49 protein-coding genes (2 of these 49 only partly in view) are annotated in these 57671 nt (G+C 69.5%); 16 read left to right on the forward strand and 33 right to left on the reverse strand.

What is annotated here, in order from left to right:
• The 4 genes from lpdA to AC4D12_RS08240 form a co-directional block, all read left to right on the forward strand.
• Positions 1-228, forward strand: partial view of a dihydrolipoyl dehydrogenase gene (gene lpdA / locus AC4D12_RS08225; RefSeq protein WP_490949401.1) — the final stretch only. It extends 1155 nt beyond the left edge of the window; 228 of the gene's 1383 nt are visible here — the last part of the coding sequence; the start codon falls outside the window, past its left edge; it ends in the stop codon at positions 226-228.
• 162 nt (positions 229-390) lie between these two features.
• Positions 391-2280: a 2-oxoglutarate dehydrogenase, E2 component, dihydrolipoamide succinyltransferase gene (sucB, locus tag AC4D12_RS08230; RefSeq protein WP_490949402.1), complete on the forward strand. Its 1890-nt coding sequence runs from the start codon at positions 391-393 to the stop codon at positions 2278-2280.
• A 238-nt stretch (positions 2281-2518) separates the two neighbouring features.
• A complete protein-coding gene (locus AC4D12_RS08235; protein WP_490949403.1) occupies positions 2519-2950 on the forward strand; it encodes an OsmC family protein in 432 nt (143 codons plus the stop codon).
• Positions 2951-3109: 159 nt separating this feature from the next.
• Entirely contained in the window at positions 3110-4015 is a 906-nt protein-coding gene (locus AC4D12_RS08240) for a TIGR01777 family oxidoreductase (protein ID WP_490949404.1), read from the forward strand.
• Positions 4016-4182: 167 nt separating this feature from the next.
• Here AC4D12_RS08240 and AC4D12_RS08245 read toward each other — a convergent pair whose 3' ends face one another.
• Positions 4183-5973 (reverse strand): serine/threonine protein kinase, encoded by a 1791-nt coding sequence (locus AC4D12_RS08245; RefSeq protein WP_490949405.1) that lies wholly within the window; start codon positions 5971-5973, stop codon positions 4183-4185.
• A gap of 655 nt (positions 5974-6628) precedes the next feature.
• Between AC4D12_RS08245 and AC4D12_RS08250 the strand changes: the two genes are divergently transcribed.
• The 4 genes from AC4D12_RS08250 (at position 6629) to AC4D12_RS08265 (ending at position 9667) form a co-directional block, all read left to right on the forward strand.
• Positions 6629-7030 (forward strand): DUF6504 family protein, encoded by a 402-nt coding sequence (locus tag AC4D12_RS08250; RefSeq protein ID WP_490949406.1) that lies wholly within the window; start codon positions 6629-6631, stop codon positions 7028-7030.
• Positions 7031-7122: 92 nt separating this feature from the next.
• Positions 7123-7857 (forward strand): lipoyl(octanoyl) transferase LipB, encoded by a 735-nt coding sequence (lipB, locus tag AC4D12_RS08255; RefSeq protein ID WP_490949407.1) that lies wholly within the window; start codon positions 7123-7125, stop codon positions 7855-7857.
• Complete coding sequence (lipA, locus tag AC4D12_RS08260) at positions 7854-8855, forward strand: lipoyl synthase (protein WP_490949408.1); 1002 nt, start codon at positions 7854-7856, stop codon at positions 8853-8855. Before lipB ends, lipA begins: the two co-directional genes overlap by 4 nt.
• 59 nt (positions 8856-8914) lie before the next feature.
• The gene (locus AC4D12_RS08265) at positions 8915-9667 is read left to right on the forward strand and encodes a DUF4191 domain-containing protein (protein ID WP_490949409.1); all 753 of its coding nucleotides are present in this window, start codon (positions 8915-8917) and stop codon (positions 9665-9667) included.
• Between the two features lie 91 nt (positions 9668-9758).
• Here AC4D12_RS08265 and AC4D12_RS08270 read toward each other — a convergent pair whose 3' ends face one another.
• A complete protein-coding gene (locus tag AC4D12_RS08270; protein WP_490949410.1) occupies positions 9759-10196 on the reverse strand; it encodes an RDD family protein in 438 nt (145 codons plus the stop codon).
• Positions 10197-10451: 255 nt separating this feature from the next.
• Here AC4D12_RS08270 and glnA (AC4D12_RS08275) point away from each other — a divergent pair, with 255 nt between their 5' ends.
• Entirely contained in the window at positions 10452-11876 is a 1425-nt protein-coding gene (gene glnA / locus AC4D12_RS08275) for a type I glutamate--ammonia ligase (RefSeq protein WP_490949411.1), read from the forward strand.
• Between the two features lie 109 nt (positions 11877-11985).
• Here glnA (AC4D12_RS08275) and AC4D12_RS08280 read toward each other — a convergent pair whose 3' ends face one another.
• Positions 11986-14994: a bifunctional [glutamine synthetase] adenylyltransferase/[glutamine synthetase]-adenylyl-L-tyrosine phosphorylase gene (locus AC4D12_RS08280; protein ID WP_490949412.1), complete on the reverse strand. Its 3009-nt coding sequence runs from the start codon at positions 14992-14994 to the stop codon at positions 11986-11988.
• Between the two features lie 45 nt (positions 14995-15039).
• Complete coding sequence (gene glnA, locus AC4D12_RS08285; RefSeq protein ID WP_490949413.1) at positions 15040-16380, reverse strand: type I glutamate--ammonia ligase; 1341 nt, start codon at positions 16378-16380, stop codon at positions 15040-15042.
• A 209-nt stretch (positions 16381-16589) separates the two neighbouring features.
• Here glnA (AC4D12_RS08285) and panB point away from each other — a divergent pair, with 209 nt between their 5' ends.
• Positions 16590-17474, forward strand: a complete 885-nt coding sequence (gene panB, locus AC4D12_RS08290; RefSeq protein ID WP_490949414.1) for a 3-methyl-2-oxobutanoate hydroxymethyltransferase — start codon at positions 16590-16592, stop codon at positions 17472-17474.
• Between the two features lie 40 nt (positions 17475-17514).
• Here the strand turns inward: panB and AC4D12_RS08295 are convergent, their stop codons facing one another.
• Positions 17515-17676: an SPOR domain-containing protein gene (locus AC4D12_RS08295; protein WP_490949415.1), complete on the reverse strand. Its 162-nt coding sequence runs from the start codon at positions 17674-17676 to the stop codon at positions 17515-17517.
• 108 nt (positions 17677-17784) lie between these two features.
• On the opposite strand from AC4D12_RS08295, the gene map reads away from it, so the two are divergent.
• Both map and ppgK read left to right on the forward strand, forming a co-directional pair.
• Positions 17785-18663: a type I methionyl aminopeptidase gene (map, locus tag AC4D12_RS08300; RefSeq protein WP_490949416.1), complete on the forward strand. Its 879-nt coding sequence runs from the start codon at positions 17785-17787 to the stop codon at positions 18661-18663.
• Between the two features lie 91 nt (positions 18664-18754).
• The gene (gene ppgK / locus AC4D12_RS08305; RefSeq protein WP_490949417.1) at positions 18755-19576 is read left to right on the forward strand and encodes a polyphosphate--glucose phosphotransferase; all 822 of its coding nucleotides are present in this window, start codon (positions 18755-18757) and stop codon (positions 19574-19576) included.
• 117 nt (positions 19577-19693) lie between these two features.
• Here the strand turns inward: ppgK and nrdR are convergent, their stop codons facing one another.
• From nrdR to AC4D12_RS08320, 3 genes are all read right to left on the reverse strand, one after another.
• Positions 19694-20191, reverse strand: coding sequence for a transcriptional regulator NrdR (gene nrdR, locus AC4D12_RS08310; protein WP_490949418.1), 498 nt, complete (start codon positions 20189-20191; stop codon positions 19694-19696).
• A gap of 114 nt (positions 20192-20305) precedes the next feature.
• On the reverse strand, positions 20306-21703 hold the full coding sequence (gene hisD / locus AC4D12_RS08315; protein ID WP_490949419.1) for a histidinol dehydrogenase: 1398 nt from the start codon (positions 21701-21703) through the stop codon (positions 20306-20308).
• 143 nt (positions 21704-21846) lie between these two features.
• Positions 21847-22371, reverse strand: a complete 525-nt coding sequence (locus tag AC4D12_RS08320; protein WP_490949420.1) for a hypothetical protein — start codon at positions 22369-22371, stop codon at positions 21847-21849.
• A gap of 93 nt (positions 22372-22464) precedes the next feature.
• On the opposite strand from AC4D12_RS08320, the gene AC4D12_RS08325 reads away from it, so the two are divergent.
• Complete coding sequence (locus tag AC4D12_RS08325; RefSeq protein WP_490949421.1) at positions 22465-22995, forward strand: flavin reductase family protein; 531 nt, start codon at positions 22465-22467, stop codon at positions 22993-22995.
• A 93-nt stretch (positions 22996-23088) separates the two neighbouring features.
• Here the strand turns inward: AC4D12_RS08325 and dnaE are convergent, their stop codons facing one another.
• The 23 genes from dnaE to dinB all read right to left on the reverse strand — a co-directional run bounded on the left by dnaE (position 23089) and on the right by dinB (position 50926).
• Positions 23089-26640: a DNA polymerase III subunit alpha gene (gene dnaE / locus AC4D12_RS08330; protein WP_490949422.1), complete on the reverse strand. Its 3552-nt coding sequence runs from the start codon at positions 26638-26640 to the stop codon at positions 23089-23091.
• 70 nt (positions 26641-26710) lie between these two features.
• A complete protein-coding gene (locus AC4D12_RS08335) occupies positions 26711-27646 on the reverse strand; it encodes an RluA family pseudouridine synthase (protein WP_490949423.1) in 936 nt (311 codons plus the stop codon).
• Positions 27636-28364, reverse strand: coding sequence for a signal peptidase II (gene lspA, locus AC4D12_RS08340; protein ID WP_490949424.1), 729 nt, complete (start codon positions 28362-28364; stop codon positions 27636-27638). The genes AC4D12_RS08335 and lspA overlap by 11 nt, the downstream gene beginning before the upstream one ends.
• Before the next feature lie 129 nt (positions 28365-28493).
• On the reverse strand, positions 28494-29165 hold the full coding sequence (locus AC4D12_RS08345; RefSeq protein ID WP_490949425.1) for a DivIVA domain-containing protein: 672 nt from the start codon (positions 29163-29165) through the stop codon (positions 28494-28496).
• A 146-nt stretch (positions 29166-29311) separates the two neighbouring features.
• Positions 29312-29602, reverse strand: coding sequence for a YggT family protein (locus AC4D12_RS08350; protein ID WP_490949426.1), 291 nt, complete (start codon positions 29600-29602; stop codon positions 29312-29314).
• A 61-nt stretch (positions 29603-29663) separates the two neighbouring features.
• Positions 29664-30185 (reverse strand): cell division protein SepF, encoded by a 522-nt coding sequence (locus AC4D12_RS08355; protein WP_490949427.1) that lies wholly within the window; start codon positions 30183-30185, stop codon positions 29664-29666.
• Positions 30186-30271: 86 nt separating this feature from the next.
• The gene (locus tag AC4D12_RS08360) at positions 30272-31063 is read right to left on the reverse strand and encodes a YggS family pyridoxal phosphate-dependent enzyme (protein WP_490949521.1); all 792 of its coding nucleotides are present in this window, start codon (positions 31061-31063) and stop codon (positions 30272-30274) included.
• Positions 31060-31908 carry a purine nucleoside phosphorylase YfiH/LACC1 family protein gene (locus tag AC4D12_RS08365; RefSeq protein ID WP_490949428.1) on the reverse strand — a complete coding sequence of 283 codons (849 nt, stop codon included), beginning with the start codon at positions 31906-31908 and terminating at the stop codon, positions 31060-31062. Before AC4D12_RS08365 ends, AC4D12_RS08360 begins: the two co-directional genes overlap by 4 nt.
• 3 nt (positions 31909-31911) lie before the next feature.
• Complete coding sequence (ftsZ, locus tag AC4D12_RS08370; RefSeq protein ID WP_490949429.1) at positions 31912-33123, reverse strand: cell division protein FtsZ; 1212 nt, start codon at positions 33121-33123, stop codon at positions 31912-31914.
• A gap of 212 nt (positions 33124-33335) precedes the next feature.
• Positions 33336-34169, reverse strand: a complete 834-nt coding sequence (locus tag AC4D12_RS08375; RefSeq protein ID WP_490949430.1) for a cell division protein FtsQ/DivIB — start codon at positions 34167-34169, stop codon at positions 33336-33338.
• Complete coding sequence (gene murC / locus AC4D12_RS08380) at positions 34166-35698, reverse strand: UDP-N-acetylmuramate--L-alanine ligase (RefSeq protein WP_490949431.1); 1533 nt, start codon at positions 35696-35698, stop codon at positions 34166-34168. Before murC ends, AC4D12_RS08375 begins: the two co-directional genes overlap by 4 nt.
• Positions 35695-36816 (reverse strand): undecaprenyldiphospho-muramoylpentapeptide beta-N-acetylglucosaminyltransferase, encoded by a 1122-nt coding sequence (murG, locus tag AC4D12_RS08385; RefSeq protein WP_490949432.1) that lies wholly within the window; start codon positions 36814-36816, stop codon positions 35695-35697. The genes murC and murG overlap by 4 nt, the downstream gene beginning before the upstream one ends.
• Positions 36813-38279 carry a putative lipid II flippase FtsW gene (gene ftsW, locus AC4D12_RS08390; RefSeq protein ID WP_490949433.1) on the reverse strand — a complete coding sequence of 489 codons (1467 nt, stop codon included), beginning with the start codon at positions 38277-38279 and terminating at the stop codon, positions 36813-36815. The genes murG and ftsW overlap by 4 nt, the downstream gene beginning before the upstream one ends.
• The gene (gene murD / locus AC4D12_RS08395) at positions 38280-39884 is read right to left on the reverse strand and encodes a UDP-N-acetylmuramoyl-L-alanine--D-glutamate ligase (RefSeq protein WP_490949434.1); all 1605 of its coding nucleotides are present in this window, start codon (positions 39882-39884) and stop codon (positions 38280-38282) included. It abuts the gene before it with no gap.
• Complete coding sequence (gene mraY, locus AC4D12_RS08400) at positions 39881-40981, reverse strand: phospho-N-acetylmuramoyl-pentapeptide-transferase (RefSeq protein ID WP_490949435.1); 1101 nt, start codon at positions 40979-40981, stop codon at positions 39881-39883. The genes murD and mraY overlap by 4 nt, the downstream gene beginning before the upstream one ends.
• Positions 40978-42495 (reverse strand): UDP-N-acetylmuramoyl-tripeptide--D-alanyl-D-alanine ligase, encoded by a 1518-nt coding sequence (locus tag AC4D12_RS08405; RefSeq protein ID WP_490949436.1) that lies wholly within the window; start codon positions 42493-42495, stop codon positions 40978-40980. Before AC4D12_RS08405 ends, mraY begins: the two co-directional genes overlap by 4 nt.
• Before the next feature lie 6 nt (positions 42496-42501).
• A complete protein-coding gene (locus AC4D12_RS08410; protein ID WP_490949522.1) occupies positions 42502-44124 on the reverse strand; it encodes a UDP-N-acetylmuramoyl-L-alanyl-D-glutamate--2,6-diaminopimelate ligase in 1623 nt (540 codons plus the stop codon).
• Positions 44125-44181: 57 nt separating this feature from the next.
• The gene (locus AC4D12_RS08415; RefSeq protein ID WP_490949437.1) at positions 44182-45987 is read right to left on the reverse strand and encodes a peptidoglycan D,D-transpeptidase FtsI family protein; all 1806 of its coding nucleotides are present in this window, start codon (positions 45985-45987) and stop codon (positions 44182-44184) included.
• 90 nt (positions 45988-46077) lie between these two features.
• On the reverse strand, positions 46078-46794 hold the full coding sequence (gene ftsL, locus AC4D12_RS08420) for a cell division protein FtsL (RefSeq protein WP_490949438.1): 717 nt from the start codon (positions 46792-46794) through the stop codon (positions 46078-46080).
• Complete coding sequence (rsmH, locus tag AC4D12_RS08425; RefSeq protein ID WP_490949439.1) at positions 46791-47792, reverse strand: 16S rRNA (cytosine(1402)-N(4))-methyltransferase RsmH; 1002 nt, start codon at positions 47790-47792, stop codon at positions 46791-46793. Before rsmH ends, ftsL begins: the two co-directional genes overlap by 4 nt.
• Before the next feature lie 280 nt (positions 47793-48072).
• Positions 48073-48504: a division/cell wall cluster transcriptional repressor MraZ gene (mraZ, locus tag AC4D12_RS08430; protein WP_490949440.1), complete on the reverse strand. Its 432-nt coding sequence runs from the start codon at positions 48502-48504 to the stop codon at positions 48073-48075.
• Positions 48505-48924: 420 nt separating this feature from the next.
• The gene (locus AC4D12_RS08435; protein WP_490949441.1) at positions 48925-49302 is read right to left on the reverse strand and encodes an SCO2097 family morphological protein; all 378 of its coding nucleotides are present in this window, start codon (positions 49300-49302) and stop codon (positions 48925-48927) included.
• A gap of 352 nt (positions 49303-49654) precedes the next feature.
• Positions 49655-50926 carry a DNA polymerase IV gene (gene dinB, locus AC4D12_RS08440; RefSeq protein WP_490949523.1) on the reverse strand — a complete coding sequence of 424 codons (1272 nt, stop codon included), beginning with the start codon at positions 50924-50926 and terminating at the stop codon, positions 49655-49657.
• Positions 50927-51129: 203 nt separating this feature from the next.
• On the opposite strand from dinB, the gene AC4D12_RS08445 reads away from it, so the two are divergent.
• Complete coding sequence (locus tag AC4D12_RS08445; protein ID WP_490949442.1) at positions 51130-52257, forward strand: polyprenyl synthetase family protein; 1128 nt, start codon at positions 51130-51132, stop codon at positions 52255-52257.
• Positions 52258-52287: 30 nt separating this feature from the next.
• On the opposite strand, the gene AC4D12_RS08450 is transcribed toward AC4D12_RS08445, so the two are convergent.
• Positions 52288-52641, reverse strand: coding sequence for an Rv2175c family DNA-binding protein (locus tag AC4D12_RS08450; RefSeq protein ID WP_490949443.1), 354 nt, complete (start codon positions 52639-52641; stop codon positions 52288-52290).
• A gap of 439 nt (positions 52642-53080) precedes the next feature.
• Here AC4D12_RS08450 and AC4D12_RS08455 point away from each other — a divergent pair, with 439 nt between their 5' ends.
• Positions 53081-54709 carry a LysM peptidoglycan-binding domain-containing protein gene (locus tag AC4D12_RS08455; RefSeq protein WP_490949444.1) on the forward strand — a complete coding sequence of 543 codons (1629 nt, stop codon included), beginning with the start codon at positions 53081-53083 and terminating at the stop codon, positions 54707-54709.
• A gap of 102 nt (positions 54710-54811) precedes the next feature.
• The gene (locus AC4D12_RS08460; RefSeq protein WP_490949445.1) at positions 54812-57277 is read left to right on the forward strand and encodes a Stk1 family PASTA domain-containing Ser/Thr kinase; all 2466 of its coding nucleotides are present in this window, start codon (positions 54812-54814) and stop codon (positions 57275-57277) included.
• A gap of 41 nt (positions 57278-57318) precedes the next feature.
• Here AC4D12_RS08460 and AC4D12_RS08465 read toward each other — a convergent pair whose 3' ends face one another.
• Positions 57319-57671 carry the 3' portion of a class II 3-deoxy-7-phosphoheptulonate synthase gene (locus AC4D12_RS08465; RefSeq protein ID WP_490949446.1) on the reverse strand. The gene runs 1030 nt beyond the window's last position, so 353 of the gene's 1383 nt are visible here — the last part of the coding sequence; its start codon lies off the right edge, out of view — the gene reads right to left on this strand; its stop codon occupies positions 57319-57321.

Below are 57671 nucleotides of genomic sequence, written 5' to 3' on the forward strand. Positions count from 1 at the left end.
ATCGGCACGGGCGGCATCGTCAAGCTCGTGCGCGAGAAGGACGGCCCCATCGTGGGCGTCCACATGCTCGGCAGCCGCATGGGCGAGCAGATCGGCGAGGCGCAGCTCATCGTCAACTGGGAGGCCTACCCCGAGGACGTCGCTCCGCTGATCCACGCGCACCCCACGCAGAACGAGGCACTCGGCGAGGCTCACCTCGCACTCGCCGGCAAGCCCTTGCACGGCTAGGACCGCCCACACAGCACCTCATCCAGCATCATCCGGGCTCGGTCCACGTCGAAGGGCGTGGACTAAGCTCGGAAGAAGGAACAGCACGCACGTCCAGCTGAACGGGCTCACCGCGTCGCCCAGCTGCCAAGGAACGATCTACGAAGGAGAAACGGGCGCATTATGTCTGAATCCGTGAACTTGCCCGCTCTCGGTGAAAGCGTCACCGAAGGCACCGTCACCCGCTGGTTGAAGCAGGTCGGTGACCGTGTGGAGGTCGACGAGCCCCTGCTGGAGGTCTCGACCGACAAGGTCGACACGGAGATCCCCTCCCCGATCGCCGGAGTCATCGAGGAGATCCTCGTGGCCGAGGACGAGACCGCCGAGGTCGGCGCCCCCCTCGTCAGGATCGGCGACGGTTCGGGTAGCGATTCGGGCACCTCGAGCGACTCGGGTGCGGCCGCCGCCTCCGACGAGTCCGAGGGCGCCTCCGTGCCGACTGAGGACGCCGTCCCGTCGACCGAGAAGGCTCCCGAGACCGAGGAGCCCGCAGCGACCAGCGGTTCGGACGAGACGTCCGGATCAGACGACTCCGACGGTTCGGGCGAGGGGACCGAGGTGACCCTGCCCGCTCTCGGCGAGAGTGTCACCGAAGGGACCGTCACCCGCTGGCTCAAGGAGATCGGCGACGACGTCGAGGTCGACGAGCCGCTCCTCGAGGTCTCGACCGACAAGGTCGACACCGAGATCCCCTCCCCCGTGGCCGGAAAGCTGCAGGAGATCCGTGTAGGCGAAGACGAGACCGCGGAGGTCGGTGCAGTCCTCGCCGTCATCGGGTCCGGCGCATCCGCCCCGAAGAAGGTCGAAGCAGCCTCCGGTGAACCGCTCGTCGCCGCACCGGCCGAGGAGCGCGAGGACTCACCCACCGAGAAGCAGGGCTCCTCCCACGAGTCCGAGCGGGCATCCGGCACGTCCGAGCCCGACGACGACGCGAGCGGGGCCCCCACCGCACCCGCGCAGGCATCCCCCGCACCGGCAGCGCCGGCCGAGCAGAAGCCCGCCGAGCAGAAGGCGCCCGCGTCGGAGGACGCAGGGACCACGGACGTCTCCGCCTACGTGACACCGCTCGTGCGGCGTCTGGCGAACCAGAACGGCGTGGACCTGGGCACCATCACGGGTACCGGCGTCGGCGGCCGTATCCGCAAGCAGGACGTGCTCGATGCCGCCGAAGCGCAGAAGGCCAAGGAGTCCCAGCAGGTGGAGTCCGCTCCGGCACCTGCAGCTGCGACGCCGTCGTCACCCGCTTCGGCGCCGTCGAAGCCCGCTGCACCGACGGTCGAGCCGTCCAAGCTGCGCGGCACCGTGGAGAAGGCTCCGCGTATCCGCCAGACGATCGCCAAGCGCATGCGCGAGTCCCTCGAGGTCTCGGCGCAGCTCACCCAGGTGATCGAAGTCGACATGACCCGCATCGCGAAGCTCCGCACCGCGTCGAAGGACACCTTCCTCGCACAGAACGGCGCGAAGCTCACCTTCCTGCCCTTCATCTCGAAGGCCGTGACCGAGGCTCTCAAGCAGCACCCGAAGCTGAACGCCTCGTTCGACGAGGAGAAGAAGGAAGTGACGTACCACGACGCCGAGCACCTGGCGATCGCGGTCGACACCGAGAAGGGCCTGCTCGTCCCCGTCATCAAGGACGCCGGCACCCTGAACCTCGGTGGCCTGGCGAAGAAGATCGCCGACGTCGGGAGCCGCACGCGCAACGGCCAGATCGGGCCGGACGAGCTCTCGGGCGGGACGTTCACGATCACGAACATCGGTTCGGCCGGGGCACTGTTCGACACCCCGATCATCAACCAGCCGCAGGTGGGCATCCTCGGGACCGGCATCATCGTGAAGCGGCCCGTGGTCATCACGGGCGTCGACGGTGATGACACCATCGCCATCCGCTCGATGATGTACCTCAGCCTGACGTACGACCACAGGCTGGTCGACGGCGCCGATGCGGGGCGGTTCCTCCAGACGCTCAAGGCACGACTCGAGGGTGGTGCGTTCGAGGCCGACCTCGGCCTCTGACAGTACCGAGGACCCTGGCGGCGACGACGCCGTCCGCCAGGAGCTGGACGAACGACGAGCAGGGGCCGCGCCACGACAGGCGCGGCCCCTGCCGTCTGTCCGGACTGCTGCGGCGGGCATGGCCGTATCTCCCGTGACGGCTGCGTACCCCGATGGAAGTCCGTCCTGCCGCTCCCTAGGATGGGAGGGAACCACCGGACGCGAGCCCGCGCCCGTCCCGCAGACCCGAAGGAGAACCATGGCTACCGTTCGTTCAGCCCACACCGTCTGGAGCGGGGACCTTCCCACCGGATCCGGCCAGGTCACGCTCGATTCCTCCGGTCTCGGCACCTACGACGTCACCTGGAAGGCGCGTGCCGAGCAGTCCGAGGGGAAGACGAGCCCCGAGGAGCTCATCGCAGCTGCCCACTCGGCATGTTTCTCGATGGCGTTCAGCCACGCCCTCGGCGAGGAGGGCAAGACCCCCGAGCGCGTCGAGACCAAGGCCGACGTCGATTTCCAGCCGGGCACGGGCATCACGGCCATCCGACTGACGCTCGACGCCACGGTGCCGGGTCTTTCCGAGGAGGACTTCCAGCGTGTCGCCCAGGCGGCCAAGGAGGGCTGCCCCGTCTCGCAGGCCCTCGCGGGCGTGAAGGACATCTCGCTGACCGCGACCCTGCACGGCTGATCGACCGGACCGCGCCCCACAACGGCGAGCGCACCCGGTCCTGACTGACGGAAGGACCCCGGACCCGGTCCGGGGTCCTTCCGTGCCAGAGCGGCTCCTGTGTTGTCGACGGGCTCCCCACTGGTATTCACGCCGCCGAACTAGTGGTTCGATGGGATCATGCGCATCCTCCTCGCCGGTGCCTCCGGGACCATCGGAACCGCCCTCACGCGTCAGCTCGCCGTCAGCCACGAGATCAGGCGACTCGTGCGCCGCGACCCGAAGAACGAGTCCGAAGTCCGCTGGAATCCCTCGACGGGAGACCTCGACGTCGCTGCCGTGGAGTGGGCGGACGCGGTGATCAACCTCTCGGGCGCGGGCATCGCAGGACATCCGTGGACGCGGAGCTACAAGGAGACGCTGTATTCCTCGCGCATCATGCCGACCCGGACACTCGTCGCGGCGATCACGCGTGCAACGAACCGCCCGCAGGTTCTCATCAGCCAGTCCGCCTCCGGCTACTACGGGGACCGGGGTGATGACGTCCTCACGGAATCGTCCGCGTCGGGTCAGACCCTGCTCGCCGACATCTGCCGCCGGTGGGAAGCGGAAGCCCTCGCTGCCCCGGAGGAGGTCCGCGTGGTGCTCCCCCGGACGGGCATCGTGATGGCGAAGGAGGGTGGCGCCCTCCCGAACCTCCTGATCCCCATCCGCCTGTTCGCCGGGACATCCCTCGGGTCGGGGCGTCAGTGGTGGCCCTGGATCAGCCTCAACGACGAGATCCGGGCCCTCGAGTTCCTCCTCACCGCACCGCTCAGCGGGCCCGTCAACCTGAGCGCCCCGGCCCCGGCGCCGCTCGACCAGATCGCCCTGCAGCTCGGCAGAGCGTTCAAGCGCCCGGTCTGGTTCCGTGTCCCGGCATTCATCCTGAAGGCCGCGATCGGTCAACTGGGCTACGAGCTCCTACTCGTGAGCACGCGCATGGAGCCGCGAGCGCTCGTCGCGGCCGGCTTCTCCTTCGACGAGGAGACCCCCGAGGCGCTGGCGCAATGGGTGCACCGCACGGTCACGGCGCCGTCCGAGTAGCCTCCACTCGCTGGACCGTATCGGGACCGTAGCCGGACCGTATAGGGACCGTATCGGGACCGCATCCGGGCGGAGGGAATCGACGTCCTGGTTCCGAGGCGGCCGCATGGGGGCGTCACGTGGTGCTGGTCCTGGGCGTGGTCGTGGTCGCACGTCCTCGGGCGTCCTCAGTCCTCGGGCGGTTCGACGACGGAGTGGATGCGCCAGCCGTCCACGGTGTCCCACAGCGCGAAGATGAGCTCCTGCTGTCCGGCTGCCATGAGTGACGGGGTCCCGGCGTCGGCGCCCTCCTCCGACGTCCCCTCCGCGGCACGGTTCCCGACCGGTTCCTCGGTGTACGGGGAGATCTGCGCCGTCGCCCGCACGAGAGCGACCTCCGTTCCCTCCGGCGGTGTCGCGACGCCGGAGACAGGTGCGAGGGCGGAGTCCGCCGCGACGTCGTCGTCCGTGAGCCGTTTCTGATCCCGCAGGCCGATGGACAAACCCCGGAGGGTGTTCCCGGATCGCGCGAGGACGGCGACAGCCTCCTGGTCCGCGACCATGGCGGGCGACCCGTCGACGTCGACGGTCCGCAGCACCTCTGGATCGGCGGTCGCGAACGCAGATGCTCGCAGCGCGACGAGACCCGAGAGTGCCACGGAGGGATCCTCGGATCCGGCGAGCTGCTCCGGACTGGCGTCAGATGTCCCGTCGTCGGACGTCGCCTCCCGCTCGGTGCTGTGCCCCGCGCTCACGTCGACCGCCTGACCGTCCGCTTCCGGAGCAGGTGTACCCGTGCCGTCACCCTGCACGGCGGGCTCGCTCCCGAGCGATTCCGGCCCGCGGAGACCCTCCGCCGTGAGCATGACCCCCATGACGAGCAAAACGGCGGCGATGCACCCCGACACCACTCCGAGGACGCGCCGGATGCGGTACTGGGCACCGTAGTCGCCCTTCACGGGCTGGAACGTCGTGGAGCTCCGGTGTGGTTCCGATGGGGATGTTCGCGGCCCAGGAGCCGAACCGCGACGGCGGGGTGATTCCTCGTCCGGTGTCGGAGCGACCGCCCTGCGCGGGAACAAGCGGGCCGGCCGGGTGCTTCGGCCTGACCGGCTGGTTCGCGGGGAGCCGTTGACGCGCCGGCCTGCGCCGGTACTGCCGTTTCCGGGTGTGCGCGGGCCGCTCGTCGCACCTGTGCGCCGGAGCCGCGCGATGAGCGAGCGCCGTGGTGCCGGCCGTTCGTCAGCCCTGCGCGTCAGCAGGTCCGGCAGCACGCTCGTGTGCACCGCCGGCACGAGGTCCACCGGTTCCGCAGCCGAGGCGGAGAGCAACGTGCGTGCGAACGATGCAGCGGTGGGACGGCGCTCACGGTTGGTGCTCAGCGCATCCTCGATCAGCTGCATCAAGGTGAGCGGGACATCGGGCACGATCAGCGCGAGCGGCGGACGCTGATCGGTCGGGCCTGGGATCCGTCCGGTCAGCGCGAACCAGGCGACGGCCGCGAGCGCGAACACATCGGCGCCGGAATCGTAGCTGCCGGTCCGCCCGGGATCGAGGAAGCCAGGGGTTCCGGGCATGAGCAGCGGATCGGTTCCCAGCAGTCGGCCCGTGCCGAGGTCGGCGAGCAGCGGGCGGCCCTCGTGCGTGAAGAGGATGTTGCCGGGCGTCACGTCACCGTGGAGGGCGCCTGACGCGTGCAGATGGTCGAGCGCCTGAGCCACGGGAACGAGAGTGGTCACCACCTCCGCGATGGGCAGAGGCCCCCGGCTCGTGACGAGTTCGAGCAGCGAACCGCCCGCTGCGAGCTCCATCAGCAGTCCCGGCCCCTGGTTCGTGCTGATGACCCGGTGCACCCGGACGAGGTGGTCGTGGTCGAGTCGCCGCAGGAGGGCGAGTTCCCGATCGAGGTCGTCGGCGGGTGCTGCATGGTTCCCACTGACTGTCGGACCACCGGCGTCGACGGACGCGCCGTCGTTCAAGGGAGCGAACGGTGACCGTCCGACGGATGGCGGTGGAACGTCCGGTACCCCGATGGAGGGCAGAGCGGCCCGGCGTGCGCGGCGCCCGGGCAGGGGCGTGGGGGTGGGCGCAGTGTCCGGTCCCGCGCCGGCCGGTTGCACACCTGTTCCGTAGTCTCGAGCTCTCGGTAGGCGATCGCCCGGAGCGGATGACGAGGACGAGGAGCCAAGCGGGACTGGCGGCGGATCGCCAGGAGCAGCCCCGGTCCTGGTCGCCACCTTGAGGGCGAAGCGCTGGCCGGCCGAGTCGGTGACGAGCCACACCGAGGACGAGCCGCCACGACCGAGCAATCGCCCGGTCGTGAGGCCGACGGCGGTGGGCTGAGCGTGGCCGTCGTCATCACGATCATTCGCTCGGCCGACATGTGTGCCGGGACCGTGCGCAGCCCTAGCCGGATGGACGGCGCCCCCTCGGACCGGCAGGGGTGTTCCCGACGGCGGAACGCCCGGCACGGAGGACGGGGACGGCGGTACGGCATCGCTCATGTGTCCTTTCTAGGTCACGACCGAGACCTCCTCCGGGTTATCCACAGGATCCGGCGGAGAACGCCTTGCCTCGATCGAACATGTGTTCTATTTTTGTTCGACACGTTCCTTCCACCAGCGTCAGGCCGTCATGCACTCCCCCACGTCATCCCCGTCCGATGCCGGACCCCGAGCGGGTCGTCGTCAGGACGTCGTCAGCACACCGTCGTCCTGGCGGACGCTCGACGAGCACGTGACCCTAACACTCCTCCCCGCCGGCGGGACGGTCCGGCCGCGCACCCTGCGATGGCGGGGTTCTACCTGGTCCGTCGTCGGTACGGCCCAGCACTGGAGCACGTGGCACGCATTCGCCGTCGAGCAGGGCGACCAGGACGTCCCGCCGACGTCACGCGCGTTGCGCATGGAGTTCTGGAGGTTCTCCGCCCAGACGAATCCCGTGGCGCCGGTCTTCCACTTCGAGGTCCGCGGGCGCGAGGACCAGTGGCGCCTCGCCCGACTGGGTGTCGTATTCGACCTGCCCGACGACACCTGAGATCACCGTCCGACGTCGGGACCGGCGTCCGAGCGCGTTGCGCACCGAGGTCACCGGCGGGCGGTGTCGGTGGACGGCGTTACCCTTGGGGCATGACTTTGGTGCTGTCGCGGGTGGGCCTTGCTCCTGACCACGTGGAGTACGCGCGGGGCCTCGAGATGCAGCAGGCCCTGCACGCCGCCGTCGTCGCCGGTGAGGCACCCAGCACGGTCCTCCTGCTCGAGCACAGTCCCGTGTACACCGCCGGACGTCGCGCCGAGGACCACGAACGTCCGTTCGACGGCACGCCCGTGGTGCCCGTGGACCGGGGCGGGAAGCTGACGTGGCACGGGCCGGGACAGCTGGTCGGCTACCCCATCCTCGCCCTGCGTGACCCGGCGAGGATCGCGGACTACGTGCACCTCCTCGAAGAGGTGATCATCCGGAGCCTCGCAGTGGTGGGTGTCGAGGGTACGCGGATCGACGGACGATCAGGCGTGTGGGTGGCCGCTGACGCCTCCGGCCCCGCGCGGAAGATCGCGGCCATCGGGATACGCGTGAAGGACCGCGTGACCATGCACGGGTTCGCCGTCAACTGCGACAACGACCTCGCTCCGTTCCGGCAGATCGTCCCCTGCGGCATCAGCGACGCCGGGGTCACGACCATCTCGCACGAGACCGGCCGGTCCGTGTCCCCCCTTGACCTCGTGTCGCTGATCGAAGCGGAACTGCGCAACAATGAGGCAGAGCTGCTGGGCGACGACGACGGTGTCGGGGGCGTCGAGGGCATTGCCGGAAAAGACGCCGGATCGGCGCCGCACACCATGTCAGAAGGAGCCTTACTGTGAGCCTTGCACCCGAGGGTCGTCGCCTGCTGCGCATCGAGGCGCGTAACGCCGAGACACCGGTGGAGCGCAAACCGGAATGGATGAAGGCCAAGGTGAACATCGGACCGGAGTTCGTCGCGATGAAGAACCTGGTGAAGAAGGAGGGCCTGCACACGGTCTGCGAGGAAGCCGGCTGCCCCAACATCTTCGAGTGCTGGGAGGACCGCGAGGCCACCTTCCTCATCGGCGGCTCCGAGTGCACGCGACGCTGCGACTTCTGCCAGATCGACACCGGCAAGCCCCAGCCGCTGGATCGGAGCGAGCCGTTCAAGGTGGCGCAGTCCGTCCGCTCCATGAACCTGCGGTACGCGACCGTGACCGGCGTCGCGCGGGACGATCTCGCGGACGAGGGCGTCTGGCTCTACGCGGAGACCATTCGTCAGATCCACAGCATGAACCCCGGCACGGGCGTCGAGATCCTCATCCCCGACTTCTCCGGCAAGCCCGAGCACATCGCCGCGATCTGCGATGCACGCCCCGAGGTCTTCGCCCACAACGTCGAGACCGTCCCCCGTATCTTCAAGCGCATCCGCCCTGCCTTCCGCTACGAGCGCTCGCTGGACGTCATCACGCAAGGTCGCGACCTCGGCATGGTCACGAAGTCCAACCTCATCCTCGGCATGGGTGAGACCCGGGAGGAGATCTCGGAGGCACTGCAGGATCTCCACGCGGCGGGCTGCGACCTCATCACCATCACGCAGTACCTCCGCCCGAGCGAGCGCCACCTCCCGGTCGACCGCTGGGTCAAGCCGTCCGAATTCGTCGAGCTGAGTGCGGAAGCCGAGAGCATCGGCTTCCTCGGGGTCATGAGTGGCCCACTGGTCCGCTCCTCGTACCGGGCAGGACGCCTGTGGGCGAGGGCCATGCGCAGCAAGGGCCTGGAACTCCCGGAGCATCTCGCCCACCTCGACGACGAGGGATCAGCGGCCCAGGAGGCCTCGTCGCTCCTCGCCGGCTGATCGCCGGGAAGCCTCCCGAGCCCGGCGGGCTACCGGCCATCCCGTAGAATCGGAGCACTATGTCGCACACCATCGATTCCCCCGATTCGCCCAAGCCCCGACGACGCATCTTCTCGCGCAAGCCGAAGGCTGAGAAGGGCCCCAAGAAGCCCGGGCGGATGAAGCAGGTGTCCGAGGTCTTCAAGATGACGCGCCGCAACGATCCGAGTGTCGTCTGGTTCATGCTCCTGGCGTTCGTCGGCATCATCGCGGTGGGACTCCTCATCGGGCTGCTGATCGACAACGTGATCACCCTGATGATCATCGCCGTCCCCCTGGCCTTCCTGGCCGCGATCTTCATCCTGTCGCGGAGAGCCGAACGCGCTGCGTTCTCACAGATCGAGGGACGCCCGGGAGCAGCGGGAGCCGCTCTCAGCGTCCTCCGCCGGGGCTGGATCCTGCAGGAACAGCCCATCGCGGTGAACCCCCGCACGCAGGACGCCGTGTTCCGGGTCATCGGGCGTCCCGGGGTCATCCTCGTGACGGAGGGACCGTCCACGCGGGTGAAGCAGCTGGTCGACGGCGAGAAGCGGAAGATGGCGCGCATCATCCCCAACGTGCCCATTCACGTGATCGAATCAGGACGGGACGAACGACAGGTTCCCCTGTCCAAGATCCCCAAGACGGTCCAGAAGCTGAAGAAGACCCTCACGAAGCAGGAGGTCTATGCCGTGGACAAGCGCCTGACCGCTCTCGGGACGAAGCTGCCGATCCCGAAGGGCATCGATCCTTTCAAGGCCCGGCCCGACCGCAAGGCGATGCGCGGGCGCTGAGCACGCGTCGAGGTCCGAGCAGCGGCGGTGATCCCCTCGAGGGTCACCGCCGCTGTCGTGTCCAGCGGCCTGTACAGCGTCGAGACGGCCGTCAGATGCGGAACAGGCCCGTTCCGCGGGCGCGGTCATGGACGCCGCGCTGATCCACGTCGATGATGAGCGCGGGAATCACCAGGCAGAGGAGCAGACTGCGCACGGTGGCCGTCAGGTACCCCGCAGGCTTGCCGTCGAGCGTCTGCACCTGCATACGGAACATGCGATGACCGATGCTGTATCCGAAGAAACCGACCAGGAGGATCTGCTCCGCGAGGAAGATGAGCAGCGTCGCGAAGCCGTCGTACCCGAAGAACGCCGCGGAGAGCAGCGAGCAGAGCAACCAGTCGATGAGGAGCGCTGCCGCCCGGGGTCCGAAGCGGGCGATCGACCCCGGGCCGGCCTCGGGTCTCCCGAGACGCTGCCCGGGCCACTGCTGGTTGCCGGAAGGGGAAGGCCCCTCCATCCAGGAGCCGAGGTCTCGTCTGTTCACCACGTCGTCCAGCCTACCGGCCTCAGGGCGCGGCATTATGCCGTGCGCTCGCCCGGAACGCTAGGGTGGGGAGCGCAGTTCGCCCCATGTAACGTCCACGAAACACGGCCGACACCAGCGAGAAACTGCCCGCTCCTACAGTGGGGACGAGTCGGCGGCAGTGCAGCGCACCTGCCGTACCTCGAGCTCCCGCGGCAGTGCGGGGGTCTTGGCTGGCGCCGATCCGTTCCCCCTGCCATGCGTTAGGAGCATTGATCGATGTTTAAGAATGCGGACGAGGTCCTCAAATTCATCGCCGACGAGGACATCAGGTTCGTCGATGTCCGGTTCACCGACCTCCCGGGAGTGCAGCAGCACTTCAACGTCCCCGCGAAGTCGGTGGATGCTGACTTCTTCATCGATGGTCAGCTCTTCGACGGATCATCGATCCGCGGCTTCCAGGGCATCGCGGAATCCGACATGCAGCTCATCCCGGACGTGACGACGGCGTTCATCGACCCGTTCCGCACCGAGAAGACCCTCGCGCTGAACTTCTCGATCGTCAACCCGCGTACGGGCGATCCCTACCACCGCGATCCCCGCAGTGTCGCCGAGCGCGCCGAGGCCTACCTGTCCTCGACGGGCATCGCCGACACCGCGTTCTTCGCACCCGAGGCCGAGTTCTTCATCTTCGACAACGTCCAGTACGAATCCTCCCCCCAGGGCAGCTTCTACAAGGTCGACTCCATCGAGGCCCCCTGGAACAGCGGGCGCGAGGAGGTAGGCGGCAACCTGGGCAATAAGACGCCCTTCAAGGGCGGCTACTTCCCGGTCTCCCCCGTGGACAAGCAGGCCGATCTCCGGGACGCCATCTGCGTGGAGCTGGACAAGGCGGGCCTCGAGGTCGAGCGCTCGCACCACGAGGTGGGCGGCGCCGGTCAGGCCGAGATCAACTACAAGTTCACCACCATGACGCATGCGGCCGACGACCTGCAGAAGTTCAAGTACATCGTCAAGAACGTGTCCAACGCGTGGGGCAAGACCGCCACGTTCATGCCGAAGCCGGTCTTCGGTGAGAACGGCTCCGGCATGCACTGCCATCAGTCGCTGTGGGCGGGCGGCCAGCCGCTGTTCTACGACGAGCGCGGCTATGCCGGTCTGTCGGACACCGCCCGCTGGTACATCGGCGGCCTGCTGAAGCACGCATCCGCCGTCCTCGCCTTCACCAACCCGACGGTCAACTCCTACCGCCGCCTGGTCAAGGGCTTCGAGGCGCCGGTCAACATGGTGTACTCGCAGGGCAACCGCTCCGCCGGCATCCGCATCCCGATCACGGGCTCGAACCCGAAGGCGAAGCGCATCGAGTTCCGCGCGCCGGACCCCTCGTCGAACCCGTACCTGGCCTTCGCCGCGCAGCTCATGGCCGGCCTCGACGGCATCAAGAACCGCATCGAGCCCGCCGAGCCGATCGACAAGGACCTCTACGAGCTCCCCGCGGAGGAGGCCAAGGACATCCAGAAGGCTCCCGGGTCCCTCGAGGAGGCGCTGCTCGCCCTGGAGGCGGACAACGAGTTCCTGCAGGCCGGCGACGTCTTCACCCAGGACCTGATCGACACCTGGATCGACTACAAGCGTGAGATGGAGATCAAGCCGCTCTCGCTGCGCCCGAACCCCTACGAGTTCGAGCTGTACTACGGCGTCTAGCACGCATCACCGGCATCACCGCGAGTGATCCGGGAACGACGACGGCGGCCTCCCCTTTCGGGGTGGCCGCCGCCGTCGTTCGGGGCAGATGCCGCCGCTCAGTAACCCCTCAGTACCCGTAGAAGTGCCTCTCGAAGATCCCGCGGCTGCGGCGCGTCATGCGTAAATAGTCCTCCTCGAGGTCCGAGCCGCTCCCCGGTCCGTATCCGCACCAGCGCGCCACCGCCTCGAGGTCGCGGCGCGAGGACGGCAGCACATCGGAATTCCGCCCGCTCCAGACGACGTTCGCGCCCCGGATCCTCGTGGCGAGCGTCCAGCTCGCGCGGAGCGTCGCGACGTCCTCCTCCGGCAGAAGCTCCTCGGCCTCGATGATGTCGAGCGCGCCCAGCGTGGACTGCACCCTCAAGGACGGCAGACCGTGCGCGTGCTGGAGCTGGATCAGCTGGACGAGCCACTCGACGTCGCTGAGCGCCCCCCGGCCGAGCTTCACGTGCCGCGACGGGTCGGCGCCCCGCGGCAGCCGCTCGGACTCGACGCGGGCCTTGATGCGGCGGATCTCCCGGACGTCGCCGTCGTCGAGCCCCTTGGGGTACCTCACGGTGTCGATCAGGGCCACGAAGTCGGTGGCGAGGGCATCGTCCCCGGCGAGCGGCCGCGCGCGCAGCAGGGCCTGCGCCTCCCACACCAGCGACCACCGGCGGTAGTACTCGCGGTAGGAGTCGAGCGACCTGACGATGGCACCCTGCTTGCCCTCGGGCCGGAGGGACGTATCGATCTCGAGGACCCGCTCCGCGAGGACCGGTGGCCGGCACGGTTGCGTCAGGAGAGCCGCGAGCCGGCCCACGAGTTTCTCGGCCTGCCGCTGGGCTGCCGCCTCCCTCGCGCCCTCCACGGGCCGGTGCACGTACATGACGTCCGCGTCCGAGCCGTAGGTGATCTCACGTCCGCCCTGCCGGCCCATCGCCATGACGACCACGTCCGTCAGCCGCTCCTCCTCGGCGAACACCTGCTTCTCGGCCACGTGGAGCGCGCCGAGGACGGCCGCGCGGTCGGCGTCGGCCAGCGCCTCCCCCACCTCCGGCTGCGACAGCACGCCCGCACTGTCCGCGATCGCGATGCGGAGGATCTCGCGGCGGCGGATCAGGCGGATGAGCCGGATCGCCTCGGCGGGTTCGGGGTGGCGCGACATCTTCGACTGGATCTCCTGCCACTGGGAATCGAAGCTGTCCGGCACGAGGGCGGCGTCGGACCCGAGCCACTGCGTCGATTCGGGTGACACCTCGAGGAGATCGGTGATGAAGCGGCTGCTGGACAGCACGGCGCACAGGCGCTCGGCCGCGGCCGTCGAGTCCCGCAGCATGCCCAAGTACCAGTGGCTCTCGCCCAGGGCCTCGCTCAGCCTGCGGAAGCCGAGGAGACCGGCGTCGGGGTCCACGCCGTCCGCGAACCACGCGAGCAGGATCGGCAGGAGATGCCGCTGGAGCAGTGCCCGGCGCCTCAAACCACCGGTCAGCGCCTCGATGTGGCGGAGGGCACCGCGGGGATCCTGGTACCCGAGCGCCGCCAGTCTGGCCTGTGCGGCCTCGGCCGTGAGCTGGACGTCCTCCGGCCGCAGCGTCGCCGCGGTGTTGAGCAGGGGCCGGTAGAAGATGGCCTCGTGCAGCCGCTTGACCAGCCGCCGCGTCCGCTGCCACTTCTCGTGCAGGCTCTGGGCGCTGGGCCGTACGGTCACCATGCAACTCTCCGACGACCGCGCGAGGGCCCTGAGCGAGGCGTCGTCCTCGGGCATCAGATGCGTGCGCCGCATCTGCATGAGCTGGATGCGGTGCTCCAGCACGCGGAGGTACCGGTAGGCGTCGTCGAGGTCGAGGGCGTCGGACCGCCCCACGTAGCCCGCGGCACTCAGGGCCTCGATGGCCGAGACCGTGTCCCTGACCCGGAGCGATGCGTCCAGCCGGCCGTGGACGAGCTGCAGCAGCTGCACGGTGAACTCGACGTCGCGCAGACCGCCCGGGCCGAGCTTGAGCTGCCGAGCCTCCTCGTCCCGCGGGATGTTGTCCGTGACCCGCCGACGCATGGCCCTGACCGCCTCGACGAATCCCTCGCGCTGCGACGATGCCCAGATCAGGGGGGCGACGGCGGCCTCGTACCGCCGACCGAGCTCGAGATCGCCGGCCACCGCACGGGCCTTCAGCAGCGCCTGGAACTCCCAGGTCCTGGCCCAGCGCTCGTAGTAGGACACGTGGGAGGCCAGTGTCCTCACGAGGGGTCCGTCCTTGCCCTCGGGGCGGAGGTTGGCATCCACCTCCCAGAGCGCCGGCTCCTGTCCCGGCGAGTACACCCCCCGTGCCATGGCCGAGGCGAGACCCGTGCCGATCCGGGTGAGCACCGACTCCTCGACGTCGTCGCCCTCGACGACGTAGACGACGTCGACGTCCGAGATGTAGTTGAGCTCCCGGGCCCCGCACTTGCCCATCGCGACGACGGCGAGCCGCACGCGCGCCACGACGTCGGCCCCGTACACCTCGCCGAGGTCCGCACGGGCGATGGCGAGGGACGCCTCCAGCGCGGCTCCCGCGAGGTCCGCGAGCTCCCGCCCGACGACGGGCAGGTAGTCGACGGGCGCGCAGTGGCACAGGTCCCGCACCGCGAGATCGGTGAGCTGTCGGCGGTAGGCGACCCTCAGTCGCTGGTAGGCCTCCGTGCCGCCGACACCGGCCACCGGGTTGTCCTGCGCGGGATCGGCGTCGACGGCTGCCAGGAGCATCGACCGCAGCTCCGCGGGATCCACGACGGGAGGGCTCTGCGGTCCGGACCTGACGACGTCGAGGTGTTCGGGATGCCGCATGAGGAACTCCGCCAGCGCCTCTGAGGCGCCGAGCAGCCGGAACAGCGGACCGGCGCGGTCCTCGTCGTCGAACACCGCCCGGACGCCCGCGGGATCCGCGGCCAGCAACCGCACCAGCGACTGCAGAGCCAGATCAGGGTTCGCAGCACGGCCCAGATGGGCGAACAGCACGTCCTCGTCGAGCCCGGCCAGCTCGGGGGCGTCGAGGAAACGTCGGCTCTTCTCCAAATCGGTGAAGCCGTGGCTGATCAGCGTGCGGTTGAGGCTCATGCGCCAACACTAGCCACGTCGGCACGGCAGCCGGACGGCCCGGACCTAGAGGATGTTGAGGTTCCGTCGCAGCTCGTACGGTGTCACCTGGATGCGGTAGTCGTGCCACTCGGCGCGCTTGTTGCGCAGGAAGTTCTCGAACACCTGCTCCCCCAGCACGTCGGCGACGAGCTCGGAGTCCTCCATCACGCGGATCGCGTCGTGCAGGCTGGCCGGCAGCGGATCATGCCCCATGGCCCGACGCTCGGCGGGCGTGAGGCTCCAGACGTCGTCCTCAGCGGCGGCGGGGAGCTCGTAGCCCTCCTCGATACCCTTCAGGCCTGCCCCGAGGAGCACGGAGTAGGCGAGGTAGGGGTTGCTCGCGGAGTCGATCCCGCGGTACTCGATGCGCGCGGACTGCCCCTTGTTGGGCTTGTACAGGGGGACGCGCACGAGTGCCGAGCGGTTGTTGTGGCCCCAGGACAGGTAGCTCGGTGCCTCACCTCCGCCCCACAGGCGCTTGAACGAGTTGACGAACTGGTTCGTGACCGCGGTGAACTCCGGGGCGTGCCTGAGGATCCCCGCGATGAACTGGCGGGCGGTCTTCGACAGCTGGAACTCGGCGCCCGCCTCGTAGAACGCGTTCGTGTCACCCTCGAAGAGCGAGAAGTGGGTGTGCATCCCGGAGCCCGGGTGCTCGGAGAAGGGCTTGGGCATGAAGGTCGCGTAGCTGCCGGAGGTGAGTGCGACCTCCTTGATGATGGTACGGAAAGTCATGATGTTGTCGGCGGTCTGCAGGGCGTCCGCGTACCGCAGGTCGATCTCGTTCTGACCGGGGCCTGCCTCGTGGTGACTGAACTCCACCGAGATACCCACGGACTCGAGCATCGCGACCGCCATGCGCCGGAAGTCCTGCGCCACCCCGCCCGGTACGTGGTCGAAGTAGCCGGCCTGGTCGACGGGGACGGGCTGTCCGTCCGGGCCGAGCTCGGCGGACTTCAGGAGGTAGAACTCGATCTCGGGGTGGGTGTAGCAGGTGAAGCCCATGTCGGCGGCCTTCGCCAGGGTCTTCTTCAGGACCCCGCGCGGATCGGCCGTGGAGGGTTGCCCGTCGGGGGTCAGGATGTCGCAGAACATCCTCGACGTCTGCTCCTTCTCGCCACGCCACGGGAGGATCTGGAACGTCGAGGGGTCGGGCTGCGCGAGCATGTCCGACTCGTACACGCGGGCGAGGCCCTCGATCGACGAGCCGTCGAAGCCCAGCCCCTCCTCGAACGCGCCCTCCACCTCGGCGGGCGCGAGCGCCACGGACTTCAGGGACCCGACGACGTCGGTGAACCACAGGCGGACGTAGCGGACGTCGCGCTCCTCGATGGTCCGCAGTACGAACTCCTGCTGCCGGTCCATGACAACCTCACTCCCTGATCGTCGGGTGCACCCGCGCGGGCCACGCCACCAACACTCTACTGACACGCACACGTGATCCGGCGCCGCGGCGGGCCGCGACAGCCGCCGTCGTCGGCGTGTACCCGCTCTCACCCACCGGCGACGTGTGCGGGACCCGTCGCGGTGGCCGGGGGAGGTCGGCACGGCGGACGGTCCGATAGTCTCGTGCCATGACCTCCGCCGAGATCCCAGCGCCCTACGGGGAGGGGGCGGCCGCGGCGTCGAACCCCCGGACGGACGCGCCGACGACAGCCCGGACGCCGTCCCGGATACGCGTCCACCACCTGCAGCAGGCCAAGGACGAAGGCCGGAAGTTCGCGATGCTGACGGCCTACGACCAGTACGCGGCCCAGGTCTTCGACGAGGCCGGCATCGAGGTGCTGCTGGTCGGCGATTCGGCCTCCAACAACGTCCTCGGGCACGCGACCACCCTGCCGATCACCCTCGACGAGATGATCCTCTTCAGCCGCGCGGTGAGCCGCGCGGCCTCACGCGCGATGGTCGTCGCCGACCTGCCGTTCGGATCGTACGAGGTGTCCCCCGAGCAGGCGGTCGGGTCCTCCGTCCGCCTGCTCAAGGAAGGACTCGTCCACGCGGTGAAGATGGAGGGCGGCGCAGCGTACGCGGACACGGTCCGGGCACTCGTCAGGGCCGGCATCCCCGTCATGGCGCACGTCGGCTTCACACCGCAGAGTGAGCACGCCCTCGGCGGCTATCGCGTTCAGGGCCGCGGGGAGGCCTCGCAGCGTGTGATCGACGACGCCGTCGCACTGGCCGATGCAGGCGCCTTCTGCGTCCTCATGGAGATGGTGCCCGCCGGCACCGCCGAGGCCGTCGAGGCGGCCGTCCGGGTGCCGACCATCGGGATCGGGGCCGGACCGGCGACGACGGGCCAGGTCCTGGTGTGGCAGGACATGGCCGGGCTGCGCGGTGGGCGCCAGGCGAGGTTCGTGAAACAGTTCGCGGACGTCCGCGGCATCCTTGCCGGCGCTGCCGCGGCGTACGCGGACGAGGTGCGCTCGGGCACCTTCCCGGGTCCCGAACACACCTTCTGACCTGCTCGACCCGGGTCCGGGGAAGACTCGCCGTAGGGCGTCAGTCGTCCTCGCGGTCCCACGAGTCGTTGCGCTGCTGGACCTTCTCGAGGGCCTTCTCCGCCTCGGCGCGCGTGGTGTAGGGGCCGATCAGCTGCGACCAGTCCGACTGCCGATCCTCCTCGACCTCGTGCGTGCGCACGTTGAACCAGTACTCCGTCATGTCGACCTCCTCCTCGAAGCGTCCGGACCGCGCCGGAGACGCGTCCAGCGCCGTCCGCACCGCGTGCATCCCGTCGTGTGACCCCGGGCCCGCTATAGGATCAAGGGTATGCCCCAGCCCTCCGCCACCGCTCCCCTCGGGACCCTGACGCCGGGCGTGGTCTCACCTCTGCGGCCCGTTCCCGCGGGTATCGTCCGCCCCGAGTACGTCGGCCGGAAGGCCCCCGCGCCGTTCACGGGGTCCGAGGTGAAGTCGGCCGAGACCATCGAGAAGATCCGCAGCGCCGGCCGGATCGCCGCGCAGGCCGTCCTCGAGGTCGGCAGGCACGCCCGTCCCGGTGTCACGACGGACGAGCTCGACCGGATCGGGCACGAGTTCATCCTGGACCACGGCGCCTACCCCTCGACCCTCGGCTACCGCGGATTCCCCAAGTCCCTGTGCTCGTCACTGAACGAGGTGATCTGCCACGGCATCCCGGACTCCACGGAACTCGCCGACGGCGACATCCTGAACATCGACATCACCGCGTTCAAGGACGGCGTGCACGGGGACACCAACCGGACGTTCTGCATCGGCGACGTGGACGAGGAGTCGCGGCTGCTCGTCGAGCGGACCGAGGAGTCGCTGCACCGGGCCGTGCGCGCCGTGGCCCCGGGACGGCAGATCAACGTGATCGGACGCGCCATCGAGTCCTACGCGAAGCGCTTCGGCTACGGCGTGGTGCGCGACTTCACGGGGCACGGCGTGGGCGAGGCCTTCCACACCGGGCTGATCATCCCGCACTACGACGCCGCCCCGGCCTACGATCGGGTGATCGAGCGCGGCATGGTCTTCACCATCGAACCGATGCTCACCCTCGGCGTCGTGGACTGGACCATGTGGGACGACGAGTGGACCGTGGTCACGCGTGACCGGAAGCGGACCGCGCAGTTCGAACACACGCTCGTGGTCACCGATCACGGAGCCGAGGTCCTCACTCTTCCCTGAGTACCGCCCGCACCGACCCCTGCACGACCCCGCACTGTCCACCCTCACGAGCCCCTGCCGGTACGCGCCGGCCCCACGTCAACGGAGAATCATGGCCAAGGACACCGAGAAGAAGAAGACCAAGCTGCCCTCGAAGCTGCCCACCACGGTGATCGGCGTCGACATCGGCGGCACGGGCATCAAGGGCGGCATCGTGGATCTCGAGAAGGGCGTGATCGTCGGCGAGAGGCACCGTATCCCCACCCCCAAGCCGTCCACGCCCGAGGCCGTGGCGGAGGTGGTCCGGCAGATCGTGGCCGAGCTCTCCTCCCGCCCCGAGGGGCCTGCGGCGGACAGCCCCGTGGGCGTGACCTTCCCGGCCATCATCCAGCACGGAGTGGCGCGCTCCGCGGCCAATGTGGACAAGAGCTGGATCGACACCGACGTGGACGCCCTGTTCACCACAATCCTCGGGCGCGATGTCTATGTGATCAACGACGCCGATGCCGCCGGCCTCGCGGAGGTCCAGTACGGCGCCGGCAAGGGCCGGATGGGCACGGTCCTCGTGATCACGCTGGGGACCGGCATCGGCTCGGCCTTCATCTTCGACGGCCGGCTGGTGCCGAACGCCGAGCTGGGCCACCTGGAGATCGACGGGCACGACGCCGAGACGCGTGCGTCGGCCGTGGCCCGGGAACGTGAGGGCCTCGACTGGGACCAGTACGCGGTGCGACTCCAGCGCTACTTCTCCCACGTCGAGTTCCTCTTCTCCCCGGAGCTCTTCATCGTGGGAGGCGGCATCTCGAAGCGCAGCTCCGAGTACCTCCCCTCGCTGGATCTTCGGACGCCGATCATCCCGGCCCAGCTGAAGAATCACGCGGGGATCGTGGGCGGCGCCCTCCAGGCGGCGCTCCTGCACGTCGACTCCGCCTGACGTCGGGAGACGGGCCGCGGTCCCACGGCCTGCCATGGGTCGTGGGGTCCGCGGCCGAGGGGCGGCGCGTGCTCCTTCAGCAGGCTGCCAGCGATGCCGCCTCGGCAGCTCGGGAGGCTAGAGCGCCGTCAGCGGCCGCTGCACACCCGAGGGCACTCGGGCACTGTCCGCCGTCTGCGCCCTGAGGGTCTGGATCGCCTCGTCGAAGTCGTCGAGGGATTCGAACCCCTGGTAGACGCTGGCGAAGCGCAGGTAGGCGATCTGGTCGAGCTTGCGAAGCGGTTCGAGGATGGCGAGCCCCACCTCGTGGGCGTCGATCTCCGCGACACCGCTGGCCCTGACGGTCTCCTCGACCTCCTGCGCCAGCAGCGCGAGATCGTCCTCCGTCACCGGGCGGCCCTGGCAGGCCTTGCGAACGCCGTTGATGATCTTGGACCGGCTGAACGGCTCTCCCGCGCCGGAGCGCTTGATCACGCTGAGGCTGGTGGTCTCGACGGTGCTGAAGCGGCGCCCGCACTGCGGGCACTGACGACGACGTCGGATCGCGGATCCGTCATCGGCCAGCCGCGAATCGACGACGCGGGAATCGGAATGACGGCAGTACGGACAGTACATGCTTCCCCCTCGCGTTCCATGATCGGTGGCGTGACATCGCCGTGGTGCCACCGCAAGTCTAGAGACACGCGCCGATGAACGACAACCGTGTGATTCCGCGGTGGTCCCGCGGAATCAGCGCGCCTGGTCCTCGGGGAAACGTGCCGTGACGGCCTCACCGTGGGCGGGGAGGTTCTCGGCTGCCGAGAGGGCGAGGATGGACGGCGCCACCTCGCGGAGCGCCTCGCGGTCGTAGGTGATGACCTGCATCGCCCGGAGGAACGTGGTGACGTTCAGGCCGGAGGCGAACGCCGCCGTGCCCGCCGTCGGCAGCACGTGGTTGGAACCGGCACAGTAGTCGCCGAGGCTCACCGGGCTGTGCGGGCCCACGAAAATGGCCCCCGCGTTCCGGATCCTCGCCGCGACCCCGGCGGCGTCGGCCGTGTGGATCTCGAGGTGCTCCGCGGCGTAGGCGTCGCACACCGCGATGCCGTGCTCGACGTCGTCGACGAGGATGACCCCCGACTGCGGGCCGGAGAGGGCGGTCCTCACGCGGTCCGCGTGACGTGTCCGGTCCGCGCGCGTCCGCAGGGACTCCAGCACGGCGTCGGCGAGGTCGACGGAGTCGGTGATGAGCACGGATGCCGCCTGGGGGTCGTGCTCGGCCTGGCTGACGAGGTCCGCCGCCACGAGCTCGGCGTCCGCCGTCCCGTCGGCGAGCACGGCGATCTCCGTGGTCCCCGCCTCCGAGTCGATGCCGACGCGGCCGAGGACGAGCCGCTTCGCGGTGGCGACGAACACGTTCCCGGGCCCGGTGATCACGTTCACCGGGTCGATCCCGCGTCCGGAGCCGGCAGCACCACCGGTGTCCGGGCCCGCGCCGGTCGCCGTGTCAGGTACTCCGTAGGCCAGCGCAGCGACGGCCTGGGCGCCGCCCATCGCGTAGATCTCGTCGATGCCGAGCATGGCCGCTGCGGCCAGGATCACCGGGTGGGGTGAGCCGCCGAAGTCCTTCTGCGGCGGCGAGGCCAGGGCGATGGAGCGGACGCCGGCGGCCTGCGCGGGCACCACGTTCATCACCACGGAGGACGGATAGCTCGCCAGTCCGCCGGGAACGTAGAGGCCCACGCGATCCACGGGCACCCAGGTGTGGGCGAGGTGTGCTCCCGGCGCGACCTCGATCTGCGCATCGGCGGGTCGCTGGGCCTCGGCGAAGAGGCGGGCGCGCCGGATGGCTTCCTCGAGCGCGGCACGGACGTCGGGGTCCAGCCCGTCCAGCGCAGCCTGGATCACGTGCGCCTCGACGCGGGGGTGCTCCTGCTCCACGCCGTCGAACCGCTGCGCGAGGTCCGTGAGCGACGCCAGTCCACGGTCCCGGACGTCGTCGATGATGGCCTGCACGGCCGCCTCGGAGGAATGTGCGCTGGCCTCCGCCCTCGGCATGACGCTCCGGAGTTCACCCGGGGTCAGCACCCGGCCCCGGAGGTCGATCGTACGGAAGTCGAGGCTGGTCGGGAGGGGAGCTGTGGTCACCACGGCAGTCTATCGGCAGCCCCGGTGGGGCGTCGTCACGGCGAGGGCGACGCGGAGCACTGCTACGCGCGACGGCGCCCGGCGGCGCGCGTCCCAGGTCCGGCGGCAGTTCTCAGTGCGACGGTTCTCAGGTACGACAGTTCTCAGGTACGACGGCGCGCGAGCCCGATCAGGGCGGTGACGAAGATGATCACCGCGGCGAACGCGGGCCAGATGAGGAGCGCGCCGTAGGAGTGCAGGACGAACGCGGTACCAGCGGCGTCCTCCTGCCCGTGGGGCCCGAACATCCAGGCGAGCCCCTCCCCCACGGCCAGGGCCAGCGCGGAGCCGATCATCGACCCGCCGATCGCCGCGAGGACGCGAGCCACGACACCGGGCAGCCGCAGCCGCACCGCGACCACCGTTCCGACGGCGATTCCGGCGGCCGCCTCCAGGCCCGCCAGCGTCAGGTCGCGGAGTACCCACTGTTCGGCGAGGGCTGGATCACCGAAGAGCCGCCCGGTCGGGGCGAACAACCACCAGAGCACACCGATGACGACCCCCAGGAGGATCGTGGATCCGAGCCACCAGTAGATCCCGGCGGGCGGCACCGACCGGCGATCCTCCGCCACCGCGTAGACGGGCGGCGGATAGGTCGAGCCGGTGTCCGGCTCCTGGCGTGCGCGCATGACTTCTACATTAACAAACCTGGCCATCCTCGGAGGGCGCCTAGGGTGGGACTGAGTACAGACGATCGCCCCCCCCGCCCCGGAAGGGTCACAGTGAACAACCCGAGTACCGCCTCCACGGATACCCAGCCCCGCGTCCCCGCACACGGCGACTCCTTCAGGGAGGTGTTCCGCCGGCATGCGGCGGGCGTCGCGATCATCACGGCGACCTACGAGGGAAAACCCTTCGGGTTCACCGCCACCTCGGTCGCCTCGCTGTCCGCCGAGCCTCCGCGGTTCTCCTTCAACATGGCGCGCACGTCCTCGTCCTGGCCCGCCGTGGCGAACACCAACTTCGTGGGCGTGCACATGCTGAGCACGGAGAACGAGGGGCTGGCCAACCGGTTCGCGCGGACGAAGGACCGCTTCACGGGTGATCACTGGGAGCCCGGGCCCGAGGGGGTCCCCATCCTCCGGGACGTGGCCGGCTGGCTCGTGGGGCGCATCAGCATGCGGCTGTCCTTCGAGAACAACGCCGTCGTCGTCGCCGAGGTGGTGGCGGGCGCCGTCGGGCCCGACGGCGCCCCGCTGCTCTACCACGGCGGCAGCTACGGGACGCCCGCCGCCACCGACTACGTCATCTGACGCTGCTCGCGCCTCCGGTTCGCACGGCGGATCGCACGGCGCCCACCGGACCTCCCGGTCGGTCGGGCGCCGTCCCCTCCGCGCGCGGGAGGATCAGGCGTCGAGGCAGGCAGGCCCGAACAGCACCTTGAGGTCACCGAACAGGCCGGGTGTCGGATTCACCCGGAGGTCGACACCCAGTTTCATGATCTCGACCTTGCGTGAGCCGTTGAGCCGGATCAGCACTTCGCTGGTGCCCGGGTGGGTCCGCAGGACGTCCCCGAGCGCCGTCACGGCCGTCTCGGTCGCCTTGTGCTGCAGCATCGAGATCACCACGGGCCCCGAGTGCCCCTCGCTGAGGTCCGGTACGGTCAGCTCCTGCGCGTTGAGCATGACCGCGCCGTCGTCGCGCCGCTGCAGGCGGCCGCGCACCACCACGATCAGGTCCTCCGCGAGGACGGCCGAGATGGGCCCGTACACCTGCCCGAAGAACATGACCTCCATGGAGCCCGCGAGGTCCTCGACCTCGGCCCGCGCGTAGGCGTTGCCGCTGTTCTTCGCGATCTTCCGCTGCAGGGAGGTGATCATGCCCGCGATCGTGACGATCGCGCCGTCGGCCGGTCCCTCCTCGCCGATGATGGACGGGATCGACGCATCGGCGTGCTGGCCGAGGATGCCCTCGAGCCCCTGGAGCGGATGGTCGGAGACGTAGAGCCCGAGCATGTCGCGCTCGAAGGACAGCTTGTCCTTCTTGTCCCACTCGGGGAGATCGGGCACCTCGACGGACAGCCCACCGGCACCGCCGAGCCCCTCCACGCCGTCACCGCCGTCGAACGCGCTGAACAGGTCGAACTGGTTGGCCGCCTCGTTGCGCTTGAGGACGATCACGGAGTCGACGGCTTCCTCGTGGATCATCGCCAGCGCCCGGCGCGGGTGCCGCAGCGAATCGAAGGCCCCCGCCTTGATTAGCGACTCGATGGTGCGCTTGTTGCAGACGACGGCGGGCACCTTCTGCAGGAAGTCGCCGAAGGACGTGAAGGCGCCCTTCTCCTCCCGCGCGCCGACCATGGCGCCGACCACGTTGGCGCCGACGTTCCGGATTGCTCCCATCCCGAACCGGATGTCCGTTCCGACCGGGGTGAAGTTCACGCTCGACTCGTTGACGTCGGGCGGCAGCACCGTGATGCCCATGCGGCGGCACTCGTTGAGGTAGATGGCGAGCTTGTCCTTGTCGTCGCCGACGCTCGTCAGGAGGGCCGCCATGTACTCGGCCGGGAAGTGGGCCTTCAGGTAGGCCGTCCAGTAGGACACCAGGCCGTAGGCGGCGGTGTGGGCCTTGTTGAACGCGTAGTCCGAGAAGGACTCGAGGACCGTCCACAGCTTGTCCATCGCGGCCTGCGAGTACCCGTTGGCCTTCATGCCGGCGAAGAAGTCCGCCTGCTGCTTGTCCAGCTCCGACTTCTTCTTCTTGCCCATCGCGCGTCGGAGCATGTCGGCCTGGCCGAGCGTGAAGTTCGCCAGCTTCTGCGCGGCGCTCATCACCTGCTCCTGGTACACGATGAGGCCGTAGGTGCCTCCCAGGATCTCCTCGAGCGGCCCCTCGAGCTCGGGGTGGATCGGCTCGATGTCCTGCAGGCCGTTCTTCCTCAGGGCGTAGTTCGTGTGCGAATTCACGCCCATGGGGCCGGGTCGGTAAAGCGCCAGGACGGCGGAGATGTCCTCGAAGTTGTCGGGGCGCATGAGCTTCAGCAGGGAGCGCATGGGCCCGCCGTCGAGCTGGAACACGCCCAGGGTGTCCCCGCGCGCCAGGAGTTCGTAGGACTCCTTGTCGTCGAGTTCGAGATCCTCGAGGACGAGGTCGATCCCCCGGTTGGCCGTGATGTTCTCGACCGCGTCCGTGATGATGGTGAGGTTCCTGAGTCCCAGGAAGTCCATCTTGATGAGTCCGAGCCCCTCGCAGGTGGGGTAGTCGAACTGCGTGATGATCTGGCCGTCCTGCTCACGGCGCATGATCGGGATGATGTCGATCAGCGGGTCCGAGGACATGATGACGCCCGCGGCGTGGACGCCCCACTGGCGCTTCAGGCCCTCGAGGCCCAGGGCGGTCTCGAACACCTTCTCGGAGTCGGCGTCGGTCTTCAGGAGCTCGCGGAGCTCCTCCGCCTCGGAGTACCGCTTGGCGTCCCTGTTGTGCACGTCCGCCAGCGCGAGGCCCTTGCCCATGACGTCCGGCGGCATGGCCTTCGTGAGGCGCTCCCCCGTAGAGAACGGGTATCCCATGACGCGGGACGAGTCCTTGAGGGCCTGCTTGGCCTTGATGGTGCCGTAGGTGACGATCATGGCCACGCGCTCGTCGCCGTACTTCTCCGTCACGTACCGGATCACCTCGGAGCGGCGCCGATCATCGAAGTCGACGTCGAAGTCGGGCATGGAGACGCGCTCGGGGTTGAGGAACCGCTCGAAGATGAGGCCGTGCTTGAGCGGGTCGAGGTCGGTGATGCGCATGGCGTAGGCCACCATCGACCCGGCACCGGAACCACGGCCGGGACCGACACGGATGCCGTTGTTCTTGGCCCAGTTGATGAAGTCCGCGACGACGAGGAAGTAGCCGGGGAAGCCCATCTGCGTGATGACGCCGACCTCGAACTCCGCCTGCTTCCGGACGTCGTCGGGCACGCCCGCCGGGTAGCGGTAGTGGAGGCCCGTCTCGACCTCCTTGACGAACCAGGACTGCTCGTTCTCGCCCTCGGGGACCGGGAACCGGGGCATGTAGTTGGCCTTGGTGTTGAACTCGACCTCGCACCGCTCGGCGATGAGCAGCGTGTTGTCGCAGGCCTCGGGGTAGTCGCGGAAGATGGCCCGCATCTCGGCGGGCGACTTGAGGTAGAACTCGTCGGCGTCGAACTTGAACCGCTTGGGGTCCGCGAGGGTGGAGCCCGACTGCACGCAGAGCAGCGCCGCGTGGGCCTTGGAGTCCTCGGCGTGCGTGTAGTGGAGGTCGTTGGTGGCGACGAGCGGCAGTCCGAGGTCCTTGGCCAGCCTGATGAGGTCTGCCTTGACGTTGCGCTCGATGTCGAGGCCGTGATCCATGAGCTCGCAGAAGTAGTTGTCCGCGCCGAAGATGTCACGGAAGTCCGACGCCGCCTGCCGCGCCTCGTCGTACAGGCCGAGCCGGAGCTTCGTCTGAACCTCCCCGGACGGGCAGCCCGTGGTGGCGATCAGGCCCTTGCCGTAGGTCTGCAGGAGGTCCCGGTCCATGCGGGGCTTGTAGAGGTAGCCCTCGAGGGACGCGAGGGAGGACATCCGGAAGAGGTTGTGCATGCCGGCGGTGGTCTCGGACCACAGGGTCATGTGGGTGTACGCGCCTGCGCCGGAGACGTCGTCGCGCCCGCCACCGCCCCACTGGACGCGCGTGCGGTCGTTCCGCGCGGTACCCGGGGTCAGGTACGCCTCGACGCCGATGATCGGCTTGATGCCGGCGCTCGTGGCCTTGCTCCAGAAGTCGAAGGCGCCGAACACGAAGCCGTGGTCGGTGGTCGCGAGGGCCGTCATGCCGAGTTCCTCGGTGTGGCTGAAGAGGTCGGTCAGCCGTGCGGCGCCGTCCAGCATCGAGTACTCGGTGTGGTTGTGGAGATGGACGAAGGAGTCCGAAGCGGGGAGAGGCACCCGACGATCCTAGTGCTCCCCTACCCCGTCCTGCGTGCTTGGGAGCATCGTGCAAGGTCACCCCGGCGTGTCATACCAGGCCGTCCGAAAGAGCCATCAGCGCGTACGCGAGGTCCACGGGATAGGGACTCGACACCTCGAGGGGCTCGCCCGTCCGGGGGTGTGCGAAACCCAGGCGGTGGGCGTGCAGCCACTGCCGTGTGAGACCGAGTTCGGCGGCCAGCCGCGGGTCCGCCCCGTACGTGAGGTCGCCCGCGCAGGGGTGGCGCAGCGCCGAGAAGTGCACGCGGATCTGGTGCGTGCGCCCCGTCTCGAGGTGCACCTCCACGAGGCTCGCGCGCCCGAAGGCCTCGAGCACCTCGTAGTGCGTCACCGAATCACGCCCGCCCTCCATGACGGCGAACCGCCACTCGTGGTGCGGGTGCCGCCCTATCGGGGCATCGATGGTGCCCTTCAGCGGCTCGGGCAGTCCCTGGACGACGGCGTGGTAGACCTTGGTCACGGTGCGCTCCTTGAACGCGCGCTTGAGCACCGTGTAGGCGTCCTCGGTCTTGGCGACCACCATGGCGCCGGAGGTCCCGACATCGAGCCGGTGCACGATCCCCACGCGCTCGGGGGCACCCGAAGTGGAGATGCGGTAGCCCGCGGCGGCGAGGGCGCCCACGACGGTCGGCCCCACCCATCCTGGCGACGGATGTGCGGCGACGCCCACGGGTTTGTCGACCACCACGATGTCGTCGTCGTCGAACAGGATGCCCATGCCGTCGACCGCCTCGGGGATCACACGGTGCGCGTCCTCGGGATCGGGCAGGTCGACGGCGATCACCTCGCCGTCGCGCACGCGGTCCGACTTCGCGAGCCGTTCGCCCCCGCGCGTGATCCGACCGTCCGCGCACCACTGCGCGACGGCGGAACGCGATACCTGCAGCGCCCGGGACAGCGCCGCGTCCACCCGCTTGCCGTCGTCCTCCTGCCCGACGACGACCTGCTGTACGTCAGCGCCCATCGGGGCTCCGCTCGGGTTTCGGCCCGGACTCGGGCTCGGGGTCGACCCCGCGATCGAGCTCCGCGTCCTCGACCGGCGCTCCGACGTCGTGCCCGCCCGCGGGGGCCACCGGCGCGGCCTCCTCGTCGGAGACCCGCGTACCGTCCATCCCGATGCCGCGGAGCGTGAGGATGCAGATGAGCACCACACCGCTGACGACGGCGGAGTCGGCGATGTTGAAGATCGCGAAGTTGGGCAGGGCGATGAAGTCGACCACATGGCCCTGCCCGAAGGACGGCTGACGGAAGAGGCGGTCCGTCAGGTTGCCGAGCGCTCCCCCGAGCACGAGCCCGAGGGCGACGGCCCAGCCCCACGAGGCGACCTTCCGGAGCTGCAGCACGATCGCCGTCGCCACGACGACCATGATGATCGTGAACACCCACGTGTAGTCCGTACCGATCGAGAACGCCGCGCCCGGGTTGCGGATGAACCGCCAAGTGAGCAGCGGCGGCAGGACCGGTGTCACCTGCCCCTCGGTCATCGTCGCCACGACCCACCACTTCGTGAGCTGGTCGACCACGTAGGCCACGAGCATGCAGCCGAGCATCACGGCGCCGTACCGCCGCGGCCGCCGCTCGCGCGCCGCCGTGACCGGCCGGGCCCCCGCGGGCGGGGGCGTCTCCTCGCCGTCACGTCGGGCTGCTGTCTCGCGGTCGGGCTCGGTCGGCTGCTCGTTCACGGTTCGTCCAGTGTCTCGGCGGAATACTGCGGGGCGTCCTGCGGTGGAGGACGACGAAGGGCCGGCCCCGGGATCCTGCACCCGGCAACCGGCCCTACGTCGTGGGACCCGGAATCGGGTCGAGGAGTGCTAGGAGCCCGACGTGTCGGACGCCAGGGACCCGCGGGAATCGAGGTCGCGGAGCTGACCCTCGATGTAGGCCTTGAGGCGGCTGCGGTAGTCGCGCTCGAAGCCGCGGAGCTGCTCCACCTTCCGCTCGAGGACCGACTTCTGCTGCTCGAGGTCGCCGAGGGTCTTGCGCGACTTCTCCTGCGCCTCGGTGACGAGTCCGCTGGCTTCGATCTGCGCCTCGGCGATGATCTTGTCGCGCTGCTCCACACCTGCGTTGACGTACTCGTCGTGCAGGCGCTGGGCCATCGCGAGGACACCCGCGGCGGACTCCGCCGAGGTGGTGGACGGAGCGGCGGGCGCAGCCGGGGCAACGGGTGCGGGAGCCGGCGTCGGCTCCTCCACAGCGGTCTCCGCCTCGGGGGCGCGGTCCTCGGACGGGACGTCCTCGGTGTGGCTGCTGGCGGCGACCGGCGCGGGGACAGCGGTGGTCTGCGAGGTGGAGGGAGCCGGCGAGGAGTCCGAGGATCCCCCGGCGACCTTGCGGCGCAGCTCCTCGTTCTCCTGGTTCAGGCGGCGGAGTTCGACGACGATCTCGTCGAGGAAGTCGTCCACCTCGTCCTGGTCGTAGCCCTCGCGGAACTTGGTGGGCTGGAACCTCTTGTTGACAACGTCTTCTGGCGTCAGAGCCATGTGGTCACCTCATACTGATAGAAGCCGGCCCGCTCGGTGAACGGGACGGGCGGCGGTACCGAATTGGGAACATGAATCGCGTGACCCACGTCGAACTGTGGCTCAGCGTATCTGGTCGGGAAGTGCATCACGAAACGGACTCGGGCCTAGCGGGCGAGCCCCTCGGCGACCGCCATCAGGATCAGCACCACGATGAAGAGCACGAGGAACGCGAGGTCGAGCTGGATGCCGCCGATGCGGAGCGGTGGGATGAGACGACGCAGGGTCTTGATGGGGGGATCCGTCACGGAATAGACACCCGTTGCCAGGACGAGGGCGGACTTCTGCGGCCGCCAGTCGCGGGCGAAACCCTGCACGGCGTCGTAGACGATGCGCAGGATCAGGCTGAGCTGGAACAGCATCAGTACAAGGTAGATCAGGGCGAATACCGCGTTCACGGGAGCAGTTCCAGTCCTTCGGGCCTCGGGGGGTCGGACGCGACCCTGATGGCCGCCGAACTCAGCTCTGGTTGAAGAAGCTGGTCTGTCCTTCGCTTGCCTTCAGGTCCTCGCCGAGAACTTCAATATACGACGGCGACAGCAGGAACACCTTATTGGTCACCCGCTCGATGCTGCCGTGCAGACCGAAGACGAGGCCGGCCGAGAAGTCGACGAGGCGCTTGGCGTCGGACTCGCCCATGTCCGTGACGTTCATGATCACCGGGATGCCGTCGCGGAAGCTCTCGCCGATCAGCTTGGCGTCGTTGTAGGAGCGCGGGTGGATCGTGGTGATCTGGCGCAGGGCTGCCGAGTCCTCGCGGACGGACTGCGCACGCTTGATGGGGGTCACCGGGGCACGGTACTCCTCGGCGGGCGCGGGCCTCGTGGGTGCCGGTGCGGGCTCCAGGTGGCGTTCGTCGCGGTCGTAATCCACTGAGTAGTCCTCGTTCCTGCTGCGCGCACTTTTCGGTTCGGGCTCGTAGTGCTCGTCACCGTCGGCGAGCCCAAGGTAGATCATCGTCTTGCGCAGTGCGCCAGCCATGGTGACTCCTGTCATCTGAGAGTGTGTCGGTGGGCTCGAAGCGCCCGTGGCGGACCGCCCGTCATGCCGCCGTTACAGCTCGAACGCTACCCCAGAGCCGGACGCGGACCGAGAACATCAGAACCGATTCTCAGGTGTGTCGCACCGGCCTCGATGGCCTCCTCCAGGTCGCCGCTCATGCCCGCCGAGACGGCCGTCGCCGCGGGCTCGACACCACGGACGACGGCGGCGATCGAGAGCAGGCGCTCGAAGGCGCCCGCAGGGTCGGCCCCGCGCGGAGCCACGGCCATCACGCCGGCCAGGCGAAGCCCTTCAGCGGCGACGACCGCGTGCGCCAGCGCTTCGGCCTCCTTGGGGCGTGCACCGCCGCGCGTGGAGGAATCGGAGCCTTCGCTGTCGGAGGAGAGGTCCGCGTCGAGGGCGAACTGCAGGTAGCACTCGAGCTCGGGGCGGGCGTCGAGCCCCGCATCCGACCGTCTGCCTTGTTCTGCGGACATGGCCCGCCCCAGGGCCGTGACCAGGTGCCCGCGGTCCACCGAGTGGACGCTGTGGGCGTACCGCACCACGGATTTCGCCTTGTTGGTCTGCATCTGACCGATGAAGTGCCAGCGGAGCGAGAGCTCGCGCAGCTCCTCCGCCTTCGCAGACGCCTCCTGGTCGCGGTTCTCCCCCACGTCCCGGACACCGAGCCGCGCGAGGATCCTCACGTCGGACGCCGGGAAGTACTTCGTGACGACGACGAGACCCGGCTCCGGCCGACCTGCCGCCGTGGCGGCGGAGGAGATCCTCGACCGCACCGCGGCGAGCCGCTGCTCGAGCTCGCGGGCACGCGGACCGTCCCCGACGACGTCGGCCGGACCGGGGGCGGCGCCGCTCATGTCCGCCACACCAGTCCTGCGATCCGTCCCGCGCCCGGCTCCCGTCGGTGGGAGTAGAGGTCCTGGTTCTCGACGGTGCACGACGACGCCGCGGTGCCGACCCGCCTGACGGTCACCCCCGCCGCCCGGAGCTGGGCCTCGACCGCCGCAGGCAGGTCGAGGGCGGGCGCGCCGTTCCGGGTTCGGCAGGCCGCCTCGGGGACGAGTGCGGACACCTCGAGCATCATGTCCTCGGGCACCTCGTAGCAGCGCCCGCAGACCGACGGCCCGATCCACGCGGTGAGTCGCGTCGCACCTCCCTGACGGAGGAGTTCGACAGCGCGTTGGACGATGCCGTTCGCCACTCCGGCACGGCCGGCGTGGACGACTGCCGTGGCTCCCGTCCCGCCGTCGTGCGACCCCTCGTCGGACACGTCGTCCTCCCCTGCGTCCGAGGCGGCCCTCGCGTCGGCCATGTCCGCCATATTTGGCATGTCCGCCGAGCCCGCCGTGTCCGCGATCACGATGGGCACGCAGTCGGCCACGAGGACGGCGAGTGGCACGGTGCCGTCCGGGGAGATCATGCCGTCCGCATCGGGGCCGCTCTCCGAGGGAGGTGCGTTGTCCGCCCCGACGAGCTCCACCCGGTCCGAGTGCGTCTGGCTCATGAAGCGGAGCGCTCCGACGGGGAGCTGCATGGACTCCGCGAGGTTCCGGCGGTTCGTCCTGACGGCGTCCGCGTCATGGCCCACGTGCAGGGCGAGATTACCCGCGGCCGAGGTGGTGAAGGCGACTCTCAGACCAGGACGGACCTCCTCGTTCCAGTGGAACGGGGAGGTCCGCGAGGTCCCGCCCTGTGCGGGCACCGACTACTTCAGGAAGTCGGGCACGTCGAGGTCGTCGGAGCGACCCGTCGACAGGTCGGGCTCGACGATCGCCGGGAGGTCGACGTCGAATCCGGAATCGGCGGGAACCGACTGCGTGTACTGCGTGCGCTGCTGCGACCACGCGCCGAGCCCGGCGCTGGCTGCGGCGCCGCCGGCCCGCTGCTGGTCGGGCGCGCTTCCCGCGCCGACGCTCGGTGCGGAGACGGGACGCTGCGCCGGTGCCGCTGCCACGGGCTGCGACGTGGCATCCACCTGGTCGAAGCCGGCGGCGATGACGGTGACGCGTGCCTCGTCGCCGAGGGCGTCGTCGATGACCGCACCGAAGATGATGTTCGCCTCGGGGTGGGCGACCTCCTGGACGAGGCGCGCGGCCTCGTTGATCTCGAACAGACCGAGGTCGGACCCGCCCTGGATGGACAGCAGCACGCCGTGGGCGCCGTCGATCGACGCCTCGAGCAGTGGCGACGCGATGGCGAGTTCCGCCGCCTTGACGGCGCGGTCCTCACCACGGGCCGAACCGATGCCCATGAGCGCGGAGCCGGCACCCTGCATGACCGACTTGACGTCGGCGAAGTCGAGGTTGATCAGGCCGGGGGTGGTGATCAGGTCGGTGATGCCCTGGACACCCGAGAGGAGCACCTGGTCGGCGGAGCGGAAGGCGTCGAGCATCGACACGTTGCGGTCGCTGATGGAGAGCAGGCGGTCGTTCGGGATGACGATGAGCGTGTCGACCTCCTCGCGGAGGGTGTCGATGCCGCTCTCGGCCTGGTTCGAGCGGCGACGGCCCTCGAAGGTGAACGGGCGGGTGACGACGCCGATGGTCAGCGCACCGAGGGACCGGGCGATGCGGGCGACGACGGGAGCGCCACCGGTACCGGTTCCGCCACCCTCACCCGCGGTGACGAAGACCATGTCAGCGCCTCGCAGCACCTCCTCGATCTCCTCCGAGTGGTCCTCGGCCGCACGTCGGCCCACCTCGGGGTCCGCACCCGCGCCGAGGCCGCGGGTGAGCTCGCGACCGACGTCGAGCTTCACGTCGGCGTCGCTCATGAGCAGCGCCTGCGCATCCGTGTTGATGGCAATGAACTCCACGCCACGGAGTCCGACCTCGATCATCCGGTTGACGGCGTTGACGCCACCACCGCCGATGCCGACGACCTTGATGACGGCCAAGTAATTCTGAGGTGCTGCCACGTCCTGTGTCCCTTGTTCGAATCTGTGCTGTACGGGGGCCGCCGAGATCGGCGTGAACCTTCACCTGAAGGAACGTTAACGTTCTGGTTGAGAGTTAACGTTATGTCAAGTAACTCCTATGCATGACGCTAGGGGCATGCGTCGCGGGTTGCAATGACCGGGCCTCCCGTGTCGGGTCCTCCGGGCGTGTCGCTCCCCGCATGTCGCGCTCGTCAGCGGGTGACCGGGCGATCCGGGGTACTGACGTCGAACTCCCGCACGGGCGGATCGGACGCGGGCATGGCCAGCATCGCGTCGAGGACCCTCGCCTTCTGCGCGTTGCGCTCCGAGCTCCCCCAGAAGATCTTCTGGTCCCCCGCGAGGCTGAGCTGGATGGAGTCGATGCTCGAGGCGGACGCGCTGTTGAGCCTGGACAGGATGTCCACGGGCAACTCCGCCAGCACCGACGTGATGGAGGAGAACACGGCCGTGTTGACCGCCTCGGTGCCCCCGGCGATGAGTGGCAGCCGGGCGTCCTCGCGACGCGCCACCCCGGCGAGGCGACGCCCCTCGGCGTCGATCAGGAGGAACTCCCTGCCGTCCTGCAGGACGGCGACGGGAACGCGCTCGGTCACCGTGACCACGAGGGTGGACGGCGGTTCGGCGGCGATGCGCACGTCCTCGACGGGCGCCTTGTCCGCCAGTAGCGCGCGGACCTGGTCGGCGGAGATCTGCGTGAGCGGAGTACCCTCCAGCGGCTCCAGCGCAATCTCCACCTCCGCGGCCGTGACCAGCGTGTTGCCCTGGACCGTGACGGTCCTGAGAGCCAGCGCCGGGGAGAAGATGGCGTAGGCGGTCACACCTGCCAGGACGAGCAGGATCGCCGTGACCCACAGGATGATGTTCCGTACCAGGTGCGATCGTCGGGGGGCAGGGAAGTCGAGGACGGTCGCGCGTGCCTCAGCGGCGGTACCCGGTACCTCCGGACGCTCCAGGAGCGAGACGTCCCCGCTCCCTCCGGCCGCTCGGGAGGCCCTGACGGTCCTCGGCTTCTTCGGGGCCTTCATACCGCCGCTCCCGCCGCGCCGTCCGACGGGCGATCCGACATATTGTCCGACACAGCGTCATCCGGCGCCCCGCCCGCGCGCTCCCGCAGGAGGTGCACGAGGGGCAGCCCGAGTGCCGTGATGTCGCCGGCACCGACCGTGAGGACGACGTCCCCCGGACGCGCTGCGCGCGTGACCCGCAGCAACGCCTCATCGGTGTCCGCCACGTACTCGCCGTCTCCGCCCTGCATGAGGTCCGTGATGGTCCAACCACCGACGTCCTCGCGCGGATCCTCCCGCGCGGCATACACCGGCAGGACGGTCGCGGTGTCCGCGACGGTGAGGGCATCGGCGAAACCTGCGGCGAACTCCTCCGTGCGTGAGAAGAGGTGGGGCTGGAACAGGACGTGCACGGCGTGCTCCCCCGCCACCGTCCGCGCCGCCGTGAGAGCCGCCCGCACCTCCGTCGGGTGGTGGGCGTAGTCGTCGAACACCCGGACGCCGTCGCCCTCGCCCCGCGCCTCGAAGCGGCGCGCCGCTCCGGAGAAGAGCGCGAGTCCCGCGGCCGCGACGGCGGGGTCCACGCCGAGCTCGAGGGCCACCGTGAAGGCGGCCGCGGCGTTGAGGATGTTGTAGCGCCCCGGCACACCGAGCTGCAGCTCCTGCTCGGCGTCGAGGCCGTCCACCACGAAGGAGAGCACGCTGTTGGTGGTGCTCCCGAGCGAGCGCGTCTCGCCGATCCGCACGTCGGCGGTGTCCGCGTAGCCGTAGGTGCGGACACGGCGCGGCTCGCGGACGGACGCAGCGAGCGCGGCCGACCCGGGATCGTCCGCGCAGGCGACGAGCAGTCCGTCGTCGGGAAGGCCCTCGGCGAACCTGCGGAACGCTGCGTGGACGGCGTCCGCGGTGCCGTAGTGGTCCAGGTGGTCCGCCTCGGCATTGGTCACGACGCCGATGCGCGGGCTGTAGTTGAGGAAGGAACCGTCCGACTCATCGGCCTCGGCGACGAACACGTCGCCCCCGGTCCATTGCGCGTTGACACCGAGGGCCGCGACGTCCCCGCCGATCGCGAACGACGGGTCGAGACCCGCCTGCTGCAGCAGCACGGTGATCATGGCGGTGGTGGTGGTCTTGCCGTGCGTCCCCGCGACGGCGATCCCCAGCTGACCGCGCATCGCCGCAGCGAGGGCCTCCGAGCGGTGCAGCACGGGCATGCCCAGGAGGCGCGCCTCCGCCAGCTCCGGATTGGTGTCCCTGATGGCCGACGAGACGACCACGGTCCCGGAGCCACCTACCGCCTCTGCCGAATGACCCACGTGGACGGCGGCACCCAGGGCCTTCAGTGCGTCCAGCCCCTTCGAGGGAGCCGCATCCGATCCGGACACGCGCAGACCTTGACCGAGGAGCACCCGGGCGACGGCGGACATGCCCGCGCCACCGACCCCGATGAAGTGCACGGGTTCCTGGAGGCCGCTGATCGGCGCCACCTGCGTCGTCTGTGTCCTGTCTGCCGCGTCTGCTGCGTCTGCTCTGTCTGCTGCGTCTGTCATGACGTCTCCTCTGCGGCTGCGAGCACAAGTCGGGCCATCGTGCGGTCGGCGTCGCGCACTCCCTCGGCGCGGGAGGCAGCGGCCATGGACGCGAGGCGCGCCGGGTCGGTCACGAGGGGCAGCACGGTGTCGGTGATCCACGAGGGGGTGAACGCCGCGTCCTCGACGAGGATCGCTCCACCCGCCGCCACCAGACCGGCGGCGTTCAGGCTCTGCTCACCGTTGCCGTGCGGCAGCGGTACCAGCACCGAGGGGACACCGACAGCTCCCACCTCGCTGACGGTCGCCGCACCTGCGCGGGCCACCAGGAGGTCGGCAGCCGCGTAGACGCGCTCCATGCCGTCCACGAACTCCACCTGGTGGTATCCGGCATGGGCGAGAGGAGCGCCGTCCGCCGCGCGCACCTGCTTGCCCCGACCGGTGATGTGCAGGATCTGCACGCCCGCCGCGGTGAGCGCCGGGACGGCGGCGGCCACCGAGCGGTTGAGGCTCGCGGCTCCGGATGATCCTCCGGTCACGACGAGCGTGGGAACGTCGGGATCGAGCCCGAGGGAGGCCCGGGCGCCGCTGCGCGCGGCGTCGGGGTCCAGCGTGGCGATGCTGCGTCGCATGGGCATGCCCACGAGCACCGCGCCCGGGAGGTTCGTCCCCTCGAAGGCGACGGCCACCCGCGCGGCGATCCGAGCGCCCAGCCGATTGGCCATTCCGGGCCGCGCGTTGGCCTCGTGGATGACCACCGGCACGCGGCGCGACCACGCCGCGAGGTAGACGGGTGTGGAGACGTACCCACCGACCCCCACGACGACGTCGGCGTGTGCGTCCGCGACGATGGTCCGCGCCTGCCGCACGGCACGGACGAGGCGGACCGGCAGCTTGACCAGGTCGATGGAGGGACGGCGCGGCATGGGTACCCGATCGATGGTGCGGAGGTCGAAACCGGCCGCGGGGACGAGTCGCGTCTCCATGCCCGCCTCCGTGCCGACGGCGGTGATGCGGGTACCGGGCCGCTGCTCGACGATGGCGCCTGCGATGGCGAGGAGCGGGCTGATGTGACCCGCCGTGCCACCGCCGGCGAGGACGACGGAGAGGATACGGGCGCCAGGTGCAGGGGGTGTCATGGACGTGCGGTGCTTCTTCCGGAGGTTGCGGAGGTGAGTGCGGTGACCGCCCCGGGCGTCGGGACGGCTGCGTGCGGTGTCTTCCGCGCGAAGGACAGCAGCACGCCGACCGCACCGAGGGTGAAGGTCAGCGCGGACCCGCCGTAGGAGATGAAGGGGAGCGGGACGCCGATGACGGGCAGCAGGCCCGTCACCATGCCCACGTTGACGAAGGCCTGACCGATGAGCCATACGAGGATGGAACCCATCAGGATGCGGACGAACGGGTCCGAGTACCGCAGGGCCACGCGGATGGTGGCGACCGCCAGGACACCGAACAGGAGGATCACCACGAGGGTGCCGAGGAAGCCGAACTCCTCGCCGATGATGGCGAAGATGAAGTCGTTGTGGGCCTCCGGGATCCAGTTCCACTTCTGCCGGCTCTGCCCGATCCCCACGCCGAACCAGCCACCCGAGGCCATCGCGAAGATCCCGTTCTGCGACTGCAGGCACAGGTCCGCGCCGTCGTCGCAGTTCAGACCGAGCCACGCATTGATGCGCCCGTTCCGGTTGCCGCTGGTGACCACCATCAGGACCGAGCCGATCACCGCCGCGATACCTGCCAGGGTGAACATCTTCAGCGGTGCTCCCGCGAAGAACAGGGCGGCGCCCGCGATCATCATGAGGATCAGTGCCGTCCCGAGGTCGCCACCGATGAGGACGAGCCCGATCGGCAGGCCCCCGAGCGGGAGAGCCGGGATCAACGCGTGCTTCCAGTCGCGGATCAGCGCCTTCTTCCGCTCCAGCACGGCCGCGAACCACAGGGCGAGGGCCAGCTTCGTGGGCTCCGACGGCTGGAACGTCTGGCTGCCGATCTGGATCCAGTTCTTGTTGCCGTTGATCTCCTCACCGATGGCGAGCACGAGGACGAGCAGCACGATGGCGATCAGCAGGCTCGGCCAGGCCAGCGCCTTGTAGGCGCGCGGACCGAGCCGTGAGAGGACGAACATCAGGACGAGGCCCGCGCAGGCCCAGACGGACTGCTTGAGGAAGAGGTCGAAGGTCTTCTCGCCGGCCGAGATGGCCTCCACGGAGGACGCCGACAGCACCATCATGAGGCCGATCGCGGTGAGGGCCAGGGCCGTCCCGAGGATCAGGTAGTAGCTGGATCCGGTGGCGGGCCGGTCGGAACCTTCGAGGAAGACCCATGCGCGTGCCGCACGCGCCCGCAGACCCCGGGATTCGGAGCCCTCGGCCTCCGGCGCCGATCCGGCCGCCTTGACCGTGTGGGCCTTCGCGGCGGACGGCGTACCGGAGCCGTTCGTGGCGGTGCCGGTCTTCTCCGACGCCGTGGACCTGCCGGATGACGCCCGGGCCGACGGCGACGGCGGATCGCTCGGGGCGGCCTGCCTGCCCGTGTCCGTGGTCCGGGCGGGCCGGACGGAGGGCTTGCGGCCCCCGGGACGGGTCGGCGTGGTCACCATCTACGACTCCTTCGCGGTTGACTCCCGTTCGCCCCGGGCGCGGACGGCGGCCATGAAGGCCGCACCCCGGTGCGCGTAGGAGGAGAACTGGTCCATCGACGCGGCGGCCGGCGCCATCAGCACGGTGTCGCCGTCCTCGGCGATGCGCGCTGCTTCGGTCACGGCCCACTGCATCAGGGCGTCGGCGGTGTCCGGATCGGGTGACCCGGCGCCGTCGTGCCCCTGTCCAGTGTGAACGGTGGGGTGGAGTGAGACCGGAACATCCGGAGCGTGTCGGCCGAGGGCACCGAGCAGCGGCGCGGCGTCCTGCCCGAGGAGCACGACGCCGCGCAACCGGCCGACGTGCCGGGCCACGAGGTCGTCGTAGGAGACTCCCTTGGACAACCCTCCGGCGATCCAGACGACGGACTGGAAGGACGCGAGCGAGGCGGACGCGGCGTGCGGATTGGTCGCCTTCGAATCGTTGATCCAGAGCACGCCGTCCTCGTTCGCGACCACCTGGATGCGGTGCTCACCCGGTCGGTAGGCGCGGATGCCGTCACGGACCGCGGCCGGGGACACACCCGCCGCCCGGACCAGCGCAGCGGCGGCCAGGGCGTTCGCGACCAGGTGACGCGGAACCACCTCACCCAGGGCACCGATGGGTGCCAGCTCCGCGGCGGAATCCTTCCGCTGCGCGACGAAGGCGCGGTCCACGAGCAGGTCTTCCACGACGCCCATCATGCTGACCGCGGGGACACCTGTGGTGAAGCCGACCGCCCGGCAGCCCTCGACGACGTCGGCCTCCTCGACCATGGCCTCGGTCTCGCGCTGCTCCACGTTGTAGATACAGGCGACCTGCGTGCGCTCGTATACCGAGGCCTTCGCATCCCTGTAGGCCTCGTAGCTGCCGTGCCAGTCCACGTGGTCCTCGGCGATGTTCAGGCAGACGCTCGCGAGCGGCGACACGGAGTAGGTCCAGTGCAACTGGAAACTCGAGAGTTCCACCGCGAGGACGTCGTACCCCTCGGGGTCCCTGATGACGTCGAGGATCGGCGTCCCGACATTGCCGGCGGCGACCGCGCGCTTGCCGCCCGCGCGGAGCATCGCCTCGGTGAGACCCACCGTCGTCGTCTTGCCGTTGGTGCCCGTGATGGTGAGCCACTCGGCCGTCGGCCGGCCCTCGCGGATCCGGACACGCCAGGCGAGCTCGACGTCCCCCCAGATGGGGACACCGCGCCGCGCCGCGTCGGCGAGCAGAGGCTGTGTGGGCCGCCAGCCGGGTGACGTCACGACCAGCTCGGGGACAGCTCCGTCGACGAGGGGCAGAGTTTCCGCGTGCTCGGCGCCCAGGAACACTTCCCGTGCTCCGACGATCCGCAGGGTGTCGGCCTTCGCCTCGTTCTCCTCCGTGGCTCCGGCGTCCACCACCACGACGACGGCGCCGAGCTCGATCAGGGTGTCGGCCGCGGAGAACCCGGAGGCCCCGATCCCGGCGACGACGACGCGCAGTCCCGCCCAGTCGGCGTCCCAGCTGGTGAGGCCCGCGAGCCGGGGGGTCTCCCACACGGGGTTCTGCTGCGGGTTCGGCTGCGTGTCCTGCTGCGTGTCCTGCTCCCCGCTCATCCGACGACCCATTCCGCGTAGAAGATCCCGAGGGCCGCAGCGACGAAGAGACCTGCGAGGATCCAGAAGCGGACCACCACCGTGACCTCCGCCCAGCCCTTGAGCTCGAAGTGGTGCTGCAGGGGCGCCATCTTGAAGACGCGCTTACCGCCGGACAGCTTGAAGTAGCCCACCTGGATGATCACCGACAGCGTGATGAGGACGAACAGCCCGGCGAGGATCACGAGGAGCAGCTCGGTGCGGGAGAGGATGGCGAACCCGGCGATGGCACCGCCGATGGCCAGGGATCCTGTGTCACCCATGAAGATCTTGGCCGGCGACGTGTTCCACCAGAGGAACCCGACGAGCGCCCCGCACATGGCTCCGGCGATCAGCGCCAGGTCCAGGGGGTCGCGCACCTCGTAGCAGACGCTTCCCGCACCGGGCGTGCCGCAGCTCTGGTTGCTCTGCCAGATCCCGATCAGCATGTAGGCGCCGAACACGAGGACGGAGGCACCCGCCGCGAGACCGTCGAGCCCGTCGGCGAGATTCACCCCGTTGCTGGCACCCGTGATGATCAGGTTGGACCAGATGACGAAGAGGATGGCGCCCAGGACCGTTCCGCCGAAGGCGAGATCGATCGGTGTGTCCCGGATGAAGGAGATGGCCGTGGAGGCGGGGGTGCGCCCCTCCTCGTTCGGGAAGCGCAGGGCGAGCACGCCGAAGATGATCCCCACGGCGGTCTGGCCGATGATCTTGGCCGGCGCGCTGAGGCCGAGACTGCGCTGCTTGGAGATCTTGATGTAGTCGTCGGCGAACCCGACGAGCCCCATCCCTGCGGCGAGGAACAGGAGCAGCAGACCCGAGGCGGAGGGTCCGGCGACCGGCGAGCCCGCCGCCGAGAGCACGAGGTGCGTCATGAAGTAGGCCGCGAGCACCGACCCGACGATCACCGCGCCGCCCATCGTGGGCGTGCCGCGCTTGGTGTGGTGGGCCGTGGGGCCGTCGTCGCGGATGAACTGCCCGTAGCTCTTGCGGACGAGCAACCGGATGAAGAGGGGTGTGCCCACGAAGGCGAAGACGAGAGCCGACGCGGACCCGATGAGGATGGCGATCACTGCTGCCGGGCCTCCCACGACAGGTCCGTCCCCGTGGTTCCCGGAGCCGGGTCCTCGTCCGTGGGAGCGGTGACGGCGGTACCCGCGGCGATCCGGTCACCGAGGAAGCGCAGACCGGCACCGTTGGAGGACTTGAACAGCACGAGGTCACCGGGCTCGAGCTGGGCCGCGAGCAGCTCCTCGGCCTCCGCGACGTCGGCCACGTGGACCGCTTCGCTCCCCCAGGACCCCTCGAGCACGGCGCCGTTGAACAGCGCACGGGTGTTCGGTCCGACGCAGATCAGCTTCGAGATGTTGAGCCGCACGACCACGCGCCCGAGGAGGTCGTGCTCCTCGATCGAGCGGTCGCCCAGCTCGAGCATCTCGCCGAGCACCGCCCACGTCCGGCGGCGGTCGCGCCCCAGCTCGGCGAGGGTCCGCAGCGCCGCGCGCATCGATTCGGGGTTGGCGTTGTAGGCGTCGTTGATGACCGTGATGCCGTCGGCGCGGTCGGTGCGCTCCATCCGCCATCGGCTCGCGGCAGCCAGTTCGCGCAGGCCGGCGGCTATGGCCTCGGGAGCGCATCCGACCTCGAAGGCGACGGACGCGGCGGCGAGGAGGTTCACGGTGTGGTGCAGACCGAGGAGCGGGGACACGACGTCGTGCTCGCTGCCGTCGGGGAACACGAGGGTGAAGGAGGGGTTGCCCTCCGGCGTGGTGGTGCTGTTCCGGGCCCGGACCACGTGCCCGTCCGCGGCGAAGTCGTCGGAGGAGGTGAAGAAGGCACGCCGCGCGGACGTACGTGACTGCATCGCGAGGACGCGCTCGTCGTCGGCGTTGATCACCGCGGTACCGTCCGGACCCAGCGCCTCGAACAGTTCACCCTTGGCGAGGGCGATGTTCTCGACGCCGCCGAACTCGCCCGAGTGGGCGGACCCCACGCCGAGCACCACACCGAGATCGGGCTGCACGAGCGAGGCGAGGTACCTGATGTGGCCGGGCTTGGTGGCGCCCATCTCGATCACGAGGTAGCGCGTGTCCCAACCGGCCGCGAACACGGTGAGCGGCACGCCGACCTCACCGTTGTAGGACCCGCGTGGAGCCACCGTGGGGCCCTGCTCAGCCAGGAGGCCGGCGAGGAGGTCCTTGGTGGTGGTCTTCCCGGCGGAACCGGTGATCCCGATGACCGTGATCTCCCCGCGTGCACGGAGCCGTCGCACCACCTCGGCAGCGAGCGTGCCCATGGCGAGCACGGCGTCGGTCACGACGACGGTCGGGTACGGTGTGCCGTCCGCCGCAGCGACTTCGTGCTCGGCGAGGGCGAGGACGGCGCCGTGCTCGAAGGCGGCCCCGACGAACAGGTGGCCGTCGGAGTGTTCGCCCGGCTTGGCGACGAAGAGGGACCCCTCGACGCACTCGCGGGAGTCCGTGGTGACGGACGAGACGGTGACCGATGGGGTGATGGCGGAGGACGGGAGGCCCACCAGCACGCCACCCGTGAGTGACGCGATCTCGAGCGCGGTGAATTCAATCATGACGGTTCAGGACTCTATCCCGGCCGCTGAAAGCCCAGAGAATCCGTGCCTTGTCAACGCGGTGCGCAACTCCTCGCGGTCGTCCAGGGCGAGGTTCACGCCCTTCACCTCCTGCCAGACCTCGTGTCCGCGGCCTGCGATCACGATGGTGTCGGACGGGTGCGCGAGGGCTACGGCGTGGTCGATCGCCGCCGCACGCGGGTGGACCTCGATGACCTGGCACCGGAGGTGTTCGTCGCGGACCGCTGCATCCGCCCCCGCGCGGACCGCGGCGCGGATCACGGCGTCGTCCTCGTCGTGCGGGTCGTCATCGGTGACGATCAGGATGTCGGACAGCCGGGCGCCCACGGCACCCATGACGGGCCGCTTGGACGCATCACGCTGCCCTGTTGCGCCGAAGACGGCGATGACCCGACCGTCGGGGCGCCGGACGGAGGAGAGCGTGCGCTCGAGGGCGTCGGGGTTGTGCGCGAAGTCGACGATCGCGGCGGGTGCCTCACCGATCAGCTGCATGCGCCCCGGGACCTCGGTGGTGAACGGGTCGTGCTCGTCCAGCGCGCTCTGCAACCGGTCGACCGTCACGCCGGAGGTGAGGACCATCACGGCGGCGAGGGCCGCATTGGAGATGTTGAACGAACCCGGCAGCCCGGTACGTACCCGCAACCGCTCCCCCGTGCGCGCGATGAGGGTGAAGGAGTGCCCCAGGCCGCTCGGTTCGACGTCGGTCACCTGCCATGCGGGCGCGCTGTCCCCCTCCGCGGCGGATCCCGGTTCGCTCCGGACGGTGACGACCGGTACGCCCGCCTCGGCCGCGAGCCGGCGGCCCCACGGGTCGTCGACGAGCACGACGGCGGAGCGGCATCGCTCGGGCGTGAAGAGCGACGCCTTGACCGCGAAGTACTCCTCCATGGAACCGTGCAGGTCGAGGTGGTCCTGCGTCAGGTTCGTGAACCCGGCGACGTCGAACCGGACGCCGTCCACGCGGCCGAACTCGAGAGCATGGGAGGAGACCTCCATCGCGGCCGCGCCCAGTTCCCGCTCACCCATGAGCGCGAGCAGCGAGTGCACCTGAGGCGATTCCGGGGTGGTGAGAAGGCTGGGAATGGCTTCCTCCCCCGCGCGGATCTCGATCGTCCCGATGAGACCCGTCGAGGAACCGAGGGCCTCGAGCAGTGCCGTCAGGAAGTAGGTCGTGGTGGTCTTCCCGTTCGTGCCCGTGACTCCGAAGAGGGTGGGCGCCGCTCCGGAGGCGCTCCCGAAGATCTCCCGCGCGAGCGGCCCGAGCACACGGCGCGGATCGGGGACCACGACGACGGGGACGCCCGGGCCGACGGATGCGTGAGCCTCCAGAAGCAGCGCACCGTCGGCGTCCGTCAGCACCGCGACCGCGCCGGCGTCGACCGCCTGTGCCGCGAAGTCCGCACCGTGGCGGGTCGCCCCGGGCAGTGCCGCGTAGACGTCGCCGGGTAGCACCGCTCGGGAGTCGAGCGTGATGCCGGTGACCGTCGGGAGCACCTGTCCGCCGGGGGCGTCGAGGTCGTCGCGAGGACCGCGCTGAGCGCCGAGATCTGCAACGACGCGGGCGAGAGCAGAGGAGAGGTCGGCCGCATGCGGCACACGGGGTCGCATCAGGGAAGCTGTGCTGCCCCGACCGGTGGTGGATGTCACGGTGTTACGGCCTCCGGGTCAGAATTCGACCGGGTAGATGTCCGGCTTCGTCGTCGAGGCCGGGACGTTGTTCGAGTTGAGGACCTGCTTCATGACCTTCTGGAACGACTCGCCGGGGATGAGGTAGTACAGGTCGCCCTGCGGCCGCTGGAGCGTGATGACGACGACGTACTCGGGGTCCTCGATGGGCGCGATCCCGGCGTAGGAGAGAGTGTAGCCGTCGTACCCGCCCGAGGCGCTCGGCGCTTCGGCGGTACCCGTCTTGGACCCCACCCGGTACTGCTCGAGCTCCCCGGACTTCCCCGAACCCTCCTCGGTCACGGTCTCGAGCATCTTCCGCATCTCTGCGGCGGTGCCTTCGGAGACGACCCTCGTACCCTCGGCCTGCGGTACCACGTGCTCGGTCCCGTCGGGGTCGATGTAGGCGTCGATGAGGCGCGGTTGCAGCCTCACGCCGTCGTTCGCGATGGTCTGGTACACCATCGCGGTGTGCATCGCCGTCTGGGAGAGACCCTGACCGAACAGCACCGTGTACTGCTGGCGGTCGTCCCACTCGTCGGGTGCGGGAAGCAGCCCCTGGTTCTCCTCGTTGAGGCCCGTACCGAGAGGCTCACCGATGCCGAACTTCTTGAGCCAGTCGTAGCGCTCCTGCTTCGAGAGCTGCTCGCCGATCTGCACCGTCCCCGTGTTCATCGACTTCGCGAGGACGCCCGCGGCCGTGCGCTTCTCGGTCCCGTGCTCGGATGCGTCCTTGAAGGTCTGGTTGCCCACGGTGTAACGGTTCTCGAGCGTGAACTGCGAGGTGGGCTCGATGACCCCTTGCTCCAGCGCGCCTGCGAGCGTGATCACCTTCGTCGTCGAGCCCGGCTCGAACGCCGCGCTCACGGAGTTCGGTCGACGCTGCTCGGCGGGGGTGGCCGTCGGATCGTTGGGGTCCGGCGTGGTCGACTCCGCCATCGCGCGGATTGCGCCGGTCTTGGCCTCGACCACCACGATGTTGCCCCACTCCGCGTTGTAGTCCTTGACCTGGGAGGCGATGGTCTGTTGGGCGAACCACTGGAGGTCCTGATCGATGGTGAGGCGCACGTCCTGGCCGTCGGCGGCCGGGATGTCCTCGTTCGTCGCGTACGGGATGCGGATGCCGTCACCGCCGATCTCGAAGGTCCTCTTGCCGGCGGTCCCCACGAGGGCGTCGTTCAGGGAGTACTCGAGACCCTCCTGGGGATCACCGTTGTCCGAGACGAAGCCGATCACCGAACCGGCTACCGGCCCTGCGGGATACGTCCTGACGCTGGTCTGGTCGGCGTAGACACCCGGGAAGCCGACGGCCATGACCCGGTTCTTCACCTCCGGTGTCACCGACCTCGCGACGTAGTTGAACGTCGCATCGCCCATGATGGCCGACTCGAGGGTCGCCGCGTCGATCCCGAGGATCGCCGAGAGCTCCGCGAAGCCCTGCTCGATCGTGACGCCCCGCTCCCGCCGCACGCCTGTTTCCTCGTTCTCGTCGTCGACCGTGCGGTCGAACTCGGTCACTGCGCTCAGCTCCTGGTCCACCACGATGTCGAAGCGCTCCACACTGCGGGCGAAGTACTTGCCGTTGGCGTCGAGGATCGAACCCCTCACGGGCTGCACGTTCGTGATGGTGAGTCGCTTCGACAGGCCCGTCTGGGCCATGCCGTCGAGGTCCAGCGCCTGCAGCTGGAAGAGCCGGACGCCGAGGACGAGCAGCAGGACGAGCACGAAGGCGAGGCCCACGCGAAGTCGTACCGACCCCAGAGTCAGGCGGAGACTGTCGGCGCTTCCGGCGCGGGCAGGGGTCACAGGTCATCCTTGTCGTTCAGGTCGTTCAGGTGGGTGGATCAGGTACTGCGACGATGCGGTGGGTGGAACCGCCCTCGATCGACCGCCGCTCTACTGACCGCCGGTCGAGGACTGCACGGGGCCCGGAATGGTACCCGCGGCGGAGCTCTCGGGGAGGTCCTGGGTCACCGGCTCGGCCGCATCCTGCGTCGCATCGTCCGTGGTGGCGGCGTCTGCGGAGGATTCCGAGGACGACGCGTCGGTGGCCTGCACGTCCTCCGCGGTATCGGTCGGCGCGGTATCGGTCGGCGCGGCGGGCGCGGCGACGGGAGCGGCCTGATCGGTCACGAGGTTGGGAGCAGCGATGAGAACCTCCGGCTTCGGGCCCTTCGTGGCGGGCTCGGGATCGCCCGTCACTGATCCCGAATCTAGCTCAACGGTCCCGAACGTCGGGGAGGACACCATGTCGAGTTTCGTGGCGGCCGCCGCGAGGTTCTGCGGCGCTTCCTTGCCTTCGATCTCGAGCACCAACGCCTCGTTCTCCTGGCTCAGCGCCACCTGCTGGTTGCGCAGCTGCACGAGGTCGTACTGCGTGCTGGAGACCGAGATGTTGAGCATGAGGACGGCCGCGAGCGCTCCGGCGAGGACGAGCAGGCTGAACACGGCGAACGGTACGCGGCGACGCGCGGGCCTGGCCGGGACGACCGACAGCGGCGTGCGCGTCCTCGGCGACGACGGGTGGCCCGGAGCGAGCCGGCCGGTCGGCCGTCCGGGCGCGGAGGTGAGGGCGCGGGTCCCGCGGGGTGCAACGGTCAGTGCCTGGCTCATCTGGTGGTCCTGTCGACGGGTCGTGCGGTGATTCGTTCAACTGCTCGCAACCGAGCAGACGCAGCGCGGGGGTTCTCTTCGATCTCGGCGGCGGTGGGGGTCTCCGTGCCGCGGGTGAGCGACCGCAGGTAGGCCTTGTGCTGTTCGAGCTCGACGGGGAAACCCACCGGAGCAGCCGAGGTGGTGCCCGCGGCGAAGGCACTCTTGACGATGCGGTCCTCGAGCGAGTGGTAGGACATGGCGACGACGCGCCCTCCCACCCCGATCGCGTCGAGCGCGGCGGGGATGGCACGCTCGAGCACGCTGAGTTCCTCGTTGACCTCGATGCGTAGGGCCTGGAAGGTCCGCTTGGCGGGATGCCCCCCGGTGCGTGCGGCCGAGGCCGGGACCACGCCGCGGATGACGTCGACCAGCTGGGACGTGGTGTGGAAGGGTGCCGTTGCACGCGCACTGACGATCGCCGAGGCGATCCGACCGGCGAACTTCTCCTCACCCCACGATCGGATGATGCGCAGCAGATCGGCCTCCGTGTAGGAGTTCACGACGTCGGCGGCCGTCGCGCCGGTGGTGGTGTCCATCCTCATGTCCAGCGGGGCGTCGAAGGAGTACGCGAAGCCCCGCTCGCGCTCGTCCAGCTGGAGGGAGGAGACACCGAGATCGAAGAGGATGCCGTCGGCCACGTCCACCCCAAGATCCGCCAACACCTCCGGGAGCTCGTCGTACACGGCGTGGACCAGATCGGTGCGGTCCGCGAAGCGGGCGAGCCGCTCACCGGCGAGGTCGAGGGCTTCGGTGTCGCGGTCGACGCCGACGAGATGGACGTCGGGGAAGAGTTCCAGCATCGCTTCCGAGTGCCCACCCATGCCGAGCGTCGCGTCGACGACGACGGGCCGGCGTCCAGAGCCCTGCGCAGCGGAGACGGCCGGGGCGAGGAGGGAGATGCAGCGGTCACGGAGGACGGGAATGTGACGCTCCCCCGTCGGCCGGTCACCCCGCATGCGTCTTCTCCATCCTGCAGTTGTGGTTCGTCAATCCGTCATACGCCATCGTGCATCGATCTCGGCGTTTTCACGGTGAGGCTCTCCCCCTTGGATCAGATCCCCATCCGGCCGGAGGGATTCCGCCTGGCCCCGGGGAAGTGGAGCCAGGTGGTGATCCTCGTCCGGCGGCTGGAGATCTCATCCAAGGGATGTGGCCTTCGCGTTCCGAGTACTGCTGGTCCTGCTGTGTGCTGCTCGTTCTTGTCGTTCTGTGGTCCTGCGTCATGCTGTTCGTCGATCAGATGAAGCCGGGGAACCCGTCCTCATCCGTTTCGGAGAACGCCGTCTCCTTCTCCGCGAGGTAGGACTCCCAGGCGTCCATCGCCCAGATCTCCGCTCGGCTGCCCGCACCGATCACCGCCAGTTCGCGGTCGAGGCCGGCGTAGGTCCTCAGGGCCGGAGGGATGGTGATCCGGCCCTGCTTGTCGGGAACCTCGTCGGACGCTCCCGAGAGGAACACGCGGTTGTAATCCCTCGCCTGACGCGACGAGATGGGCGCCGCGCGCATCTGCTCGTGGACCCGCTCGAATTCCGATGTGCTGAAGACGTAGATACAGCGTTCCTGACCCCTTGTGAGGACCAGTCCTTCGCTCAGTTCGTCGCGGAACTTCGCGGGAAGGATGAGCCTGCCTTTGTCATCGAGTCGGGGGGTGTGCGTTCCGAGGAACATCCCTGACCGCCTGTCCGATTCCATCAAGCCCAGCGAATGTGCTGCCCTGCTCTTATATTCCCCACTTTACTCCACAACTCTCCACCGTCAACGTTGCAGCGCCCGGGACGCGCGAATAAATCCCTCATCGACTGGCCGCGCGCGCACCCGAGGGCGCGTCATGACGGGCGTGTACGTGGAAGTGGAGCGGAGTGGAGGGACCCCGCACCTTGACGAGGCGAAGAGGGGCTGCGAGGTGCGGAGCGGTCGATGCGTCGCGGCGGCCGGGAGAGGTCGTAGCCCTGGTGGACGGGATGCGCCGAGGCCTTAACGCAGAAGAACCCGCCGTGGCGGGTTCTTCTGGTGGAGAGTGAGTGTCATGACCGGCGGGGCCGTGCGGCAGAGTTCGCGCTCGTCGGGCCCGTTCGGTCGGGACTCAGGTCACGGCTGGTCGCGCTTGCGTTCGTCCCACTTGTCCTCGAGGCTCGACATGAAGCCGCTCTTCCCGCCGGTGGGCGCCTTGGCGGGCTTGCCGACCGGCTGATCGACCTCGACCTGCTTGGACTTCGTCGTGGCGAAGTAGACTCCTCCGCCCATGATGAGGAAGCCGAGGACCCCGATCAGGATGGCCTGCCAGACGATGCCGGCGAGGAGGACGAAGATCCCGGCGATCGTGATGAGCGCTCCGATGACGAGCCGCCGCGTCGACATCGACTTCCGGGAGTCGGACGCCATGGAGTGCGCGAACTTGGGATCGTCGGCGTGCAACTGCTGTTCCAGCTGATCAAGCAGCCTCTGCTCGTGTTCCGAGAGTGCCATGACCGCCTCCTTGATATGGGTGCCGACGTTCCTTCAATCCTCCAACGCCCCGAATGCCCTCCGGGTTCCCGACATCGCGGTCATTGGACCGGGTCTGAGGAACGGGGTGGATACGTTGGGCCGCAGGTGGATTACCTGATTCCAGACTAGTTTGCTACGCGGTGGGTGCAAAGTCACAATGCGGGGGTTGATGCGCCCGCCGGGCCGGTGATAGACCGCTGCGACCGTTGTGGACGAACGCTGCGGGCCGGTCCTCTCCCGGGGCCGCGGCCGCGCTCCACGAGGGCCGTCCGAGGAACCTCGTGGAGCGCCCGCCGGTGCTCCAGCGAGCTCTTCCACGGAGTCGTTCCGGTCATCGGCGCCGCTCCCCCGACGCCGGTGGCCTCCGCTCCCGTGACTCCGGCTGCGTGCGCTCCTCCGGACCGGGAACCCGAGGCCCTGCGGTCGTCGTCGCCCCCTCCGTTCCGCGTTCCCCCGTCGGCATCCGCCCACGGGTCGGGAGGAGCCCTGCAGGTCTGACGCCGGCGTCGCCGAACTTGCGGTTGACGTCGTCGAGCGCGCGCTCGGCGACACGCCAGTTGTCGTCGCGGCGATCGATCGTCAGCTGCGTCGACCCGTCTCCCCCGACCTCCAGGGATTCGGCGCGCAGACCGATCAACCGGACGGCCATGGGCCGTTCACCCAGGACGGACAGAAGGCCGATCGCCGCCTGGTACAGCGCGTGCGCGCTGTCGACGGGCTCGTCGAGCTTCCTCGACCGGGTGAGTGTGGAGAAGTCCGCGTAGCGGACCTTGAGCGCCACTCCGCCGGCCCGGTATCCCGAGGCGCGCAGCCGGGCTCCCGTGCGGTGGGCCAGCCTGAGCAACTCACGCCGGAGGACGTCGGAGTCGGAGATGTCGTGCGAGAACGTCTCCTCGGCCCCGATGCTCTTCTCCGGGCGGGCGACGACCACCCGCCGGGGGTCCCGCCCCCAGGCCAGGTGGTGGACGTGCTCGCCGGACGCGCCGAGGAGGCGCCGAAGGGTCGACACAGGGGTATGGGCGACGTCCTCGACCGTGTTGATCCCGATGCGCGCGAGAACCTCCTGGGTCTTCGCCCCGACCCCCCAGAGCGCGGAGACCGGGAGGGTGTGCAGGAACGCGACGGTCTGATCACCCGGAATGAGGAGCAGTCCGTCGGGCTTGGCGCGGGTCGAGGCGATCTTCGCCACGAATTTGGTGCTCGCGGCCCCCACACTCGCCGTGATGCCGAGACTCGAACTGATCTCCCGGCGGATCTGCTCGCCGATGGCACGCGGGGCGCCGAGGCGGCGCATGGAGCCAGCGACATCGAGGAACGCCTCGTCGACGCTGAGCGGCTCCACCTCGGGGGTGATCGAGCGGAAGATCCGCATGATGTCCTTCGACACCTCGGAGTACCGGCGTTGGTGCGGCGGCAGGATGACGGCGTCGGGGCACCGTCGCCGGGCGATCGACATCGGCATGGCCGAACGCACTCCGTAGCGCCGGGCCTCGTAGGAGGCGGAGAGGACCACAGATCGGCCGGACGGCGAACCGACCACCACGGGCTTGCCTCTCAGGTGCGGATGATCGAGCAGTTCCACGGACACGAAGAACGCATCCATGTCGACGTGGAGGATATGGCATTCGGCGTGGTCCGCCGCGTTCGCCTCCTGAAGTCCAGCCACACCAGAAGCGTACGCATCGGCACCGACAGTCGGGACGCGCTGCCGGGCGGGCGGAGCACCTCGGCCCGCGCGAGGCAGGCGCCGTCGCGCGGGCCGATAGAGTGGGGACTCCACGACCAGACGAGCCGCCCGGGAGATCCATGCTGTCCGCACCCGCCGCCCCTGAACAGGGTGGCGACTCCGACACCATCGACACCATCGCGTCGGAGCAGGAACGCTTCCGCCTCCGCCTCACCGGGACGATCGAGGATTTCCTCGCGGAACAGCGCTCGGTCCTCTCCGATATCTCGGACGAGTCCCTCCCGCTCATCTCGAGCATCGCGACCCTCACCGGCGGGGGCAAGAGGATGCGGGCCCTCCTGTGTTACTGGGGATGGCGGGCGGCCGGGGGGTCTCCCGCGGCCGCGGCACCCGTGATCGCCGGCACCGCTCTCGAGTTCTTCCAGGCCGCCGCGCTCATCCACGACGACATCATCGATCGCTCCGACACCCGGCGCGGCCGGCCGAGCGTGCACCGCCAGTTCAGCGCGCGGCACCGCTCCGGTGGGTGGCACCTCGACGCCGAGCGTTTCGGCGTGTCCGCAGCGATCCTGGCGGGCGACCTGTGCCTTGCGTTCAGTGAGGAGCTGTTCACCACGGCGTGCTCGGACGCCGGCGAGAACGCGCGCGTCATCTTCAACCGCATGCGGACGGAAGTCATGGCGGGGCAGTACCTGGATCTCCTCGAGGAGGCCGTGGGGCCGGACCAGACGCCGGCGGAGGCGGAGAGGCGGGCCCTCAACATCCTCCGGTTCAAGTCCGCGAAGTACTCGATGGAACGCCCCCTGATGATCGGCGGCGCCCTCGCCGGGGCCGACCCGACGCTCCTTGCGGCCTACTCCGCCTTCGCGCTCCCGCTCGGGGAGGCCTTCCAGTTGCGGGACGACGTGCTGGGCGTCTTCGGGGACCCCGAGGTGACGGGCAAGCCGGCCGGCGATGACCTCCGGGAGGGCAAGCGCACCTTCCTCATCGCCCGCGCTCTCGGAGCCGCTGACGAGTCCGCCCGCCGCACCATCAACACGATGCTTGGTGACACCGAGCTCGACGACGACGCCGTGGCGGAACTCCGCAGCATGATCCAGGACACCGGCGCGCTCGCCGAGACCGAACGCCTGATCCTGGACAGGTCGACCGAGGCTTTCCGTGCTCTCGACGAGCTGGCGATCAGCGCGCTCCCCCGGCAAGCACTGGGCCTCCTGGCGGAGGCTGCTGTCACGCGTTCCGCCTGACAGCACAAACGTCGCGGCGCCGTCGGCGTCCTACCAGGCGGCTGCCTGGGCGCGACGTCGGATCTCGGTCTTCCGTCCCTCGCGCAGGGCGTCCACGGGTCGGCCCGGGAGGGACTCGTCCTCGGTGTAGAGCCAGCGGATGATGTCCTCGTCGCCGAAGCCGGAATCCGCGAGCACCACCACCGTGCCCTTCAGGCTGTCGAGCACCGCACCGTCCACGAGGAAGTCGGCGGGAACGCTCCTGATCTTCCGCTCGCCCACGCGGACGCTGACGAGGGCGCGCTCACTGATGAGGGAATGCACGCGCGTGATGGGGAGACCCAGGGTCTGGGCCACATCGGGGAGATTGAGCCAGGCAGGGACGAGTTCTTCGAGTTCGGTCACGGATCAAGGGTGCCACGCCCCAGGAACCAACTCCACCTAGGACGGCACGCGGACGGCGCACCGGCTGTCCTCGCCATCTTCGCCGTCGTCACCGCGTGGTGGGGTGTCGGACGGGCGCGGGCACCGGCTGAATGCCGAAGGACGACGGCGCTTCCGCCTGGAGCTCCTGGCCTCGACCCGGCCCCCTATGCCCGCACTCGGGAATCTCCGGGACGACACGCTGGCGCGCAGGTTGCGACACGCCGATCTTGAGCATCTCCTGTATTTACAGCCTCTTGTGTTAGTGATCGCATCGTGTAAGTTCACAGGAGTCACACAAGTAACACCAACATCACGTGACACATCATCTCAGCACGTACCCGCGTCCGGTCTCACCATCGGAAGGCTCGGGTCCGTGCGTCCGCGCGGACTCAGGCCGCCAACAGACGAGGAACGAAACATGACTGCCCAGCGATCAGACGCACCGCTGAACGGCTCCCGCAGGAGATCCGGGACCGACGGCTCGCGACGCCTGAACGTCGCCGTGACCACGGCCGCCCTTCCGGCGGTGATCCTGTCCTCCGTCGCTCTGGCGAACCCCGCCGCGGCGGCCCCCGCGTCGCAGTCCGTGTCCGCGGCCCGGCAGGTCGGCGGCGCGACGGTCGGGACGGCCTTGCTCGCTCCCGCGCGTGCCACCGTCCCCGCGGCCCTCGTGGCCGGACTGGTCCCCGTGCAGCGCGTCGCCGTGCCCGCCAAAGCCGTGCCCGCCAAAGCCGTGCCCGCCGAGTACACGGTCAAGCCCGGGGACACGATCACCGCCATCGCGCAGCGCCACGGCCTCACCACCAACGCCGTCCTGACGCTGAACCGCATGGATGCACGAACCGTCATCTACCCGGGCCAGAAGGTCAGGCTGACAGAGGGTGCCGCACCCGCGGAGAAGCCTGCAGCGGCACCGGGTCCGGCTGCAGCACCTCCGGCGTCGGGCAGCACCTACGTGGTGAAGCCCGGCGACACCCTCGGGGCGATCGCCGCCCGCGCCGGTGTGAGCCTGCAGAGCCTGCTGACCGGCAACAACCTCTCGATGACCTCGATCATTTACCCCGGCCAGAAGCTCACCGTCGGTGGCACCGCACCCGCACCGGCCCCGACCCCCGGTAAGCCTGCTCCCGCTCCTGCTCCCGCTCCCGCTCCCTCGGGTACGTACACCGTGAAGCCGGGCGACACCCTCGGCGCGATCGCATCGCGCAGCGGCGTGAGCCTGCAGAGCCTGCTGTCGGCCAACACCCTGTCGATGACCTCGATCATCTACCCCGGACAGACCCTCAAACTCGCGGGGTCCGTGACCACCCAGGGCACGCCTCCGGAGGCGCTCCCGCCTGCACAGGCACCGGCACCTGCACCGGCTGCCGGCTCCTACACGGTCAAGCCGGGCGACACCCTCGGCGCGATAGCCGCCCGCAACAAGGTCGGCCTCCCCGACCTGCTGGCCGCGAACAAGATGTCCATGACGACGGTCATCTTCCCCGGACAGAAGCTCACCCTCCCCGGTGGGAACCAGGGTGGCAGCACGCCGACCGCGCCTGCACCGGCGCCGGGGAACCTCGTGCCGTCGAATTTCCTCGGCTACACCTACCCGGACAAGGTCGTCGCGGACGCCAACGCGAACAAGGCCCTCCTCAACTCCCTGCCGGCGCCGTCGCAGGCCGAGATGAAGCAGATCGTCGCGGACACGGCGCGCTCGATGGGCGTCGATCCCAGCCTCGCGCTCGCCTTCGCGTACCAGGAGTCCGGCTTCAACCAGCGCGCCGTCTCCCCCGCGAACGCCATCGGCACCATGCAGGTGATCCCGTCCTCGGGGCAGTGGGCCGGCGATCTCGTGGGCCGCAAGCTGAACCTGCTGGACCCCTACGACAACGCCACCGCCGGCGTCGCCATCATCCGCTCGCTCGTCCGCACCAGCCCGTCACTCGACATCGCGATCGCCTCCTACTACCAGGGCGCGTACTCGGTCCAGTCGCGGGGCATGTTCGAGGACACCAAGCAGTACGTCGCGGCCATCAAGGCGCACCAGGGGAACTTCCGCTAGGAGGGGTGCGGACCGGCGTCGATCAGCTCGACGCCGGTTAGGAAGGGGGCAGGACGCGTGGTGGTCCTGCCCCCTCCTCATGCCGCCGTCTACTATCGGAAGGTGCACCAGCAACGCAGGGACCCCCTCGAGGGAGTGGTCGTGGACGGCCGGTATACCGTCCACTCGCGGCTGGCGCGTGGCGGGATGTCGACGGTCTACCTCGCCACGGATCGCAGGCTCGACCGCCGCGTCGCCCTCAAGGTCCTCTACCCGCACCTCGCCGAGGAACCCGGTTTCGTGGACCGCTTCGAGCAGGAGGCGAAATCCGCTGCGCGGCTCTCGCACCCCAACGTGGTCGGTGTGCTCGACCAGGGCGTGGACGACGTCGACGGGCAGACAGTCGCCTACCTCGTCATGGAGTTCGTGCAGGGCAGGACCCTCCGGGACGTCCTGCGCGACCAGGGTCGGCTCACACCACGGGACGCCCTGCGATACCTCGACGACGTCGTGAAGGGTCTCGCCGCAGCGCACGAGGCCGGGCTCATCCACCGCGACGTCAAACCGGAGAACGTCCTGCTGTCCGCGACCGGGCAGGTCAAGATCGCCGACTTCGGCCTCGCGCGCGCGGTCTCCGCGGCCACGGGCACCGCGACCCTCGTCGGTACCGTCGCCTACCTCTCCCCCGAGCTCGTGCTGGGTCAGCCCGCCGAGGCGCAGAGCGACATCTACTCGACCGGCATCATGCTCTACGAGCTCCTGACCGGGCGTCAGCCGTTCACGGGCGACATGCCCGTGCAGGTGGCCCTGCAGCACGCACAGTCCGAGGTACCCGCGCCGTCGGTGCTCCTGCCGGGCCTCGCCACGGACCTCGACGAACTCGTGCTCTGGTGCACCGCACGGGATCCCGAGGACCGCCCCGTCGACGGGACGGCACTACTCGGCGAACTGCAGCACATCCGGGATACGCTCCCCGACGCCGACCTCGACTACACAGCCGCGGACGCGCGCTACGAGGTGACCGGCCAGGACCAGTTGACCGCCGCCGTCGTGCCGCCCCTTCCCCTCGGTGGGCCGATTGCCGGCGCGCCCGCCGGCGCACCGACCGAGGCGCTGCGAGGGCTCGACCGACGAGCGGACGACGGTCGAGCGCGCACCGGGAGCTCACGCCTCCCGTCCGACGGCGCGGACGGCGTCGGCCTGGGCACGGGTGACACCTGGTCGCGCACCGGTGCGTCAGCGCCCGTTCGGCCGCGGTCAGCGGATGCGACGGAGATCCTCGGTCGCTCGGGACGATTGGGAGGCGGCGACCGCGGTGGTCGGTCCGACCAGTACGACCAGGACGATCACACGGGCGTCGTCGACCGTGATCAGTCCGCTACCCGCGTCCTCGGGACGATGCCGGTGACTCCGCCGTCGTCAGCCGTGAACGGGACCGTTCGACTGGGTACGACGTCCCCGACCGCCGATCAGGGCGCGCCGCGCCGGTCGGTCGATACAGACGGCATGCGGGAGCGATCAGCCGCACCCGGGGCGCCCTGGGGATCCACCGGGCCCGCGCTCCCGAGCACTGACCGGCACGGCGAGCGGACGGACGACCGAAAGGACCGACGGGATACTCCCGCGCCCCGCCCCCTCAGCCGACGCCAGCAGGCGAAGCAGGCCCAACGGCCGCAGAAGTCGCTCCAGGGGCGCGGCACCCGACGCCTCGTCCGCGTGGTAGTGGTCCTCCTCGTGGTGCTGGCAGGTCTCGTCGCCGGGCTGGGGTGGCTGTTCGGTGCAGGGCCGGCCGGAGTGGTCGCCCTGCCCGACGTCGCCAACGCCTCCCTGGCGGACGCGCGAGCAGCGCTCGACGGAGAGGGGTTGGCCTCCCTCTCCACCCAGGAGGTGTTCCACGACGACGTCGTCGCCGGACTCGTGATCGGCACCGATCCCGCCGCCTTCTCGGATGTCCGGCGGTACGAGCGCGTCCAGCTCATCGTCTCCAAGGGTCCCGAACTGTTCGGGGTGCCCGACCTCGTCGGGATGACGCAGGTGGGCGCCGCCTCGGAGCTCGGCGCCGCGGGACTCGCCGTCGGCGATCTCGCCGAGGAGTTCAGTGCGACCGTGCCCCCGGGAGAGGTGCTGCGCCAGTCCGCCCCTCCGGGCACGGAGCTCCGGAGGGACTCCCCCGTGGATCTCGCGGTGTCACGCGGACCGGCACCCGTCGCCGTGCCCGATGTCACCGGTCGGCCCGAGGCCGAGGCGGTCGCCGCGCTCGAGACCGCCGGGCTCGACGCCGTGGTGGGCGACGCACCGCAGTTCAGCAGGTCCGTCCCGGAAGGTGCGGTGGTCGCGCAGACCCCGGTGGGTGTCGACGTCGCCCGCGGGACCCCCGTGACCCTCACGCTCTCGCTGGGCCCCCGGCTCGTGGAGGTCCCGAACGTGTTCTCGCTGTCCGAGGAGCGGGCGGTGAGCACCCTGGAGGACGCGGGTTTCGTCGTGGAGATCGACTACACCTTCGGCGGGTCGGTGCTCGGGCTGGTCGCCGGCCAGAGCAGGACCGGCGACCAGCCCGAGGGAACCACCGTCCGGATCACCGTCACCTGACCGCTATCCGGGGACGGATCCACTGCACGCGGATCCGAGCCTCACCCCTTGGAGAGGGCGCCGGCCACCAGGAAGGCCATCTCGAGCGACTGCATGTGATTCAGGCGCGGGTCGCAGACGGACTCGTACCGGTCCACGAAGGCCTCCTGGTCGATCGGGTCCGCCCCACCGAGGCACTCGGCGACGTCATCGCCCGTCATCTCGACGTGGAGGCCGCCCGGGAACGTCCCGAGGGAGTCGTGTACCTCGAAGAAGCCGCGGACCTCGTCGATGACGTCGTCGAAGTTCCTGGTCTTGTACCCGTTCGGGCTCGTCACGGTGTTGCCGTGCATCGGATCCGTGACCCAGAGGACCTGCGCGCCGGAGGCGGTGACGCGTTCCACCAGCGTGGGCA

It is taken from the genome of Arthrobacter sp. TJ-266, from assembly GCF_058269115.1.

Coding starts and splice junctions, on each gene's coding strand:
- AC4D12_RS08445 (WP_490949442.1), top strand. CDS start 51,130: ATGCTGTCCGCACCCGCCGCCCCTGAACAGGGTGGCGACTCCGACACC.
- AC4D12_RS08250 (WP_490949406.1), top strand. CDS start 6,629: ATGCACTCCCCCACGTCATCCCCGTCCGATGCCGGACCCCGAGCGGGT.
- AC4D12_RS08375 (WP_490949430.1), bottom strand. CDS start 34,169: ATGAAGGCCCCGAAGAAGCCGAGGACCGTCAGGGCCTCCCGAGCGGCC.
- map (WP_490949416.1), top strand. CDS start 17,785: ATGCCCCAGCCCTCCGCCACCGCTCCCCTCGGGACCCTGACGCCGGGC.
- AC4D12_RS08320 (WP_490949420.1), bottom strand. CDS start 22,371: ATGCGCGCACGCCAGGAGCCGGACACCGGCTCGACCTATCCGCCGCCC.
- AC4D12_RS08405 (WP_490949436.1), bottom strand. CDS start 42,495: ATGATTGAATTCACCGCGCTCGAGATCGCGTCACTCACGGGTGGCGTG.
- AC4D12_RS08295 (WP_490949415.1), bottom strand. CDS start 17,676: ATGACGGAGTACTGGTTCAACGTGCGCACGCACGAGGTCGAGGAGGAT.
- glnA (WP_490949411.1), top strand. CDS start 10,452: ATGTTTAAGAATGCGGACGAGGTCCTCAAATTCATCGCCGACGAGGAC.
- mraZ (WP_490949440.1), bottom strand. CDS start 48,504: ATGTTCCTCGGAACGCACACCCCCCGACTCGATGACAAAGGCAGGCTC.
- AC4D12_RS08265 (WP_490949409.1), top strand. CDS start 8,915: ATGTCGCACACCATCGATTCCCCCGATTCGCCCAAGCCCCGACGACGC.
- rsmH (WP_490949439.1), bottom strand. CDS start 47,792: ATGCGGGGTGACCGGCCGACGGGGGAGCGTCACATTCCCGTCCTCCGT.
- ftsL (WP_490949438.1), bottom strand. CDS start 46,794: ATGAGCCAGGCACTGACCGTTGCACCCCGCGGGACCCGCGCCCTCACC.
- AC4D12_RS08455 (WP_490949444.1), top strand. CDS start 53,081: ATGACTGCCCAGCGATCAGACGCACCGCTGAACGGCTCCCGCAGGAGA.
- nrdR (WP_490949418.1), bottom strand. CDS start 20,191: ATGTACTGTCCGTACTGCCGTCATTCCGATTCCCGCGTCGTCGATTCG.
- murC (WP_490949431.1), bottom strand. CDS start 35,698: ATGACAGACGCAGCAGACAGAGCAGACGCAGCAGACGCGGCAGACAGG.
- glnA (WP_490949413.1), bottom strand. CDS start 16,380: ATGGACCGGCAGCAGGAGTTCGTACTGCGGACCATCGAGGAGCGCGAC.
- AC4D12_RS08240 (WP_490949404.1), top strand. CDS start 3,110: ATGCGCATCCTCCTCGCCGGTGCCTCCGGGACCATCGGAACCGCCCTC.
- dinB (WP_490949523.1), bottom strand. CDS start 50,926: ATGGATGCGTTCTTCGTGTCCGTGGAACTGCTCGATCATCCGCACCTG.
- AC4D12_RS08280 (WP_490949412.1), bottom strand. CDS start 14,994: ATGAGCCTCAACCGCACGCTGATCAGCCACGGCTTCACCGATTTGGAG.
- AC4D12_RS08355 (WP_490949427.1), bottom strand. CDS start 30,185: ATGGCTGGCGCACTGCGCAAGACGATGATCTACCTTGGGCTCGCCGAC.
- AC4D12_RS08345 (WP_490949425.1), bottom strand. CDS start 29,165: ATGGCTCTGACGCCAGAAGACGTTGTCAACAAGAGGTTCCAGCCCACC.
- sucB (WP_490949402.1), top strand. CDS start 391: ATGTCTGAATCCGTGAACTTGCCCGCTCTCGGTGAAAGCGTCACCGAA.
- AC4D12_RS08335 (WP_490949423.1), bottom strand. CDS start 27,646: ATGGGCGCTGACGTACAGCAGGTCGTCGTCGGGCAGGAGGACGACGGC.
- AC4D12_RS08360 (WP_490949521.1), bottom strand. CDS start 31,063: ATGAGCGGCGCCGCCCCCGGTCCGGCCGACGTCGTCGGGGACGGTCCG.
- panB (WP_490949414.1), top strand. CDS start 16,590: ATGACCTCCGCCGAGATCCCAGCGCCCTACGGGGAGGGGGCGGCCGCG.
- ftsW (WP_490949433.1), bottom strand. CDS start 38,279: ATGGTGACCACGCCGACCCGTCCCGGGGGCCGCAAGCCCTCCGTCCGG.
- lipB (WP_490949407.1), top strand. CDS start 7,123: ATGACTTTGGTGCTGTCGCGGGTGGGCCTTGCTCCTGACCACGTGGAG.
- murG (WP_490949432.1), bottom strand. CDS start 36,816: ATGACACCCCCTGCACCTGGCGCCCGTATCCTCTCCGTCGTCCTCGCC.
- ppgK (WP_490949417.1), top strand. CDS start 18,755: ATGGCCAAGGACACCGAGAAGAAGAAGACCAAGCTGCCCTCGAAGCTG.
- AC4D12_RS08235 (WP_490949403.1), top strand. CDS start 2,519: ATGGCTACCGTTCGTTCAGCCCACACCGTCTGGAGCGGGGACCTTCCC.
- murD (WP_490949434.1), bottom strand. CDS start 39,884: ATGAGCGGGGAGCAGGACACGCAGCAGGACACGCAGCCGAACCCGCAG.
- AC4D12_RS08435 (WP_490949441.1), bottom strand. CDS start 49,302: ATGGCACTCTCGGAACACGAGCAGAGGCTGCTTGATCAGCTGGAACAG.
- AC4D12_RS08410 (WP_490949522.1), bottom strand. CDS start 44,124: ATGCGACCCCGTGTGCCGCATGCGGCCGACCTCTCCTCTGCTCTCGCC.